Raw genomic sequence first — 57,671 nt, 5'->3', positions numbered from 1 at the left:
CTTGATTAGCCGAGTGTACAAAAGCGGTACCAGACGGGGCTGGTGCTGCAGCAGGTGCGATAAAACCGGATGTAATTTCAGATAGCTCGTTGATAGCGTTAGCTAGCGGCAGGAGGTCAGGCGCGGCGGCATTGAAAAATACGCTAAAATTATCTTGCGTAGTGGTATTGAAGGTTAAGTCTAAGTTTTGGCTGTAGTAATAAGCGCCTATTAGGCCGCGTATATCATCACTGCTGTAATGCAGCCTGACTTCTTGAGAGAATGATTGCTGTCTGGCGTCGTTAGTGGCAGTAAGCAGGTCTGCATCAGAAAAGTCTGTATCTACCGTATCTAAGCTATCAAACGCGCGGTACGCGCTTATACTCACTAAATCCCATGCCTTGTTTAAAGCCACATCTACTTGAACTGATAGTCCCTTATCTTCCATTTTTGAAAGGGGAGCCTGCGACAGCGATGTCTTATAATTATAAAAGTCTTCGCGCCCGTAGATGGTGGCGTTGAATGGCGCTTGAAGCAGCAGTGCATCAGTGCCGAACTTTCCCGTTATGTCATTGGCCTGGATATTATTTTGAAACGTCAGTGCGCCGCAGCACCGTTCGTCTAGCTCGCCGTAATCGGCAATTAATCTTACACTAACGTTTTCTGTTGGTGTGTAAAGTAGCTGTGCTTTTACCGCAGAACGGTTACGGTTGTTCAGGGTTTGCCCGCTGGCCTCATCGGTAATGAAACCATCACTGTGAGAACTAAAGCCAGATACTCGCATGGCAAGTACATCGTCGATAAGCGAAAACGACGAGCCAGCACTTAAACGAACCAAGTTATCATTGCCAATAATAGCCTCAGCAAAGCCATTACGTTCGCCATGTGAAGGCGCCACGGTTGATACCGTCATCGCGCCGGCGGCGGTATTCTTACCGAATAAGGTACCTTGTGGCCCACGCAACACTTCAATAGATTCAATATCGACTAGATCGCTAATAAGCGCATTCTGTCTGGAGCGGTAAACACCGTCAACATACAGGCCTACCGATGACTCGAAGCCAAAGTTTTGAGAAGCAGTACCGATACCGCGAATAGAAAAGCCTGAATTAGTCGCACTTTGATTTTGAAACGCACCAAAAGCGGGTACGTAGTTTTGTAAGTCGAACATGTCACGACTAACAGTGTCTACCATGTCTTGACCACTTAGCGCAGTAACAGCAACGGGTACCTCCTGCAGGTTTTGTGATGTCTTCTGAGCCTGAACAATTATGCGTTCAAGTTTCTTGTTCGCAGCTTGTATTTGTGCGCCATCGTCGGTGCTAGCTCGGGCACCAACAGAGCTAGCAGAAAATATAAGCGTAGTTAAAAGACAATAAGAGATAGGGTTTACTGTTGCTCTTACATTTGCAGAAAGGCAGGGCAAGGCGTATGTAAGTGACTTCATTTTAGTTCTTTTTATCGTTCAGAAGCTAAGTGCCTCTAGCCAAACTTATCACGACAAAGTCGCGTCCATGTGCGCGCAGTCCTTTACATTTTCTCGTCTTTACTCCAATAAGACGTTTTGATTGCCTGTTAAGTAGACAAATTAAGCGAGCATATTCCACGCAATTGCGGCGAATAAGTCAAGTTTTGTTCAAAACGTTTGCTTAATGATCACAAGAGGCCGGTTCATAGTTTCACATGATGCATACTCATTCAAAATATTAATTAAACTTATACTGCTGTTTTACTTAGTATGTGATTTGAATTAGTTAACATATTCATAACATCAGGCAGCGGTATGACAGACATCTATTTAGTACGCCATGGCCAAGCATCTTTTGGGCAAGCGAACTATGACAAACTTAGTGAGTTAGGTGGGCAACAAGCGATTTGGCTTGGTGATTATTTTAAGCATCGCAACATTCAGTTCGATTCGGTATTTTCTGGCGATATGGTACGCCATCACGAAACTAAAGAGGGCATAGCTAAAGGAATTGCATCTAACAAATACACATTGCCTGATGTAACTGTGAATAGTGCGCTTAACGAATTTAACTTCCAAGCGGTGGCTAAAGCATATCTAACAAGATTTCCTGAAGCAAAAGTGCCAGAAGGGGCATCGCCCTCTGAATATTACCGACTGCTTAAAAAGGCAATGATTGCCTGGTCTGAAGATCAACTTGCTCACGAGTTACTAGACGAAACGTGGAAACAGTTTGAAGACCGCGTTCATTCCATGCTTACTCACCTTAAAACGACAGATGCTAAAAGAGTGCTGGTCGTTAGTTCTGGTGGTGCTATTGCCATGATGCTCAAACACATTCTTGGCTACGATTCTGCAACGGTTGTGAATATGAACTTACAAATTCGCAATGCCAGTTTTTCGCAATGCTTCGCCAATGCGCGAGGTGTTCACCTAAATAACTTCAACAGCGTACCTCACCTGGATGTGATTGACAGGTTACACGCCATTACCTACAGCTAAATGGGGCAGTTATGAACTTTGAATATAATGAAAAGACCCAAGCACTTTTAGAAAAACTAAAAGCGTTTATGAAAGAAGAAGTGTACCCGATTGAGAAAGAGTACATTCATGCCGTAGAAAATGGCTCAGCCAATAATGGTGAAGAGCGTTGGAAAACGCCGCAAATGATGCACACGCTAAAGCAACGTGCCAAAGAAGCAGGGCTTTGGAATTTGTTTTTACCTGAAGAGTATAAGCCTTACGGTGCAGGACTAACTAACGCAGAGTACGCCCCGCTTTGCGAAGAAATGGGGCGCGTATTATTCAGTGCTGAGATATTTAATTGTAGCGCTCCAGATACAGGCAACATGGAAGTGTTAGCTAAGTACGGCAACGAAGAGCATAAAAAGCAGTGGTTAGAGCCATTGTTAAACGGAGAAATACGCTCCGCCTTCGCTATGACAGAGCCTGCAGTGGCTTCGAGCGATGCAACCAACATAGAAACATCTATTAAACGCGATGGTGACGAGTACGTAATAAATGGTCGTAAATGGTATACCAGCGGCGCTATGAACGAAAACTGCAAGATAATGGTGGTAATGGGCAAAACTGATTTTGATGCCCCCCGTCACCAGCAACAGTCACAAATTTTGGTACCAATGGATACAAAAGGCGTAACCATTGTGCGCCCAATGGCTGCTATGGGCTACTACGATGAGCCAGTAGGGCACGCGGAAGTCTTGTTTGAAGACGTCCGTGTACCGGCTGAGAACTTATTGCTAGGAGAAGGTCGCGGTTTTGAAATTGCCCAAGGTCGCTTAGGGCCGGGCCGTATTCACCACTGCATGCGTCTTATCGGCTGTGCACAGCGGGCATTGGACATGGCATGTGAGCGTGTTGAACAGCGAGTCGCCTTTGGTAAGCCCTTATCAAAACAGCAGTCGATAAGAGAAAACATAGCGCAAATGCACTGCGATATTGAACAGGCTCGTTTGCTTACATTGAAGGCGGCAGACAAAATGGATCGCTACGGCAATAAGGTATCAAGAGACTTGATTGCTGCTATCAAAATTGTAGCGCCCACAATGGCGTGTAAAGTTATCGATCAAGCCATTCAAATGCATGGTGCTGCCGGAACTAGTCAAGACTTTGTACTATCTGCAATGTATGCGTATGCGCGCACCATTAAGCTGGCCGATGGCCCAGATGAAGTTCATATGATGCAGCTTGGGCGCAATTTAATTGCTGAAAAAAACGCGTAAGGAGTAAGTGTGTCAAACGACAAAGCTAATGCGCCACATGCAATAGACTTAACGGTGCTTAATGAATACTTATCTACTGCGTGCCCAAGTGTTGGGCACGTTGAAAGTGCTGATAAATTTGCAGGCGGACAATCGAACCCTACGTTTAAGCTAACCACGGATAACGGCGTTTATGTGTTACGTCGCCAACCGCCGGGCGAGCTATTGAAATCTGCGCATGCAGTAGACAGAGAGTTCCGCGTTATTAACGCCTTACAGGGCTCAGAAGTACCAGTGCCTAAAGCGTACCATTTATGTGAAGATGCCAGCATTATCGGCAGTATGTTCTACATTATGGCGTTTATAGAGGGGGATATTTTCTGGAACAGTGCGTTACCGGAAGTCGAATCTTCTGCCACACGCGGTGCAATGTACGATGAAATGAATCGAGTCCTTGCTGCGCTTCACAGCGTTGATATTGAAGGTGCTGGTTTAAGTGATTACGGCAAGCCTGGTAGCTACTTCGAGCGTCAATTAAGTAGGTGGACAAAGCAATATCGAGCATCTGAACTTGAACATATTGAAGAGATTGAGCGTCTTATTCAGTATCTTGAAACTAATTTGCCTGAGGACGATGGCCAAGTGTCGTTAGTTCACGGTGACTTTCGCTTAGACAATATGATGTTTGATATGTCTGATACTGATAAGCCGCAGGTTGTTGCAGTATTAGACTGGGAGCTTTCAACCTTGGGTCATCCTTACGCCGACTTGGCTTACCAGTGTATGCAACTGCGTTTGCCTTCTGACATTGCACACGCTGCCGGTTTAGGTGGCCTTGATAGAAAGCAGTTAGGAATACCTTCAGAAAAAGCGTATATCGATGCCTACTGCAGGCGCAGAGGTATAGGAACCATTGATAACTGGACCTTCTATTTGGCATTTAGTTTTTTCCGTTTAGCCGCTATTTTACAAGGTGTAGTGAAGCGCGCTCACGATGGCAATGCATCAAGTGAAAAGGCTATGCAGTTGGGGGCAATGGTGCGACCGCTTGCTCAAATTGCAAACCACACCATACACCAAAGCGATTAAACGCCACACAACATATTTAATGACATGCCATGTTATTTACGGCGGGCACGTCGAACAAGTTAACTGGAGACAGTATGAAAGCAATTGTATGCGAATCTTTTGGGCCACTTGATGACCTTCAATTAAAAGATGTGGCAGACCCAGTAGTTAAGAAAGGCCATGTGGTCGTAAACGTTGAAGCCGCAGGGGTTAATTTTCCAGATGGGCTGTTGGTACAAGGTCTTTACCAAATGCAGCCAGACTTCCCATTTGTGCCAGGTAACGAAGTGGCAGGTACTATAAGCGAAGTAGGTGAGGGCGTAAGCCACCTAAAAGAAGGGCAGCGAGTTATCGCGCTCTCTAACTTAGGTGGCTATGCGGAAAAAGCGCTAATCCCAGCTACGCATGTTATGCCGTTACCCGACCCCATTCACGTGAACGAAGGGGCTGCTCTTGTAACTGCCCATGCAACAGCCCATCATGCTTTGAAACAACGGGCAAAGCTGCAGCCTGGCGAAACTTTGGTGGTAACTGGTGCTGCTGGTGGTACTGGCTTAGCAGCTGTGCAGATAGGCAAAATAATGGGCGCCAAAGTTATTGCCGTTTGTTCAACTGAAGAAAAGCTGGCGCTTGCCAAAGAGTATGGCGCTGATGTTTTAATTAACTACAAAGAAAAAGATCTCAAAGAAACGCTCAAAGAAGTCACAGGCGGCAAAGGCGCTGACGTAGTTTATGAATGCGTTGGTGGCGATACCTTCCACGCTTGTAGTCGCAGTATGGCGTGGGAAGGGCGTTTACTTGTGGTTGGATTTGCAGGCGGGGAAATTCCTAAATTTCCGGTTAATTTAGCGCTGGTAAAAGGCTATTCGGTCATGGGCGTATTTTGGGGCTCATTCACTCAGCACGACCCGAAAGGGTTCGCTGAAAACATGCAAGAGCTTTTAACTTGGTACGTGCAAGGCAAAGTTAAAGTAGTGGTTGATGAAGCTCTACCACTAGAACAAGCCACAAAAGCCATGGCGAAGGTTATGAACCGGGAAGTGAAAGGCAAAATGGTGCTTGTGCCCTGATCCTACAGGTCTGATAAGAAGATAACCTAACGAAAAAAGCCTGACCCCTCTATGGTTCAGGCTTTTTTCTTGAATCTTTGAGCAATAGTTATTCAGGAACTAGCTCTACGTTGAACTCTCTGGTCAACACATGGCACAAGTCTTTACCAATGCCTAAATTATCTACCTGATAGTCTTGATAACCCTGTTTTTGTACTGTGAGGGTGTAAAAACCAGGACGTTCGTCAAGCATTGCGAGCAAACTGTCATCTGCACAATCCGTATCATCAACCATAACAGTTTCAGAATACGCTTCTTCCATTGCAGTAGCCGTAACGCCACATGCAATCGGCATTTGCGTCGTTTGATCTGTTACCGAAAGCAAGAGGCCATCTTCTACCGTTGCTGTACAAGCCACATCGCTTTCGGCAACAAGGTTGCTAATTGTTAGGGTATATTCGTCGTCAGCTATTTGCTCGTTGATATCCACGCTAATTTCGGTCGGATAGCCGAGTTCAGGGTCGTATTTCACCGATAGCGATTCTGCGCGACTTTCTTCTAATGCAATAAGTTGAAACAAGCTATCAATGCTTTCTGTAGTTTCATCCTCTAAGGGTAAGGCAATATTGCCTTCAATAATAGTTTGAGCGGTGACCTGACCATCTTCTACCAAGACTAAGCGAGGTAGCGTAGTTTCTTCGGTGCAAAAACATGATACTTGATACTCAAACTGATAAGTGTCGATGTTCTCGTTTTCCCACTTTGCGCGATTAGCGTTGAGGTCGTCGAGTAAATCGTTTGAATCGCTACCACCGCAGCCTAATACTAGCGTAGTAGCAGAAATCACCGTAGCAATACGTAAAATAGTAATCATAACCTTCCTTGTTTTTTATTTTTCATAATTAGCCGCGATAATAGGTTTCGCGGCAGTTTTGTGGCAAATAAAAATAAAAAAACGGTTTTGTACTTCACGTAATACAAAACCGCTATGAGGTTATACTAATATAGTTGATGAAAAAGTAAACAGTGATGCTCGCAAACGTTTTGATGTAGTGTTATTCAATAAGCCGCTTACGGGCGCTTCTTCTCGGTACATATAACTCAGAAACAACGCCCCTTGAACGGGGGCGCTCATATTTGATATTAAAGCGACATATCGCCTAAAATGATATTCTTCGCGAAACTTTCGTAGGCGTCGCCAATTTGTTTAGCAACGTCATCAGGGAAGGTATGAAAATCTTCACTTTCTAGCGCTTCTGCTATCGCGTTTGCTACGACATCAGGACCGGGAGCATCATCAAATCCCGCATTTTTACCCATATCAGTTCCAATAGGGCCTGGGTGGATACTAATGACGGCTACCCCTTTTTCAGATAGCTTCTCACGTAAGCCTTGGGTTAGAGAATAAGTTGCTGCTTTAGATGCGCAGTATGTTGATATATCGCCAAAGGTTTTAACTGACGCAATTGAATTAAGTTGAACAATGGCGCCCTTGTTTGCAACTAATGTCGATTCAAATGCTTGTGCAACGTGAATTAAACCAAACACGTTCACTTCAAACTCACTGCGAAGGGCGTCTTCTGCGCTCTCGCTTAGCGGTGATTCATGCTTCATAATTCCCGCATTATTGATGACAATGTGAGTATCAGTGGCTTTTTGGGCGAGCGTTTGGACTGATGCTTTGTCGGTAACGTCAACTTGTAGCGTTTCTACTTTATCTGCGTACTTGTCGTGAAGGTGCGTAGTAGATTCCGGATCGCGTACCGCCAAATAAATCTTGCCTACGCCTTTTTCGAAAAGTGCTTCTACAGTAGCCTCTCCAATCCCACGATTTGCACCTGTAATAAGCGCTGTCTTACCTTGTAAATCCATAATGTAGTACCTCCATTTAGTTACAGTCGTAGATTCTTTCCTCGAAATATAGGTAAAGGATCACATTTTTCACGAAACAAGGTTAGGCATGAAGACACTAAATTAAAGGCATGCGCTTTACTCAATTTATACATTACTTGATGAGTTGCTGACGAATTTTCTCGGACGGATGAAATCAAATAGAACAGACAGTAACGACAGTCTTCCAACCGTTCAACTTCAATTCTAATAGGATTGCAATATGAAATTAAAAATAGCGATGGTATCTGTTTTGTCAGTATCACTTATCACAGCATGTGCGCATTCACCTGGCGGTGCTAGAGGGCACGTTAGGGTCGGTGGACATGGCAGCGGTGCCGTGGTTGCAGTAGCAGCAGGAATTGGAATAGGAGCACTTATCACAAACGTGTTAACTAAACCTAATTACGAGCCGGGACATAAACCAAAAGACATTCCCCAAAATGCGCACGTCATTCATTATCACGGGGCAGCTTATCGCTACCATCATGGTGTGTTTTACCGTGAATTCGACGGGCATTACCAAGTAGTTAAACCTCCTATAGGTATCACTGTTAAGACACTTCCACCAAACCCTGACGTGATTATTTTCGAGGGAGATAGATATTTTACGGCGGAGGGTGTCTACTACTTTCAATCGGGCGATGAATACGTGGTGGTAAGTGAACCCATACTTGAAAAACACGAGGGTGAAAAGCAATATTTATCAGGCCATTTCTACAGCCAATTGCCGAATGAAGCACAAACGGTCAAAATTAACGGAATTCAGTATTTTACATACAATGGACAGTTTTTTCTGCCACAGGCTGTGAATGGTAAAATTCGTTATCTAGTGGTTGAATTATAAAGTGGGAAACAACGCTATCATCAAGCTAAAAACGCAAATATCAATCATGATAGCCAATGCTTTTAATCGTATTTTTGCCTAAAGATTTCGCCGTGTATAGGGCCTCGTCAGCGGTTGATAAAATATCGTGAGCCGGGTCTTCTGCGAGGTCCTCTTCAGATAAAATATTTACTATTCCGAATGAACAGGTTGTACTAAAAGTGTGTGCTTTTGCTTTAAATACTGTAGAAGCAATAGTTTGGCGAATTTGCTCTACAATATCACTCGCTTTAAGCGCAGAGTGGTAATCAGAGAATAAGATCACAAATTCATCGCCACCTAAACGCGCCACGTAGTCACTTGGACTGAGGTGTCTTTTCACAATTTCAGTAATGTTTTTAAGTAATACATCACCACTGGAATGACCGTAGCTATCATTGATATTCTTAAAATTATCAACATCAAATATGCATACGGCTAATCGATTTTTAGCGCTACTTTGAATCTGAAAAATAGCCTCATTTAGCTTTACTTCCATAAAGCTTCGAGAGAGCGCCTGAGTTAAATGGTCGTACATCAATTGATTGTTGAGCGTACGTCTTTCTTTATAAAGCCCATCAATGTGGAGCACTAGAACCCATGCGATGGTGCTGGTAACTACAAAAGAGCCAAGCCATGTGAGCGGCGGAAGGTCGATAATTTCGATACCAGTTAAGGTATCGCCAATACCGGTGATAAGCCATAGAGTGTTCGCTAGAAGTAACAATAGTATAGGGCCACTTCCCTCGAGTCTTGAGCGCTGCCGGACAAAAACTCGAATGAGAATATATATGCAGTACGACCCCAACACTAAGATCCAAAGACCCCAGATCTCGAAAAGTAGCCCGTACTTTAGCCCAGTATAGTACTTAGACGTCGCATAGAACGCATTATCTAAAAAGTATGGGCTGGGCACAGCAGTTAAAACAGAAAATATACCGCAAATGACATAACACCATTTCAAAAAATAAGGGGCGGTGTAGCTATAGAATGCAAGGTAGAAATGAAGACTAGTGACAAGGGTAAACATAGCCCCAATAATGGTAAGTCTATTTGAAACACTAAGAGCAAAAAGATTCTCACCTGCATTAATCAGTACACCAAAAGCCCCGAAGAAAATTGAGCTTATGAAAGCCGAAAGAGCAAAGAGAAAATAGTACTTAACGGGTTCTTGGTGGTGGAAAGTTAAGCGATAATATAGCAAAGCGAAGAAAAAGCTCATCAGCAAGCAGATGCTAGATGTAACAAACAGCGGAAGCGACAATGTGTTGATCATGTTATAGCTATTTTCCTCAACGTGCTCATCATCATATTTTAGTGTAGAGCAATTATCCTTCTAGAGTAACTTTTTCAATGTTCTAATACATTAATGGTTTTTAAGGCTGCAGCACTGCTTGAATTTCTTGTTGCTACCGCAAACGCATGGGAGGTTTCTTCCGTACTTAATTTTGCCGCAGTCGTCGTGTAGTACACCGTCGTGATAACGCCACTTACCGTCTTCAATATTAAAATTTGACGTTTCGTGAAGCTGATACATGCTTTTATTTTCAAAGTAGTAAGCAGTGAATTCAACGACGGCAGTATTGGGCTTGGAAATGGGCTTTATATTAGGCTCAGTGATTGGCTCGGCGTTGGTTAGCGCTTCATCTTTAGCGTTAGCATGTACAGAACTGTCTATCGAACCAGCTTCAGTGCTGCCGAGCGAGTTACCTATCAAGCTATCTATGGAGTTAGCCGCTAGAGTGGGGTGTACTTTCAGCGCAAACCATGTCGCACCTTGCGCACTTTGAACCAAATCTTCTACGGAAAGATCTTTCTGCTTTTCTTTGGTGTAGGTTTCTAGAATGTATTGATAATGCGCTGTAGCGTAGGCTGAAAATCGTGAGCGCATAAGTTGTTCAGCAGTATTAGGGTATTTAACGCCCTTAATAAAAGGTTCGCAGCATTCGTTGAAAGGCTTTGAAGAGCAACAGTAACAGCGCATAAGACAACTCGCAATTTAAGAGTATTACAAAGCGCTACAGTATAAATATAAGTGGCGTTAGCCCCAACTTTTTTATACGTGAATGTTGCCGTTATTCAATGATTCCGTGGCGAGCTATTCCAGATAACTCATGTCAGAGTGGAATCACGCCAAAGAATCAATACCAAAGAACTCATACCAAAAAAAGGGCAAAAAGCCGTATAACAATAAATGTTTAAACTTTGCCTATGTCTCTATTTGGGCAAAAACAGGATTTAGGCATAAACAGGCTTTGTATTACCAAGGGCCTAATGCTACGTTTTGTTCGTCATTAATGCTGTTAACACGTACATTCACTAGGCTGACAGAGTAAAGCTCACACAGCTTTCTAATCATTTCACTGTCTGTTGGTTGAAGGTCTAAATCGATGTTTTCCACATACAGTGTTTTACACTGGCCACCTGTAATCAGCTTACTGATCCATTCAGGCATTTTTTCTTTTTCAGGTTTCTGAATACGGATAGCGTGATCTACAGATTTAGAAAACGACACCGTATTTGAAAGCAGATAATTCCAACCTTTGTCGTTGTTTCCTTTTCCATTACCTTGTTTTTCGCCAGGAAACCCTTCTATCGGCAAAGGTAGTTGAACAACATTTGAAACCGAAGCGCGTAAAGCATTGAATCGTGAAACTGAAGATGTGTTCATAGTAAAACCCTTTATGCATTTGCCCTTGAGTTCATAAATCGAACTTCAGGAATATTGTTATTAATTAATACTGGTTACTTGTACAGTGTGTATGTGTATACAGTATTCATAAAAGAGGGATTTGGCAAGTATTTAGTTGTACTTTTTTCACACAAATTGGTGCTTTGTCAGTAACTATATAAAAGATAATGGTTTTTTTGTGCTATCGAATTCTGAAGGAAGTATTCATACTCCGATTAAGGTAAGATGCGCGCGAATCTTACATAGAAAACTACTGTATAAAGCTGGAGGAGCGTTGAGCGCATTAATACATTTAGGCTACTTGGGGATGTTCTTATCGGCATTTTTGGCTGCCACTATATTGCCTTTTAGTTCTGAAATTGTGCTTAGTGCTTTATACAGTAGTGGGTTGAGCTGGGTGTTGTTGCTTGTTGTTGCTTCGTTAGGAAATGTACTCGGCTCGGTGGTTAATTATGTATTGGGCTTCAAGTTCGGAAAAGAAATTGCGACCGATAAGTTAAAAGTGAGCGAAGCAGCGTTTAACCGTGCAAGCTACACCTTTACAAAGTGGGGGAAGTGGAGCTTGTTTTTATGCTGGGTACCTATTATTGGCGACCCTATTACTTTAGTAGCAGGTGTACTTAGAAGCCCGTTTTGGTTTTTTATTCTCGCGGTAACGATTAGCAAAACAGCGCGTTATGCTGCGCTGCTTTACGTGCTTGTTTAAAAGGTTTTCGACTTTAGTTTTCTCACGCCACTGCGTTTTTTTCTCTCGACTTTTTTTGGCTTTTCTTCTGATACGTCACATACCACTGCTTCATTCTTGGGCTCATTAATATCAGTCCAATCATCCAATACCAAACGGGCTCTTGCCAAAACGTCTTCTGCGACCAGCTGAAATGAAGTAGTGCAAGAGGCAGGATCAGGTAAATGCTGTTATGAAGCTTCTGCCACTTTTTTCCCATGTTGCGCTGGATACGCTTTAACGACGTAGCGGTGAGAGCAAAAAGAAGAAGTAACGCTGCCATGCCAACAATGATGTAAGGCCTGCTTACTAGCTCGCTCGCAATTAATGCCATATCAAGCTGGAGTTCAAACACAATGTAAGTGAGTAGGTGTGCAAAGGCGTACACAAAGGTGTATACGCCAATCATACGTCTGAATTGCATCGGTTCTGGGCTTGGTAGCCATTTAGCAAGTGGGCTTAGAGTAAGCGTTAGTAAAAGAAAGTGAATTGCCCAAGTTCCAGTCTCATTAATGAGCGTGTTCACGGGGTCTGGTCCAAGCTGGTCGTTGATCCCGGCAAAGAACAACCAAGCGACGTAGCCTAATGCAAAAAGGTGAATAAGGCCCTTCAAACTGCGACGCTGCCAAACAGAGAATCGAAATGGTTTTTTTCTTAACGGCATTAAATGAACAACTTAATAATAATGTTTAATAGCTTCGGTTATAAGATATTGGTTAAAAGGGCTAGCTATTTGCTCGTAGCCCTATAAAAAGTAGCAGCTAGTAATAACGAGATAAGTCCATATCTTGGTATAATGGCGCGACTTCGGTATAACCGTTGAACATTTGGGTGTCGATGCGATTTCTGGCAAGTAGCCCGCCTGTGGTTATTCTACGCTCGCTGGCTTGGCTCCACCTTGGGTGTGACACGTTTGGGTTCACATTAGCGTAAAAGCCATACTCGTTGGCGGCCAGTCGATTCCACGTGGTAGGAGGCTTTTTGTCGGTAAGACGAATTCGTACAATAGACTTAATGCTTTTAAAGCCGTATTTCCACGGTACAACAAGCCTAATAGGCGCGCCGTTTTGAGGTGGCAAGGTCTTCCCATAAAGGCCAACCGACATTAGCGTTAGCGGATGCATGGCTTCATCAAGTCGCAAGCCTTCTACATATGGGTAATCAATACCGCCACCGGTAAAGCGACTTCGTTGACCAGGCATTTGCTCAGGGTCGTATAGGGTTTCAAATGCTACATATTTGGCTGACATCAACGGATCGGCTTGTTTTAACAACGCCCCTAATTCAAACCCAATCCAAGGCACCACCATCGACCATGCTTCAACGCAGCGCAAACGGTAAATGCGCTCTTCTAAGGGAAAGCGTTTGGTTAAGGCGTCGTGATCAAGCTCAATGGGGTTTTTCACCATACCTTCAACTTTCAACGTCCATGGATTAGTTTGAAATTCAGTCGCATTTTTGGCTGGCGCATCTTTCGAGGTGCCAAACTCATAAAAATTGTTGTAGCTGGTGACTTTATCTTCAGGCGTTCGGGTTTCCGCTATTTGGTACTTTGGGGGCTGACTAAACTCCAGCGCCTTACCTTTAAAGGCAGCCTTTTCTTCCTCATCTTCCCAAAACCAACCGGCAGCACTTGCCGACTTTGCAAGTAACGTAGAGGCGCCCACAAAGCCCATAGATTTGAGCAATGATCGACGATTCATATAAACGCTTTCATTAGTTACGTCATTATCAGTTAATTTCACCGAGGGTTTAAATGGTTTTGCCATTACTCTACCTTTATCTGCCGTTAATAAACGCCATTTCTAAATGGGTTCTCTATGTATGTTTGACACTTGAGAATGTTCTAGCTCGCATTAAGCTGTATTTGATGTATTACCACTGCTGTTAATACGAGCGCACAGTAATTAAGTTTTAGATGCGTACAAAAATAGACCTTAGAACTCGGATTAAAATTTCAAGAAAGTATGGTGCTGTTACAACTCTTCGATTTTGACATGCTGTAATTATGGCAGTAGGGTTTAAATCAGACAGGAAAGTTGATGTTAGTAGCAAAGGAAGGACCCTATGAAAATACTTTTGGCAACCCTGGTTGTCTTGTGTGCCCATGTGGCAAATACCTGTTGGGCTAACGAATTATCCAACATCGATGCATTTCCTTTTATAGAACGTACTTCAGATCAAAGTGCAGCCCTATATCAGTCCATTATTTCGGGTGACCTAAATCAAAGCGAAGCTTCTACGCTTAGCGCAATTGAGAGCATATTAACTGACCCCAACGTGCAATTGCCCGATATGGTAGTCGCTTCACTCGGTCTTCAATTTTTATCTGCGAACATCGTTAACGGTACTTCTCCACTTTTGCTGGAAGATATATCCGACCTGTATGAAAAAGCCAAAGTAAATTTAAAGAACGATAGGTTGCAGCGTCGAAATTTTTTAAGCTGCATGCTTTATGGAAATAAAAAAGTTAAATACACCCTTAAAGCGTTGGACACTTTGGTTGATGCAAATGATGAATACTTTAATCAAGTCCAAATGAGGCACTTTAGAGATACAGACCAGCCAACGCGAAGTTTAGCTGCTCAAATGTACGGGATGGTTACCAGAGAAACAATTTTCATGGCGAAAACGCATCGCGCAATTCTCAACTTTCACAAACGCTATCCCGAAAGCGTATTAGATGAGCGCATTGATGTTGCCCTGCTATTGCGAAACTTAGCCGTTGGCTATAATCAGATGCGTGCCCAATCCCTCGAGTTGAGTACGAAGCGTTTGATCAAACAACTTGAAAATGAAGGTGTAATACCAGCAGCATCGCTAACAAACAGAGTGTACAGCTATATTGAAATTGAGCATCTTCCTTGGTTAGCAAGTACGTCTACTCGTTTGTAAGTTAAGCTCAACGCTATTTCTAGAAACAAATATTGCTCCATGATTGGAAAATTAGTCGCTTAGTTTACATATGCAGACTATCTTGAATGCCGCCTTGTTTTGGTGAAAAGATATTGCTGTATAAGCGAGAGGCGAATTCGTCGGTCATGCCAGATATATAGTCGGCGAGAACGCGCATACCATTGTCGTTCTCACAGGCCTTACGCCAGCGGACTTGGGTATTTTCGGGAAGTAAACGGTCGGGATCTGATGCAAAAGCTTCAAAAAGTTCCATAACTACCAGCTGTCCCTTGTATTCAAGAAGCTGCACATCAGGGCGGCGTATTACTTTGTTAAACACAAAGCGTTTAAAAAGCTCTAGGGCTTGTGCAAATTGTTCAGGCATCACGGCGTTAAACGCAAGTAACGGATGAGCAAATCCCTCCACGCCTTTTATTTCAATAGCTGTGATAAAGCTATTTACCAGCGCACCTATGGCATTTTTCCTTTCGTGATGTGCTGCGCTAAATAATTTATTGGTTAATGTTTCTATATTGTCTGATAACCAAGGTACTTCAAGGTCTTTTAGTGGAGTAGTTACATCGTCGATAAAATGATGCTTGTCGACCATATCCATAACAATGGCATCTTCTAAATCGTGAATGCCATAGGCGATATCGTCAGAAAGCTCCATAATTGAGCAGTCGAAGGATTTAAACTGCGTTTTGCTGTGGGCATTCGTTTTTGCAGTAAACTGCATAAACAAATCTTTATCTTCCTTGTTAAATGGCGCAAGTAGCCAGTCGAACAGGGGCTCGTCACAGCGAAACAGTCCCTTCGGCGGGTGCCAGTCGTGGGCCTTAACCTGACGAAGCGAGGCAGGGCGCTCAGGCGTAGGTCCTTTACTATGAAGGGCATCAATAAAGTTTGGGTATTTAACCAAGCCTAACACGCTTCTTCTGCATAAATTCATGCCGTGTTCAGCCGTGTATGGCTCTAATTGAGTTATGATCCTAAAGGTTTGGCCGTTTCCTTCGAAGCCGCCGTATTGGTGCATCATATAATTGAGCGCGATTTCACCGCCATGCCCGAAAGGTGGGTGACCAATATCGTGAGCCAAACACAGGGTTTCGATTAACGTTGGGTCAAGAGCCAATGTATTGGCAATATCTGGAAATTTTACCCAAAGCCTCGCCGTTATTCCCGTACCAATTTGGGCGGCTTCTAGAGAGTGTGTAAGTCGCGTGCGATAGAAGTCGCTCAGCCCCACACCGAGCACTTGGGTTTTAGCCTGCAATCTACGAAACGCGGCGCTGTGAAGAACGCGCGCTTTATCACGTTGATACGGATTGCGATGATCGCCGTCTCTTGTTTCGCTACGGGGTAAACGACGCTCGTGTAATGCTAATTCCCAATCGCTTGTTGCCAAAAAAAACCTCGCTGCCTTGCTATGTATGTTACTTCTATTCGTCAGTAAAGTGATTTAAGCTCTGTTTATCGCCTTGCTCACATATCGTCTTGCGTAATTTCATCAAGACTTAAAGAGAAGCTTGGTACGTAGCGCGTTAGGAAGTAGTCCACTTCTTCAGAATGATATTCTTTAAGGGTTTTATCTAATCGTTTCTTAGCCAGCTTAAACTCTTGGTTACCAGCAGCTAATTCTTCAAGGGTTTTTAGGTAAGCGCAAAGCACGTCTGCTGCTTTCACAATAAAAGCTTCTTCTTCACTGTGGTAGTGATGATCAATAAGCGCAGCGTAGTCTTCTCGAAATGCTTCAGGTGCCATTTCAATTAGTTTGTTCTCTGCAATTTTTTCGATCTTTTTATATTCTTCTTTAATCGCAGGGTTAAAGTATTTCACTGGGGTAGGGAGGTCTCCCGTTAATACTTCCGACACATCGTGAAAAATTGCCATGGTTGCAATGCGATCAGGGTTTAGTGTACCGCCAAAAAACTTATTTTTAATTAATGCGAGCGCGTGGGCAACCATGGCCACCTGCAAACTGTGCTCCTGCACATTTTCTGTGCGCACATTATGCATAAGCGGCCAGCGATTAATAAGCTTTAAACGCGCTAGATGCGCAAAAAAGTGACTTTTATCAGACACGTTACGCCCCTTGCTTATACGTTCTAAAGAAATTGCCAATACGATGCAGTGCAGGCACTAATACATCGCTGTGCGGTAAAAATACTAACCGGAAGTAGGTGCCTTCGGTCAGGTTAAAAGCGCGACCATGTACCAACAGAATCTTTTCAGAGCTTAATAAATCTAGCACCATTTGTTCATCATTGTGGATGTTGAATTTCTTCTCATCCACCTTGGCGAAACAGTACATTGCCCCCTTGGGCTTAACGCAAGAAATACCGTCGATACCGTTTAGCATATCTGTGGTTACGTCGCGCTGAATGCGTAGTCGGCCATTCTCTTTGACTAGGTCGTTAATACTCTGATAACCACCAAGCGCAGTTTGAATAGCACTTTGACACGGTACGTTCGCGCACATACGCATAGAAGATAATATATTAAGCCCATCGATATAATCGGTAGCAAGACGTTTGTTCCCGCTGACAACTAACCATCCAGAGCGAAAGCCCGCCACGCGATAGTTTTTACTCAAACCACCAAAGGTAACAAAAAACACATCGTCAGCCAGTGAAGCAATACTGGTGTGCTTTGCTTCGTCGTAAAGAATTTTGTCGTAAATCTCGTCGCTAAACACCACTAAGCCGTGTTCGCGGGCAACTTCAACCACATCTTGTAACAGGGCTTTGTCGTACACTGCGCCGGTTGGGTTATTAGGGTTAATTAATACGATTGCACGAGTTTTACTGGTGATTTTACTTTTTATGTCGTCAATATCGGGGAACCAGCCAGCTTGCTCATCGCAGCGGTAATGTACCGGTGAGCCTGATGACAAACTTACTGCGGCCGTCCAAAGCGGGTAGTCAGGGCTTGGAATGAGCACTTCATCACCATGATTAAGTAGCGCCTGCATTGCCATCATGATTAGCTCAGATACACCATTACCTATATAAACATCGTCAACACGAATGTCTTTAATATTACGCTGTTGGTAATACTGCATCACGGCCACGCGGGCGGCATAAATTCCTGTCGAGTCTGAATATCCTTGAGACGTAGGCAGGTTATGAATAACGTCTTTTACGATATCGTCAGGGGCTTCAAATCCAAATGGGGCAGGGTTACCGATATTCAGTTTTAATATACGGTGTCCTTCGTCTTCCATTTTACGTGCTTGCGCAGCGATTGGGCCTCTAATGTCGTAACAAACGTTATCTAATTTATGTGAGCGAGATACAGTTTTCATGGTCTATCTGGTTGATTTACATACCCCGAGATTATCGCAATACAACGCCATATGCGATGGCCTTTTTGCAGTATTTCCGCTTTAAGCACCACTTTTTTCATCAAGTGACTATTTATTGAACATATAACGAGATAAACGATCCACTTGTCACTTAAGTATAAAATTTATGTTAATAGCTTGTGAACTTTTGATTCAGCGCCTATCGTAGTAATAAGGCGTGTATAAAAAACGCGTTAGTAACAAACAGGCTAACAAGCAGAGGTGATAAGAATATGTCCCACCATTTCAAAGAAACACCAGAGAATGCGATCACGCAAAGTGGTATAGCACGTGTTATTCCCTGTAAAGAATTAGACGTCGGCGACCCGATAAAGTGGTTGTCACTCGCTTTAAGAGACGCAATGCGCGCACCGGGTCTCACTTTATTTTATGGCGTACTTTTCGCGGTTATCCCGTGGTTCATTATGTATTTAGTTGAAATGACGGGTTGGCACTTGGTCATTCTACCCGCCATTGTTTGCTTTATGTTGGTAGGTCCATTTTTAGCGGCTGGCCTTTACGATGTAAGCTGGGAGATGGAGAAAGGTCATAAGCCTTCACTTCGTCATTCGCTGCGCGCAATGCGAAGAAACGCATTTAACGAGTGGGGCTTTGCCATACTGCTTATGGTAATGATGATATTTTGGTTGCGTGTGGCATCGCTGATTCACGCACTTTATCCACCTTATATAGAGAACGATTTAGAAAGCTTGTTACCGTTTTTAGCGTTAGGCACGGTCGTTGGCGCGGGTTTTACCCTGGCAATGCTATTTATTACGGCGTTTACCCAACCGATTTTAATGGAACGTAAGGTAGATCTTGCAACTGCAGTGCTTACCAGTGTGAATGCGGTATGGCTAAATAAGGTACCCATGCTCATTTGGGGGGCTATCATTTTCTCCACTGTTGCAATTGGTTACGTGACCGGTTTCGTGGGTTTCATCGTGCTCATGCCGATTATCGGCTATGCATCGTGGCATGCTTACATTGATGCAATTGAGACTAAGCGAGAGCGTAAATACGAATAGTTTACTCCAATTTGTGTAATTAAATTACGTAAAATGGCTTTAATTTGTACAATAAGTAAGCGTTAACATCTTTAATTTTGTTAAAATTACACTTTTAAAGCCCCGAAAGGGGCTTTTTTATACTTAAGTTTTATACTTCTTTCTTCCTACAAGTGCTATCGCTAGATATATTAGTAATATGCAATTTATATTATTCTATTTAATTCAAGGGGTTAGTGTCGTAACAACAGCGTAACAACTTGATTTACTAAGCATTTACCCAGGTTACACAATCATTCAACAGAAAAATTTTCATTCTTGATGCATAAATAAAGGGCGTTGAGCAAATTGTTGATTCATTCAACTCTGCTCAACTTAATTTAAGAGTTTGCCACAAACTTGCACAGCACCCTTAACCACACATTGAGGATTTTAAAATGAAACTATCTAACTTACTTAAAGTTTTTGCAGCTACTGCGACTGTCGCTTTTAGCATCAATGCAAATGCAGCAGCAGAGTCAAAAGACATTCGCTTCGTTGGTGAAACCCAGTTTGCAGGGTTTTGTAAAGCAATAATCAACGATGATGTAAGAGTTCTTCGTTCTAGCCTTTCACGTAACGTGGGTCGTATTGGCGCTAGCCAACGTGAAGTATTGCGCATGGTAACGTCTGAAGAAGGCCTAACATGTAATGGAAGCAGCCTTATCAAGTTTTCTGAAGAGCGTCACGCAGATGCGGTACACGAATACTTAACGTCGCGTAGCTAAAGCATTGACTGCGGTTACTACAAATCCAGAAAAAGTGGGCTAGCTTACACTTTCCGTCAATCACGTTGACGTAAATGTTGAAAACTAGACCCGCTTTTGTCTTTTTGCTCGTTTTAATATGCGCCTTAATTAACGATTTTTATATACGTGGCTACACGCGCTTTACTGGTTTTAAATAGACGTTGGGTTTTAAACCTAAGTTTTAGCAGCAGCACGTAAGCAAGAGGTACTAAAAACAAGCTGGTTAGCGTAGAGAATACCAGCCCACCAATAATCGCTATGGCCATTGGTGAGTAGGGAGGACCGTCGCCGCCAATGCGGGTACTGCCCATAGCCAGTGGAATAAGCCCTAAGACTGTAGTGGCAACTGTCATTAAAATAGGTCTAATACGCGTAATGCAGCCCTCAATTACTGCGTCATATAGCGACAAGCCTTCGTTAATTAACTGATTGATTCTGTCTACCAATACAATGCCATTGTTAACCACAATGCCCATCAATATAAGCATGCCTATCATCCCCATAATAGACATAGACGTACCTGTTATCATGAATGCCCAGAATACTCCGGTGAAAGAAAACAGTAGCGATGTGATTACTGACGTAGGTAGTATCAGCGATTCAAACAGTGCAGCCATCACAACGTATATCATACAAAGTGCTAGTAGCATGTTCATTTGCATGACCGCATTGGCTTCATCCTGGCGTGAGAAGCTGCCATCTAGTGTCCACTTATACCCTGTAGGCAATTCAATATTAGCTAATGCGTTCTCGATACGTTTTCGGGCTTGTTCTGTGGTGGTTTCCCCTTCTAAGTTTGCGCCAATAGCAAGTGCGGTCTGACGATAGTTTCGATTAATTTGCGATAGCTGCGGCACCACAGAGAAATTTGCAATCATATTCAGCGTTACCGATTGACCTTGCGTAAATCCAATATTGATGTTTTTAAGGGCGTTTAGCGAGGCTTGAATATCGCTACCGAATTTAAGCTGTACTGCTACTTCACCAGCCTCACCATAGCGGAATGTACGTAAATTACTACCCCGTAGTGCTGTAGAGATAAGTTTAGCTACGTCGTTGACTTGAATACCTAAGCGGTTTGCCTTCTCTCGGTCAATGCGAATCTGTACTTCATCTCGGGTAGAGCCGGTGTCGGCTTTCACATCTTCCAGTCCTTCAATAGTTGAAAGAATAGGAACTATTTGTTCTGAAATATTTAGCAAGGTTTCTGACGATTCACCCAATAGCGTAACTCTTACGCCACCACCGTTGCCGCTATCCCATTGAAAAGAGGGACGGGCACGCACAAAAGAGGGCATGTCTTCACGTATATCCTCTTTGATTTTACCCACACTTACGGGCAGCTCGTCATTAAGCGTAATACCGCTCACAGCATGGCCGGCAGTAAAATAGGTATAAACCTGTTTAATGTGAAAGCGCTCTTGGTTTTCATAAAGGTAAGCTTCCATTCTATCGACGGTTTTTTCCACTTCTTCAAGCGTAAAATTCTGCGTTACATGATAGTTAAGCCAAATACGCTCTTGGTTATTATTACCCTCGTCATCTGAAGTAACCACCTGCATGGGCACAATGGTCGATGCAAGCAGTAATAAAGCAATAACACAGGTTGCGCCTTGATGCTTCAACATCCAGTTAAGCCCGCGGCCATAGCCTTTGATATAGGTTGGCGTTTTAGGCGTTTCTACTACTGGAATCTTTACCTTTGTTGTCAGTAATGGAATCAATGTTTTAGCAATGAAAAGCGACGCGAAAAGAGATATACAGATAGCTACAGCAACGTGCTCTAAGAAGATAGTTACGTCTATTTTTACTCCAATAATATTGGGTAAAAACACAATTGCTGTGGTAGCTGTACCAGCAATAACGGCAAGGCTAACTTTATTGACACCAATTTGGGTTGCACGTCTAGCATCGCTCTCTTGTTGGCGTTCTTGGAATACGCTTTCGGTGATTACAACGGCATTATCTACCAGCATACCTACCGCCAACATTAGGCCCATAAGGGACAGAATATTAAGGGTATAACCCAAAAGGTACATTACGCCTAAGGCGATACAGATAGAAAATGGCACCGACAGCACAACAATCAAGGTCGTAGTAAGCTGACGCAAGAATAAGTACAGTACAATGACGGACAACAGGGCACCTAAAAGGCCAGCATTAAGCAAGTCGCTAAGCGAGGATGTTACGCTTTTAGCGATGTCGTCCATTACAAACAAACTAATGCCTGTAAACTCGGGGTCTTCTTTGGCTTTTTCGATAACTTTCATTACCGCATCAGAAACTTCAACAAGGTTGCTGCCCGATTCGCGAAATACGTTAAAGCCTACCGCGAATGTGCGGTCTAAATGTCGTCCTTCGTTGCGCTGAGGAAGCTCGTAGGTCACGCTGGCAACATCAGATAAGCGCACGCTTCGAGTAACCCACATGTTTTTAAAGTCGTTTACATCGGTAAATTCGCCAGTGGGGTTAACCAAAACTTTTTCACCGTTATTGTACATGTAGCCTGCGGTTAGCGAAAAGTTTGCGTTTTGAAGCTGCTGTTCTAAACGGGTACCGTCTATTTGGTAGGCCGCCATTTTCTTAGGATCTAAGCGAATAGTAATTTGGCGTTTCATGGTGCCGTATAGCTCAACTTTAGATACGCCCGGAACACGCTCTAGCGGACGCTTAAGGTTGCGCTCAAGCAAGTCGTAAGCATTTGATAAGTCGCGGTCGCTTGATACGCGCAGCTGGAATATAGGCATATCGTTGGTGTTAAATTTATACACCATGATCCGCTCTATATCGTCAGGAAGCTCGTGGCGAATAGCATCAATCTTTTCCCGTGCTTCAATGCTTTTAGCTTTAAGGTTTTCATCCCAGTCGAATTCCACAATGACCTCAGCCATATTGTCGTACGAGCGGGCCCTTAAGCGCTTTATCCCCGACATGGTAGCAACGGCCTCTTCAACCGGACGGGTTATCATCGTTTCAATTTCAACTGGCGTTGCATCAGGGTAGGGGATCTGCACTACCATTTCTGGAATATCAATACCGGGGAACTTCTCTAAAGGAAGTAAGCGGCCAGATACAATACCGAACAGCAGCATAGACAAAAACAACATACCGATGGTAACCGGCTTATTCAGCGCAAAGCGTGCAAGCCCAGCGCCTATGCCTGCAACTCTTGAAAGCTGGGGCTGTGAAGCTATATCTGTATCACGTTTATCCGGTTCAATTGCTTGATGCTTATCAGCATTACTTTCAGAACTGTTATTCGGGGTTTGAGAAGGCGAACTCATAGTACACCTCCTTTCGACATTGCTTGTTCGTCATCAAAGCCCGCATTAGCATTAGCAGACGCTTTCTGCGCAACGTTCTTCTTAACGTCGAACAGGCTGTAAAGCACTGGAAGTAAAATTAGCGTAAGCAAGCTTGCAAACAGAAGGCCGTAAATAACAGTGATAGCCATAGGCGTGCGAATTTCAGCACCCTCGCCAAAACCAAACGCCATAGGTAATAACCCTAACACAGTAGTAAGAGTGGTCATCACAATTGGGCGTAGGCGAGTCTTGGCTGCCTCTAGTATAGCCGTATCTTTATCTACGCCTTGGCGTCGTAGCTGATTTATACGGTCAACTAATACAATAGCGTTATTCACAACAATACCGCACAGCATAATTAAACCAATAAATACCACCACGTTTAGCGGCGTATTGGTAAGCCACAGGCCGTATACTGAGCCCGCACCTGCAAGCGGTACTGCAAAAAGAATAAGCAGTGGGTGTAGTAATGACTCAAACTGTGACGCCATAACTAAGTACACCATAAACACCGCAAGTGCCAAGGCAAACTGTAACGAACGGAAGCTGCTTTGCATGTCTTCACTTTGCCCGGTTACTGTTGCACTTAATGACAAAGGAAGCTGGGTTTCATCAATAACTTTATTGGCGACGGCAACTGCTTCATCAAGCTTACCTTTGGCTAAATTTGCCGATACCAGCGCTACACGTTGCTGCCCTACACGGGTAATTTCGCTTGGGCCTGCGCTCATATAAACGTCTGCAACGGCACTTAAAGGAATTGATTGCGCCGAGCCCGGATTTACAACAATGGCGCGTATGCTTGCAATATCATCACGTTGCTTTTCTTGGGTTCTTACCAGTACATCTACCTTTCTGTCTTCCACGCTATACTGCGTAGCGACACGGCCACCCACTTTAGCCGCAATAAGCTGAGAAACGGTTGATGCATCAAGCTCAAGTCGAGCAAGTTTTGCGTGATGGAAAGCTATTTTAAGCTCTGGGTTTCCGTCACGAATGCTGGTCGTTACGTCTGCAAAATTATTAAAACTGGCTAGCTTAGTCGCAATGGCGTCGCCATACTGCTGTAATTGATTAAGGTCGTAACCCGCAATCTCAATTTGAATAGGTGATGCAAAGCTAAATAGCTCTGGCTCTGAAAACGTTGCCTGAACCTGAGGTTTAAAGGCTAAATGGTCGCGAAGGGCACTCTTCACATCGTCCATATCGGCAGCTGTCGCAGAAGGCTGCATGACAATGCTTAAGCGTCCCCAATGATCGCCACCCTGATTAGGCGCTGCGCTTATTAGACTACCCGTACCAGACATGGCATACGTGCGAAGCACCTTGGTTTCGCCACCATCATTGTTATTCACCGCAACCGCAGCAAGTTCACTGATAATAGCGTCGGTACGTGCTAATGGCGAGCCCGCCGGTAACGTCACTTCTACCGAAAACTCTCCTTGTGATAAAGTTGGGATTAGCTCCATACCTAGTCTTGGTACAAGCATTATTGCGCCAGCAGCAAGAACAAAGGCAGTAGCTAACACCGCCGCTTTGGCTTTAAGGCTTACGCGCAGCAGTTTTTCATAAGCATAAGCAAGAAGGTCAAACCCTTTATTAAATACCCAAATAAGTGGTTTGAAGGCAACGCTCAGTAATTTGCTAACGATATGCCATGCGCCAATCAACAAAGTTACTAAGGCTGCAGGTAAAAATACAAAGATAAGTCTGAATACCCAACGAACTGGCAGGGTAAGGTAATACATAACTTTTCCAAGCGTTGACGTAGGAAGAGTAGGCGCTGGTGTAGTGAACACCTCTTCGTGATCCAGCTGTTGCTTTTTCTTCTTATGTGCCATCGCAGGGATAAGTGTAAGAGCGACAACGAGCGATGCCGCTAAAGCAAACGACACGGTCAACGCTTGGTCTTTAAACAGTTGCCCTGCAATGCCTTCTACAAAAATTAGCGGCACAAACACAGCCATAGTCGTCAGTGTCGAAGCCACAATTGCCCCCGAGACTTCTTTTGTCCCCGTGCTTGCGGCAGACGTTTTGGCTTTAGCTTCCTCAGTCATTGGTGTTTCAGTAGCTACTGCTTCATCGCTTCCAGCCATCTTTAACTTCTTGTGGCGGTCGATGTTCTCAAGAACAACAATACTGTTGTCTACCAATAATCCTACGGCAAGTGCGATACCACCTAAGCTCATCATATTTAGGCTTATGTCGTTGGCATACATTAGATTGAAGGTAGCAATAACTGAAACTGGAATAGAAACCGATATAATTACAGTGGCCCAGAAGTCTTTCAGGAAAAGATACAGCACTAACATGGCTAAAATACCGCCCATGACTGCCGCTGACTTCACGTTATCTATGGCTTGTTTGATGAACACGCTTTGGTCATAAATTTCGTCAAGCGTATAATTTTCTGGAAGGTTATTATTTACTTCATTTAACCGACCAGCCACTTTTTGCGCAACGTCAACTGCGTTAGCATCGCCTTCTTTATAGATGGCAATCTCAATGCCTTCACTACCATTAAAGCGTGTTACCACATCACGGTCTTTGTACGCATTTTCTACCGTAGCAACATCTTTAAGTTGAATGTTTCTGCCTTCGAAGCGACCAATGAACAGGTTTTCAATATCACTGAGCGTTTCAAACTGATTTAAGGTTCTGACCAAAAACGCCTGAGCTGCATTATCGATTCGACCGCCCGCCGCGTTAATATTTTCAGCTTTCACCCGGTCGATAATTCTAGTAATGGGAATCGACAGTTGACTGGCTTTTTGTTGGTCAATAAGTATATGAATTTCGTTTTCTAGACCACCGCCGACACGCACAGCCGCCACGCCTTCTACCGATTCAAGCGCACGTTTGACCTGCTGTTCGCCATACAAACGTAAGCGCTTCATTTGCGCCACGCTTAGCGTTGATGTGTCGCTCTGAGCGGTGAGGCCCAGTTTAATAACAGGGTCTAAACTTGGGTTAAACCGAAGGAGCCTTGGCTTTTCAATATCAAGGGGAAGCTGCAACACATCAAGCTTTTCGCGTACTTCCAAGCTCGCGAAATCCATGTCGGTACCCCACGAAAAAGAAAGCACCACATCAGACTGGCCAGCTCGCGATGTAGACGTGACTTTACGTACACCTTTTACTACGCCGATGGCTTCTTCAATAGGTTTTGAAACCAGTTGTTCTACTTCTCCTGGTGCTGCACCGTCGTAGTCGGTGCGAATAGTGAGAGTAGGGTAAGATAAGTCGGGCAATAAGTTAACCGACAGTCTGCCTAACGACACCATACCAAATAGCAATACCGCAAAAGTGAACATACTAACGGCAACAGGGCGCTTTACAGCAATATCTACAATACGCATTGTGTGAATTCCTTGTTAGGCCGAATTAGCTGTTTACGACTTCAACGGGAGCGCTGTCTTTCAAATTCTGGTGGCCTGCAGTCACTACTTCTTCATTGCCGCTTAAACCATTGGTAACTTCGATTACTTCGTTGTTTTCGAAGCCAGTAGAAATATTCACTTTTTTAACTTTGCCGTTATCGACAACGAATACGCTGTGACTATTGTCAATGGTGACTAAGGCTCGGCGGGGTAACAGCGTGGCGTTAGCGTGGGTCGCGTATTCGAGCGACACATCAGTAAACATGCCGGCTTTGAGCTGGTTGCCTTCGTTAGGTACTTTTAAGGTTACTTTAAACGTGCCCGTAGTTGCGTCGATAACCGGGCTGATACGCTCAACGCTCGCTGTGATAGTTCTGTCGCCTAAAGCTGCCACAGTAAGCATTGCACCTTGTCCAATTACGACGTTGGGTAGCTCATTTTCAGGCAGATATACAATACCTTGAAGATTACGTTGTTGAACGATATGGAACATTCTCTCCCGCTGAAAAGATTCAGTCAGGTTACCAACTTTGGCATTCCTTTCTGCAATATATCCATCAATCGGCGCCGTTATCGTAGCTTCTTTCAAGTCAAGTTCAGCTAAGCGTACGGAAGCTTTAGCTGATTCAAATTGCGAGGTGAGCTTGTCGTAAGTGTCATCGCTGATAAGCTTTTTCGAATAAACTTTATTAACCTTTTCTAGTTCGCTTTCAATGCCGGCTAAATCAGCCAAAGCTTTTGACAAGTTCAGCTCGTAGCGGCGCTTATCAAGCTGGGCTAGTACCTGACCTTTTTCAACGTAATCACCTTCTTCTACGAAAATTTCTTCGATAATTCCAGACGCTCTCGCAACCACAAAAGCTTCTTCACGTGCTTCTAAAATAGCGGTTGTATCGTAAGTAGATGTAATGTCGCCGGTAACAATGGTTTGGGTTTCAACAGGGATGGCAAAAACAGTTTCTTCAGCCTCGGAAGAATTGGCTTGGTCGTTAACTGCATCGGCATCTGAACACGCGGTCATCGAAAGAGTTAGGGCGATGATCCCGCTTCCCACGAGCAGTTTGAACGATGTTGATGAAAACGGAATTGAAGGTTGTACTGATGAAAGAAAGGCGTGGCTGTGTGTTGTAGATTCCATGGTCAATAACCCTAACGTAATTATCGTTATATAATAGTGACCGTATACAGCAGCTAATGTGCCAAAGACGTTAACATATATTAAATCATAATATTTTCAACATGTTACAAGTGAGGAATGCCGTTTAAATAAAAAAGCCAACCTAATTGGTTGGCTTTTTACGCTAATGCTTAGCGAAAATTGCTAATAAGCGGTGAGTTCTACAATAGTCTATTAAACCAAAGTATAGCTTGTGGTGATCTCAACATTACCCGTTAACATCAACATGACGGAGCAGTATTTTTCTGCCGACAACTGCACAGAACGGGCAAGGGCCTTTTCGCTAATGCCTTCACCTGACACCGTGTAATGTGCGTGAATTTTAGTAAATACTCGAGGTGGCTCTTCAGCACGCTCAGCTTCCAACTCACAATTACAGGCATCAATGTTAAAGCGGCCTTTTTTAAGAATGTCTACCACGTCAATACTTGAACACGCACCAACTGCTAATAGTACTGATTCCATTGGAGATACGGCCTTACCGCTACCGTCCATCACTGTTTTGTAGCCGCTGTCTGTTGTACCTGTAAAAGTTAAATCTTGATCCCAAGAAACACGTGCTTTCATTGTTTGTCCTAATGTCATAAGAATAAAAAAGGAAGCTGCAATGCAGGCTAGTTTAGCGCTTCAATGCAGCTGTGACATGTGCGTTTATTTGTTAAGGCGGACTGCATCTGGGCTAAGCGAGATTTTCTTTTGCTTATATAACGCGCCTAGCGCTTTTTTATACGCCGCTTTACTTACGTTAAAATGAGAGTAAATGGCCTCTGGTGCGCTCTTATCTGTCAGCGTAGAAATGCCGCCGTGGGCTTCCAAATCATCCAAAATAGCTTGTTGAAGTGCATCACGGCCACCTTTATCTATGCGCTGAAGGGCAACATCAACCTTACCATCTTCGCGAATCGTTCTAATTACACCCTCAGTTGCTTGCCCGACTTTAAGCGGCTTAAAGGCATCGCTGTGGAAAATTAGCCCTAAGCTTTTTTCATTGATAACCACCTTAAAACCTAAATCAGTTTTGGCATAAACTAAGCAATCAACTGTATCACCTTCGTTGAGATAGGCGCTGCTTTCCTTTAAGAAATAGTGAAGCTTGGTGGCCCCTAAAATACGCTGGGTTTTGTCATCAAAAAAGGTGTGAACTACATAATACATACCTGGATTAACAGGTTGAGCTTGGTAATCGTTGGGCATTAACAGATCGTTGTCCAGGCCCCAGTCGAAGAATGCACCAAAATTCGTAGCCGACACCGCTTTTAGAACTTTTGTTTCGCCAACTTGAATCAGTGGTTTCTTCACGGTGGCATAAAGATCGCCGCGCTGATCCGTGGCTACAAATACGTCTATCTGCTGGCCCTCGGTAAGCGAAGTCTCTACTTCGTCAATCGCAAGGGTAACAGTTTGCAACTCTTCAGCATCATCTATTTCTATTATGCTGTGGTTTTCGTCGCTGTTTTCGACAAGTGGCGCTAAAGCGTAGCCAAAAGGGTATTGGGCTACCACGCGTAATGTATTAATTTTTCCAATATTTATCATCAGCACTGACTTTTTAAAAAGAACAGGTAACATGATACTGGAATGAAGGTAAGAGCTAAACCATTATGAAGTTAAATTGCGATTTAGGTGAAAGTTTTGGCGCGTGGTCGATGCCAGTGGAATCGGCCATTATGGCGGAAATTGATCAGGCAAACATTGCGTGCGGTTTTCACGCTGGCGATCCATTAGTCATGAAGCAGGCTATTTTGTTAGCTAAAAAGCATGATGTAGCCATTGGTGCTCATCCGGCCTATCCAGATCTACAAGGCTTTGGCCGCAGAAGCATGGCGATTGCCGCTGACGAACTAAAGGCTATGATTCAATATCAGGTCAGTGCCTTAAGCGGTATGGCAAAGATTTGTGGTGCTAAAGTCAGCTATGTAAAGCCCCACGGTGCATTGTACAACGACATGATGAAAGATACTGCTATCATGAGAACAGTAATGCAAAGCATAGCTGAAATAAACGAACAGTCTCCAAATACTCCCCTCGCGTTAATGGTGCAGGCTACTTCGCAAAATGCGGCGCTTAAAGAAGCGGCGCAAAATTGGGGGCTACCTTTGTATTTCGAAGCCTTTTCTGACAGACGGTATACTGATGAAGGCTTACTGCAATCTCGCACTATAGAAGGTGCCGTGTTAAACGAAAGTGACGCTTTGCTTCAAGCTAAACAGCTTATTTCATCGGGAACGGTAACGACAGCGTCTGGCGCAACACTTGCGGTTGAAGCTGACTCTTTGTGTGTTCATGGTGATACTAAAGGGGCGGTAAGTATTGCGAGTAAAATCAGAACATTTCTATAAACCTGCCATATAAAAAACACAATTTAAAAGAACAATACACAAGGCTATTAACCTTTGTTGTACCAAGCGTCGAATACCTAAAGCGCGACACAACTTGTAATGGCCAGTGAGACAACAAGGACAGTAGATGCAAGCTTTCGGTCGTATTAAACGAATAGTTACAGCAAGTGCAGACGCCATCATCTTGTATTTTGACGGCGCAAATTTGGATGACGCGAATAATGCCTGCCACAACATGTTGGCAGCTATTGATAGTAACAAGAGTAGAAATTCATGGTGTTGGTTACGTGAATGCGTGCCTTCTTACGACAGTTTGTTAATCGTTTTTGATATGGCATTAATTGACAGCCACGGTGTATACCGTGCCTTACGCAATTTAGACGCTGAAGGCATAAATCAACAAACAGAATCTATACAATTTAGAAACGAAAGTAGCGCAGTGATTGAAATCCCTGTGTGGTATGGCGCACCAAATGCCAGTGATTTGAGTGTAGTGAGTAAGAAAACGTCGCTGTCAATTGAAGAAGTTATCGAATTGCACACTAGCACAACTTATAAAGTATACGCAGTGGGATTCTCTCCAGGCTTCGCCTATATGGGGGATATTCCAGAAGCGCTCAGCTGTGCGCGGCTTGGTACACCGCGTAAACGCGTTCCCAAAGGCGCGGTCGCAATCGCTGACAGGCAAACCGCTGTCTACCCCAGTGAATCACCGGGGGGATGGAATTTATTGGGACTTACGGCATTTGACATGCTTTTTCATAGCGGTGAGCACAGTGAGTCACGGTTAAAAGCGGGTGACGCTGTTAAGTTTGTTTCGATTACTGAACAGGAATACAAAGCAGGATTGCAGGTTAAACTATGAAAATTGAAGTGCTCAGTAAAGGGTTATTTAGCCTTATTATTGATAGCGGAAGAGTAGGGCGACAACGGGATGGTTTTTGTGAGTCAGGCCCTATGGACGGCAATGCCTATGACTGGGCTAATTTTCTCGCCTTTAACCTTGATGGTACTCCGTGCATAGAAGCCATTGGCGAAATGCGATTGCAGGTTGATGAAGATTGCATAGTTGCCGTCACTGGAAGGGAGCCCACCCTTAATATAGATGGCAGTCCTAGAGAGCCTTATCATAGCCATAGGGCAACCGCTGGGTCTGTTATCACATTTTCAAGTGGGTTACTTGGGAGCAAAGCTTATTTAGCCATAGGCGGAAACTGGCAAGTACCAAAAGCCGTAGGGAGTGCTTGTACGGTAGTGCGTGAGCAGTTAGGCGGGTTAAACGGTCAAGGCCGCGCCTTAAAAGACGGCGATTTAATCGAGGTTTTAGCTAACACCAGAAACCAAGACAAGGCTAAAATGCGCAGGCTTCCACACCAGCACATTGATGATTATGGCTTCATAGAGTCTATTCGTGTGATCCCTGGTTATCAATTTTCAAGCTTTAGCAAAGTTGCGTTACGTACTTTTGAAACCAGTAGCTACACGGTTTCATCATCTATAGACCGAATGGGGTTTAGGCTTACCGGCGAATCAGTTACCGCCGATATAGAAAATATGCGCTCTGAGGCAATTCATTTAGGGGCCATTCAAGTGCCAGGTGATGGGCAGCCAATTGTAATGATGCGTGATAGGCAGACTCTGGGAGGCTACCCTAAGCTTGGCTGTGTAAGCCCCTGTGATATAAGTCGCTTGGCCCAAGCGGTGCCAGGTGAAAAAGTGAATTTCGTATTTCAAAACGAAGAAGAAGCAAGGGCGGATTGGCTACTAATGACAAGTAGGCGTCGTCGATTACAAGGAGAAATATTGTGACAATTGCGTTTTTAAATGGTGAGTATATGCCTCTTTCTGAGGCGAAAATTTCTCCGATGGACAGAGGCTTTCTTTTTGGTGACGGTATTTATGAAGTCATACCAACTTATTCGGGTAAAGCGGTAGGGTTTAAAGGTCACACGTCTCGCCTGTCGCAAGGCCTTAAAGCGATAGAAATCGCTAACCCGTATACGGTAGAAGAATGGCAAACCATTTTGTCCAGTTTGGTTGAGAAAAACAAAGCGTTTATTGAAAGTGGAAACATAGGTGTTTATTTCCACGTAAGTCGAGGTGCAGGTACAAAACGACTTCATGCATACCCAAAGAATATAGCACCAACCGTATTTGGGTTCGCCTTTGAAATAGCGCCACCTCAGCCAACTGCCAAGGCTGATGCTAAGCCTTTTAAAGTTGCGCTTCAGCAAGATAAAAGATGGCAACGCTGCCATATTAAATCTACTTCCTTGTTAGGCAATGTAATGCACTACCAAGCAGGTGTTGACGCAGGTGTTAATGAAACTATTTTGTACAACAGCGAAGGTATGATAACTGAGGCAAGCTCATGTAACGTCTTTATGGTGAAAAATGGATGTATTTTTACGCCTCCATTAAACCATGAACTGCTTCCCGGTATTACTCGTGCCATTGCTATTGAGGCATTCAAACAAGCAGGGCTGGTGGTGACGGAAACCTGGTTTAGTAAAGGCGAATTGCTAGAGGCTGATGAGGTTTGGTTAACGTCGTCAAGCAAAGAAGTTGCCCCGGTAGTCGAAGTAGAGGGCAAGCAGATAGGTTCCGGAGAAGTGGGCGATGTATGGGAAAAGGCAATCAACGCCTACCATGCATACAAATTTAAAGCCTAGTAAATTGAAAAAGCCCGCTCGAGCGGGCTTCTTACTAATTAATTTTGCAACTTATTCAGGAGCGTTGTCGCAGTTACCGTCTGTACATTCGCCATATAGGTAAAGGCTGTGGTGAGTAAGCTTCATTTTATGCTGCTTAGCAATCATCTCTTGACGTTCTTCGATAATCTCGTCTTCAAATTCGATCACTTTGCCACACTTAAGGCATACAAGGTGGTCGTGGTGATCTTTATGACTGATTTCAAATACTGACTTTCCACCTTCAAAGTGGTGGCGGTTAAGAATACCTGCATCATCAAATTGGTTTAATACGCGGTAAACGGTCGCAAGACCTATCTCTTCACCCTGTTCGATTAGGATCTTATAGACATCTTCAGCGCTGATATGTTGGTTTTCTGGCTCTTGCAGAATTTGTAAGATTTTAAGGCGAGGCAGAGTGACTTTTAGCCCTGCTTTTTTCAATTCTTTATTTTGATCCATTACAGCCTACTAAGAACGAGTGAATAAGTATTTGGTGGTTATTATAGGTAAGTTGAAACAATTTAAAAGCAAAACCGTGGAATCTTTGTCTTCTCGCCGAAAATTTGCCCAAGGCGCTAATTGCAAAAAATACTGTACTTAAGTGTGGGCCTTGCAACATGTGGCCTGACCAGAATGTAAGTACACGATTTATCTAACAAATAAGTAAAATAAATAAAACTTTTGATGTATTGAATTAACATCCTGTTAAACTAAACTTAAAAAGTTGCGTTCATTTGGTAGTTTTTTGCACGTATTTAAGTGGAAGTGTCCATGCGGTTAACAATTATAAATAAAATCACTTTAGGCTTCGGCTTATTTGGCTGCTTGCTATTGCTTACAAGTATTCTTTCCTATTTCGGTTTAACTAGTATTAAAGACTCTGCACAAGACGTTGTAGAGCAAAAAATGCCAGTACAGACCAGTATGGTAAAAGTAAAAACTGAAATATTGTCTTTATCGGTAATAACGGCCAATGGTTATCACGTAGAAAGTAGAGACGAATTAGAAAAAAATAAGCAAACATTTGATTCGCTGTCATCAACCTTTTCTAACGATTTGTCGCGGCTGAAATCTCTCATGCCAGAAAACTCGATAGCTAAAAATGCTGTTGAAGTAAGTTCGAGCTATGTGAGCGACAGTAATGAAATGTACATTGCAATTGATGAAAGAATGAATATTGAAAACGCGCTTGCTACGCAGCTTGAAAAAGTACTTATGGCGGCAGACGAAGCAAGCGCATTGATGCTCGACCTTTCTTATTTGGATAGTAATGACCCTAGTCTAGATACGCTTATTGGCGCTGGCACCGCCATTGATAATAAGCTGCTTACCATGAACGACTCTTTTATTGAGTTAGCTGAATCTATCGATGAAACCCAAAGTTCAAATATCATTGAAGACCTTGAATACCAGCTAAGCAATTTACAGGTAGATAAGGATTATGTGAACCGTTTGGCTACAAGTGTGGATGATGGGGGCACAATAGAGGCGTTTAATGAACAATATGAGTTATTAATAGACGCCGTAAACGGTTCAAACGGGCTAATAGCGTTGCAACGACAAAAACTTGCTGAAGTAGACAAAGCGGCGCAAGCACAAAAACGAGCAAAGCAAGCATTAGAAACCGCGCTTACTGATATAAATACTCTGTTTGATACCGTTCAAACGCAATCCCTCGAAGGGCAAAACGCTATACTCGAATCGGTACAAGAAAATTTAGTTCGCAACACTGTCGTTGCAATCTTAGGACTTACGGCTGCCATTTTTTTAGCGGTAATAGTAACGCGAAGCATTTCAAAGCCACTTAAGCATATAAACAAAGGGCTAAACCAGTTAAGCCATGGTGATTTAAGTACCAAATTACCCGAAGAAGGCAACGATGAGTTCTCTGCTCTTTCAGCAAAGGTAAACAGCTTAACCGATAGCCTGCGAGAACTGGTAGGTAATATTCTTGAACAGGAAAAGCGCTTAATTGAAATTACTAAAGAAAGTGTTGAGCTTGGTAACAAGAGTTTATCTGAAGTGGATAAACAGCGAGAGCAAGTTACTGTTACCTCCACCAATACTAAGAATGTTCAAGACAAAAGTCGCAGCAATCTTGTGCAAATCAATGAAGCGATGGATGCATTACGTACTATCACAAGACAGAGTACTGACATCGGGTTGCTGGTTCAAAAAAGTAGTGACCAAGTTAGCAATCAAGCTGAACAGGCTGAGTCCTCAGCTCAGGTTATTGGGCGCTTAGATGATAACTCTAGGAGTATCGGCAGTATTTTGGATGTTATCAAAACCATAGCAGAGCAGACTAATTTATTAGCACTAAACGCTGCTATTGAGGCTGCGCGTGCAGGCGAACAGGGCAGGGGCTTTGCAGTTGTTGCAGATGAAGTGCGAACATTAGCAAATCGAACGCACGATTCCACGGAAGAAATCGAGCAAATGATTGGCAACTTACAAAAAGATGCAGCCCAGGCTGTAAAAGCTATTAATGCAGGTCGAGAGCAAGCGCAAGCAGGGGTAGAAATAACCCAACAAGTTTCTCAACAAGTAGAAAGCATTAGAGAAATTATTGTGCGTCTGAGCGACATTAACGAACATATTGTTGAAGACACAGAGCAGCAAGATGTGTTGCTCGGTGATGTGGCCACAAGTTTAAACCGCATTGTAGCGCTGGCAGATTCAAGTGCACAAAGCACCCGACAGTCGAACGAATCGACAATGATGCTAGACGCGCAAACAGAGAGTTTAAGAAAGGCGGTAGAGCGGTTTCAGCTTTAGTTAGTTCAATTGGCTAAGCTAATAATTCAAAGAGTGCTTCCATATAACAAAAAACCGCTCAATTAGAGCGGCTTTTTCAATTGATAGCTACTTTATAGCTTTTTAATAGCCAATTTATGGCTGACTCAGCTATGTCTACGCCAATTCCGCCAAGCAAAGCTCGTCGTGAATTTGCTTGCACCATGCTTTAACGCGAGAGTCTGTTAGCTCTGGTTGACGGTCTTCGTCAATGCCAAGGCCCACAAAGTGGTTGTCGTCTGCCATGCCCTTAGAGGCTTCAAAGTCATAGCCTTCCGTAGACCATTGACCTACTAAAATAGCGCCTTTAGCTTCTACAATGTCGCGTACCATGCCCATTGCGTCAAGGAAGTATTCCGCATAGTCTTCCTGGTCGCCACAACCAAAAATAGCAACTAGCTTGTCGTTAAAGTCTATCTGCTCTAATTCAGGAAAGAAGTCATCCCAGTCACACTGTGCTTCGCCGTAGTACCACGTAGGGATACCGAAGATAAGCAAATCAAACTCAGCGATGTCTTCTTTACTGCTCTTGGCAATATCTTTTACATCAATTAGCTGTTTACCCAATTCCTTCTGGATCATTTTCGCAACATGTTCGGTGTTACCCGTGTCACTTCCGAAAAATAGGCCAACGCTTGCCATATCTAACCTCTATTAATCGTTACTAATTAAACGCCTGTGCTTAGCCAAAACCATTCAATAATGCCTTTCGCAAGAAATCCTAACGCGCCTAAACCCAGCACGCCATAGGTGACTACTCTTCCAATAAGAGGAACATCGTTCTTACGTAATACATCGTGTACGGCAAAACCCATTAATCCAAAAAGAATAGATAAGCCGCCATACAGCATAATGGACTCAATGAGTTCGTAATTTTCTGCAAGCATAGTGTTGTTACTTAAAAAAATCTGGCGCAACTATATCACAGTATATACGCCTGTAAGAGCCTAAAACGTTCAAAAATATGTAATAATAGTCATTCTCATCCTGTTGGATGAGAAATGTTCCACTTTATGACGATTTGTTGAGCGTTCTTTCTACAATACCGTTAAATATCGCTGGTTTTTCTGCGTGTAACCAGTGCCCCGTACCTTCAATAATATGCGCTTTCGCATTTGGAAAGTAGCGAGCTATTGCCTCGCGATAGGCCGGTGTAATGTAGTCGGACTCGCTGCCCTTAATAAATAAGGTTACGCCATCGAACGTTTGATTTGTTTGTTCCCAATCAATAATGTGCGAGTAACTTTTAATTAGTCCGCTCACGTTGAAGCGCCACTTCCATGCTCCGCTTTCATCTTGATACAGGCTTTTTAACAGAAACTGTCTGACGCCCATTTCTTTAACGTGGGCAGCCATTTGTTTTTCAGCGTCCTTTCTACTTTCAATGGTATCTAAAGAAACAGAATTCAACCCATCAAAGACAGCTTGATGGCTGTGGTCATAACTTACTGGGGCAATATCAGCTACAATTAAATGTGTGATATTTTCGTTGTGATTTAAGGCCAGCTTCATTGCAACCTTTCCACCAAGGGAATGACCCAATACAGCGCTTTTTTCAATATTTAAAGATTGCATAATGTCGTAAATTGCATCTGCGGCAGCTGTCATAGAAAAACTATCAGTCCACGGAGACTCACCGTGATCCGGTAGGTCTACACTTATAATATTAAAAGCTGATTCAAAATGCCGTTTAATCACGGCTAAATTATCTGCGTTGCCGAAAAGCCCATGGATTAAAATTAACCATGGTGATGATGAATCTCGCTTTGAAAGTTTATAATTTAACTTCACGACTTATTTACCCATGAATAATTGTCTGCTAGACATTGCTTTAGTCTTAAAAACAAAATAAGGCCTGTAAAAACAGACCTTATTAGCAGGTTAAATAGTGATATTAATTAATAGCGTAATCGTTGAGTGATTTGCCGCTATCTAGTGCGTCTTTGTAAACACGTGGCATACGCCCAATGCCAGTCCACAAGTGCTCTTCGCCATTGTCGTCGATAAGTTTGTATTTGACAGGGCGCTTCTTACCTACGTTTTTATTTGTACCGGTATCCAAAGCTTGTAAATCTTCTACGTTTAGACCAGCTTCTTCCATTTGCTGTTTAATAGCAGCAAGTTTTTCTAACTTTTCTTTTTTTAGTTTTTCTTGTTCTAGTAATTTTTCTTTTCTTTTCTCTATTATACCGCTAAGTTTTTCCTGAACTTGTTCAAGTTCTTCTATGCTTAATTCCTTAACAGCACCTTGTAAACGTCTTCCATGGGTTAAAATATCTAAAAATTCGCTCATTAATTAACCTTAATACGTTGTACTAAATTTCTATAAGATAATAATTAAAAGTAGCACAAAAAAAAAGCGAGCTAAGCTCGCTTTTAAAAAATATCAGTTAAATAACCAAATAACGCATTAAATTACATATTCGGGTAATTCGGGCCGCCAGCACCTTCTGGTACAACCCACTTAATATTCTGACTAGGATCTTTAATGTCACAAGTTTTACAGTGAACACAGTTTTGCGCATTAATTTGGAAGCGTTTTTCACCTTCCTCTTCAATAACCTCATAAACGCCAGCCGGACAATAGCGTTGTGCGGGTTCCGCGAATTTTGGTAAATTAACCTGTAAAGGAATAGACGGGTCTTTTAATTTTAAATGACACGGCTGGTCTTCTTCGTGGTTTGTATTAGATAAAAACACGGATGATAGTTTATCAAAGCTAAGCACGCCATCAGGCTTCGGATATGAAATCTCAGTAGCATCTTTCGCTTCTTTAAGCTGCGCGTAATCTTTGTGTTCGTCTTTCATAGTGAAGAACAAATTACCGTTGAAGAAATTTTGTTCTACCGTGTTGAATGCACCACCCCAGAAATTACCTAGCTTATGAATAGCAGGGCCGAAGTTACGAGAACGGAATAGCTCGTCATACAGCCAAGACGATTTAAATTTATCTGTATAGCTCGTTAGCTCTTTTACTGGTGCTTCTGCGTTTTCAGATAAAGCCTCGAAAATGCTCTCGGCTGCGAGCATGCCCGACTTCATGGCTGTGTGGTTACCTTTAATTTTTGCAAAATTTAGGGTGCCCGCTTCACAACCTACCAGTACGCCACCTGGGAAAGTCATCTTAGGTAAAGAATTAAACCCACCTTTGGCAATTGCACGTGCGCCATAAGATACACGTTTACCGCCTTCAAGGTATTGTTTAAATACAGGGTGGTGTTTTAAGCGTTGAAATTCGTCAAACGGACTCAAATAAGGGTTGTCGTAGTTAAGGTCGACAATTAAGCCAACAAACACCTGATTATCTTCAGCGTGATATAAATAGCTACCGCCTGTGGCGTCATCAAGTGGCCAGCCTGCACTGTGGACTACTAAACCCGGCTGGTGCTTCGCTGGGTCTATATCCCAAATCTCTTTAAATCCAATAGCGTAATGTTGCGGTGAGCTGTCTTCATCTAGATTGAAGTGAGAAATGAGCTCTTTACCTAAATGACCACGACAGCCTTCTGCAAACACGGTGTATTTAGCACGTAGTTCCATGCCCGGCATGTAACCGTCTTTTAGCTCTCCGTCTTCACCCACACCCATGTCGCCGGTAAGCACGCCGCCAACACTACCATCTTCATTATAAATAACCTCAGAAGCTGCAAAGCCGGGGAATACCTCAACGCCTAGCTGCTCAGCCTGTTCTGCTAGCCAACGGCTAACGTTACCCATAGACACTATATAGTTGCCATCGTTGTGCATAGTTTTGGGCGTAATGCCGTTAGGCAACTTCTTCGCTGACGTTTCATCATTAAGCAAGTAGATGTGGTCTTCGGTCACCGGCGTGTTAAGTGGTGCACCTTTTTCTTTCCAATCAGGGAATAGTTCGTTTAGCGAACGTGGCTCAAACACTGCGCCTGAGAGAATATGTGCACCTACCTCGGAGCCTTTTTCGACCACACAAACCATAAGTTCTTGGTCTTTTTCATTCGCAAGCTGCATCAGCTTACAAGCAGTTGATAATCCAGCTGGGCCGGCACCGACGATGACTACGTCAAACTCCATCGATTCTCGTTCCACGGGAGGCTCCTTATGTTTGTATTTTTATAGTGCACTATTGATGAAACAAATAATGCTTTGTGTCAAAAACATGTAAATTAATTGTCGTTTTGCAAGGTAATGCAGGTTGACGTTTACGTCAACAGTAAGTACATTGCAAAGCAGTTTACGTTAACGTTAACTGGCAGCGCATTATACCTGCTCGTAAACGTGGTGTTAACGTCGTTTTAAGGCTAGCCTTTAAAAAACGTACGTTCCACAGTTTCTTTTTTAACGTATAAGCATTGTTAAAGTTTCAAAAAGCGTGGTGAAGTAATACGTTTTTAATTATTAATAGTTAATTATTAATGAAACGTAATTAGCACTGACGAACTCAACAATTGAGGTAAATATGAAAATACTCGTACCGGTCAAACGCGCGATCGATTACAACGTTAAGGTAAGAGTGAAGGCTGATGAATCAGGCGTAGATCTTACAAACGCGAAAATGGCTATTAATCCTTTTTGCGAAATTGCTGTTGAAGAAGCCGTTCGATTAAAAGAAAAAGGCGTGGCCACTGAAATCGTTGTTGTTTCAATTGGTGACAAAAGCTGCCAAGAACAAATACGTACAGCACTAGCCCTAGGCGCTGATCGTGGTATCCAAATTGATACAGACCAAAATCTTGATTCACTTCAAGTGGCAAAGCTTTTAGCGAAAGTGGTTGAGGAAGAACAGCCTCAGCTCGTTATCCTTGGAAAGCAGAGCATTGACTCTGACAACAACCAAACTGGCCAAATGCTGGCAGCGCTAACAGGTATGCCTCAAGGTACTTTCGCTTCAGAAGTTGTTGTAGATGGCGAGAAAGTGAATGTAACACGTGAAATCGACGGTGGCCTTCAAACGGTAGCGCTTTCGCTTCCAGCTGTTGTAACGACAGATCTCCGTTTGAATGAACCGCGTTATGCATCGCTTCCAAATATAATGAAAGCAAAGCGTAAGCCTCTTGATGTTAAAGCTGCGACAGATTTCGGTGTTGCGCTTGAATCAAACGTTAAGGTACTTAAAGTTACGCCTCCGCCTCAGCGTGAGGGTGGAATTAAAGTAGCAGACGTTGCTGAGTTGGTAGATAAGTTAAAGAATGAAGCAAAGGTGATCTCATGAGCGTACTCGTATATGCAGAACACGACAATGCAAGCTTAAAGACGGAAACGCATAAGCTTGTTAATGCCGCACAAAAAATGGGTGGCGAAATCCATGTACTAGTAGCAGGTGAAGGTTGCCAAGCGGTTGCTGAAGCTGCGGCGCAAATTGACGGCGTTGCAAAAGTACTTGTTGCTGATAATGCTGCTTATAAAAACCAGCTTGCAGAAAATACGGCTGACCTAGTAGTAGAGCTTGCAGGCGACTACAGCCACGTCATTGCTGCCGCAACTACAACAGGCAAAAACTTCATGCCTCGAGTAGCTGCACTGCTAGACGTAGCGCAAATTTCAGACATTATTGGTGTAGAGAGCGAAGATACCTTTGTTCGTCCAATTTATGCAGGCAACGCTATTGCTACTGTTCAATCATCTGATGCGAAGAAGGTGATCACAGTTCGTGCCGCATCGTTCGATGCAGCTTCAGCAGGCGGTAGCGCAGAAGTTACAGCAGTGGATGTTGTAAAAAGCAGTGAGAAGTCTGATTTCGTATCGGCAGAGCTTACTGAGTCTGAGCGCCCTGAATTAACGGCGGCAGAAGTGGTTATTTCTGGTGGTCGCGGTATGCAAAATGGTGATAACTTCAAGCTTCTTGAAGGTATTGCTGATAAACTTGGTGCCGCTATTGGCGCATCGCGTGCTGCGGTAGATGCTGGGTTCGTTCCGAATGATATGCAGGTTGGCCAGACAGGTAAAATTGTTGCGCCGCAACTTTATATTGCAGTAGGTATCTCGGGTGCAATTCAACACCTTGCAGGTATGAAAGATTCAAAAGTTATTGTTGCTATCAACAAAGATGAAGAAGCGCCAATCTTCCAAGTTGCTGACTATGGTTTAGTGGGTGATTTATTTGAAGTACTTCCAGAGTTGGAAGGCTCTCTTTAATTAGCGCTTTAAAGCTAAATAAGACAAAGGCTGCAGTTTGCAGCCTTTTTTGTAGTATACATACTCAAAGCGAATCATGATTTCGCTTGGTATCGGACTAACTTTTTAAACACGCACAACCGAATTATCTTCTATGCTAACAGGTGAGGGGATATAAGCGTCGGCTTCCCAGTCGTTTTCCCATTTTTCGCCATCGATAAGGTAACGAAACTGGTATTCGTGATCTTTTTCCAAGTCCACGGTCAAGGTGAAATCGCCGCTTTTAAGCTTTTTCATCGTCAGTGGCTGTGTTTTCCAATCGGTGAAATCTCCACATAATGCAGCTTCTTTCGCATCTTTTGCTGCTTCCGCATTTAGTCGAAATGTCACTTTGCACAGAGGTTTTGATTTAAGGTATTGTTTCTTAAGACTCATAATGTGGTTTCCCTTCAACGTAGCGAAATCATTCCCGAGGCTATTTCCTATTAAAGACTTAGCTTGAACAACAGCCATCGGTTAACTCATAACCAATGAGTGTTTAAATAATCAACGAAAACCTGATAATTATCAATCTTACTTTGTATTCTTTTAAGAATTTTCTATATTAGAGCTTCGGATTTTTGCGTGCATATTAAAAACAATAATCAGACACAAAATTTAACAATCTAACTGAGCATAAAAAACGCAAAATCAGTACACTAGTGTTGAAACAATAATAATAGAATTTAGTGGGTAATCAGGTGGTAAGTGAGTAGCGCAGTACTTTACTGTTAAAATTTCACTAACTCGGATGCCTTCTCTTCCAGGGATAGTAAATGAAAAACTCCATGTTAATGAAAAGTGGTCTTCCATTAGTCATCGTGCTAGTCGCATTTATCGCCGCGACGGTTATGATCAAGTCACGTAAGCCGCCGGAACAGGTGCCCGTAGAAATCCCCGCTTTTCTTGTTGATGCTAAGGAAGTAACAGCAGAACCCGTAAATTTTGTTGTTAAATCTCAAGGCAATGTAGTACCACAAAATAAAACATCGTTAAGTGCACAGGTCAGTGGTCAAGTGATAAGCCTGTCGAAAGTTTTTGTTGCTGGTGGAACTTTTAAAAAAGGCGACGTACTTGCCACGTTAGAACAAGATGATTACCGCACTGACCTCAAACTAGCCGAAGCTGAATTGGCTCAAGCAAAAGCAGCCCTTCAAGAAGAAATAGCTCGCGGTAAAGTAGCCGAACAAGAATGGCGTTCAGTCAGAAATGTAGCCCCGCCTGAGTTAGGCTTAAGAAAGCCTCAACTGGCAAAAGAACAAGCCAACGTAAAAGCGGCAGAAGCTAAGTTGGAACGCGCAAAGCGAAATCTAGCTAGAACGCAAATAACTGCGCCCTATAATGGAATAGTGGTGGAGCGTAATATAGATCTTGGTCAGTTTGTTGCCATGGGATCTGTACTTGGCACTATTTACTCTACCGATACCGCGGAAGTTAGGCTACCTATCACTGACAGCGACTTAATGTTTATTAACATTGCTGGGCAGTCTAGCGAAGGGGCACCTGTTTCATTAACAGCGACTGTTGGTGGTGTTAAACGCGTTTGGGAAGGTCAGCTGGTTCGTTCAGAAGGTATTTTGGATACTGGAAGCAGAGTGGTGTATGCCATTGTTGAGGTGCAAGACCCTTACAATTTGCAGTCCTCACACAAGTCACCGTTGCGTTTTGGTCAATTCGTTGAAGCGGAAATTACCTCCCGTCAAAACGAAGAGCTCGTTGTATTACCTCGTAGCATTTTGCGTTTAGACAATACCGTGCTTACAGTAAACGATAATCGCGAAATTGAAATTAAGCCCGTCGAAGTAGCCCGCACCACAGCACAAAATGTGTTTATTCGCTCAGGTATTGCGGAAGGAAGTTTGGTGATAACCAGTGCTGTGCCAAACCCATACGACGGAATGAAAGTGCGCCTGCCAGGTGACGAGCCCGTGCTTGCCGACACTGCTGAAGCAGACACTACCGATAGCGCGGACATCGTTGAAAGCGAATCATCGGAAGGTGACAACTAATGAGTCGCATCGATACCAATAAAGGCTTAATTGCTTGGTTTGCGCGTAATAATGTAGCGGCAAACTTATTAATGATCTTGCTTATCGTTGGCGGGCTGTTCAGTGCGTTCAGTATACAAAAGCAAGTGTTTCCTAGCTTCGAAATTGACGTTATAAGCGTGCGCGTTCCTTATTTAGGTGCTGCACCTCAGGAAGTAGAAGAAGGTGTGCTTCTTAAAATTGAAGAGGCCATAAAAGATTTAGAGGGCATCAAACAGCTAAACTCAACTGCCGTAGAAGGCATGGGTACGGTAAGTATTCAAGTTGAGGAAGACTACGATGTTCAGTCTCTACTTGATGAAGTAAAGGTTCAAGTTGATGCTATTCCAAGTTTTCCAGCGGATACTGAAAAGCCCGTTATATATCGCCAAAAAATCCAACAGGACGTGATATGGCTATCGGTTTACGGTGATGCTTCTGAAAGGGAGTTAAAGGAGTTTGCTAAAGACTTACGCGATGACATTGCTAACTTGCCGGGTATATCAAGCGTTCAGGTTGTAGGTGCAAGAGATTATGAAATTTCTATAGAACTTTCTGAAGTTGATTTGCAAAAGTACAACCTTACGTTTGCTGATGTGGTGGCGCGTTTGAGTCAAACCAGTGTTGACTTACCAGGTGGTTCAATCCGCACGGAAAACGGCGACATACTGCTTAGAACAAAAGGGCAGGCCTATACCGGTTGGGACTTCTCCCAAATAGTATTAGTCACAAATTCAAACGGTACCCGCGTTACGTTGGGCGATGTTGCCTATATCAACGATGGCTTTATCGAAAACAACCAATACGCGCTGTTTGATGATAAACCAGCGGTTAGCTTGCGTGTGCAAGCTGTCGGCGACCAAAACGCCTTGGAAATTTCTGAGCAGGTTAACAATTACGTTGATAGTAAAAAATCGGAGTTTCCCGCGCATATTACTGCCGATACGTGGGGCGATAGCTCATTTTATCTAGCTGACCGACTTAACATGATGCTTGAAAACATGTTCTTCGGTGCGCTGCTTGTATTTTTAGTACTTTCACTGTTTTTGAAAATTAAGCTCGCGTTTTGGGTCATCGTGGGCTTGCCAGTCTGCTTCCTTGGCACCTTGCTTGTAATGCCGTTAGATATGGTTGGCGTGTCCATCAACATGCTTAGTTTATTTGCATTCATTCTTGTATTGGGGATTGTGGTAGATGACGCAATTATCATGGGTGAATCGGCTTACTCTGAAATAGATAAAAAAGGGCACAGTGCTGATAACGTTATTGCGGGCGTTAAAAAAGTTGCTATGCCTGCAACTTTTGGTGTTTTAACCACTATTGCCGCGTTTTCACCCATGCTTATGGTATCTGGGCCGTTCGGCATTATTTGGAAAACCATCGGTATGGTGGTGATTGTTTGTCTTATTTTCTCGCTTATTGAATCGAAGTTAATCCTGCCGGCTCACTTAGTGCACATGAAGCTTAAGCCTTATGATCCGGAAAAAGCCAACGCGTTCCAAAAGTTTCGAGACTTCTTCAGTGAAGGAATAAAGACATTTATTAACAATAAGTACGCGCCGTTTTTAGCAAAAGCAATACGCAATCGCTATACAACAGTGGCCGTGTTTTTGGCGATGCTGATCCTTACAGTGGGGCTATTCGGTGGTGGCATAGTGCGCTTTGTATTCTTCCCGAATATTCCTAGTGATTTTATGATGGCCAGCTTTGAGTTAGAGCCCGGTTCGTCACTGGAACAGCGCGACAAGGTACTAACTACACTTCGCGAAGCTATGCATCGCATGGATGACAAAGTTGCAGAAGAGTCGGGCGAAAATGTCATTAAGCACGCTATTGCTTTTGACAATGGTAATTTAGGTGGAGAAATTTTCGCTGAGCTTACGAAAGGTGAAACCCGCACGCTTACTGACTTTGAAATTCAGGATATGTGGCGTCAAGAGGTCCCTGAAATTCCGGGAGTGAAGTCATTTAATATTAGCTCACCGGGTGGTCCTGGCGGGGGCGCTGACCTTAGCTTTGAATTTAGCTCAAGCGATATTAAAGCATTGCGAGCTATTAGTGACGACATAAAGAAGGCTTTGGATAAATACGAAGGCGTTACAGATATTAACGATACCTTTTCTGGCGGTAGCGAAGAAATTCAGTTAGCGCTGAAACCTCAGGCCGATGCGTTGGGCATTTCACTTCGCGATTTAGGTCAGCAAGTGCGCTTTGGTTTTTACGGTGCAGAAGTGCAGCGTATTCAGCGTGATGATGAAGAAATAAAAGTTATGGTTCGCTACCCGAAAGCGGAACGCAGCTCTATTGAACACCTTGCAAACATGCGTATTCGTGCGCCAAATGGTCAAGAGATCCCGTTCGAGCAGGTGGCTACATTCACCGTGGGGCAAGGGTTCGATTCAATCATTCGTGTAGATGGTAAACGTTCAGTCACCGTAACGGGTGTCGTGGATAAAGCATTGCTAGACCCATCAGAAGTGACTAACGATGTAATTGAAAACTTAATGCCAGACCTACTGGCTCGTTATCCAAGCGTTGAGTTTCAGCTTCAAGGAAATTCAAAGGAGCAGGCTGATGCTATGTTTAGTTTAATGCAGGGGCTCTTGTTTGCGTTATTCGCGATTTATGCCTTACTTGCCATACCGCTTAAATCATACAGCCAACCCTTGATTATCATGTCGGTGATCCCTTTTGGTATTGTTGGCGCCATAATCGGTCATTTGGTATTAGGCATGGCGGTTAGCGTTTTGTCGGTCTGCGGTATCATCGCTTTGTCGGGTGTTGTGGTGAACGATAGCTTGATTATGGTGGACTTTGTGAATCGCGCGCGTAAAGAAGGCATGTCTCTTATGGATGCGGCTATTAGCGCTGGTACGCAGCGTTTTAGAGCTATCATCTTAACGTCATTAACAACCTTTATGGGCCTTATGCCGATAGTATTTGAACGCAGCCTACAAGCTCAGGTTGTTATTCCAATGGCAGTTTCTCTGGCATTCGGTATTTTATTTGCCACGGTAATCACCTTGCTACTGGTTCCTGCGCTGTACTTAATTCTAAACGACATTAAAAATGTGTTTAAAGGTCGAAAACACGTACAAGCTACGACAGAAAGCTAAATAGACGATGCCGGGTAACACCGGCATTTTCTTTTAAGGAATGACAAAATGAAGAAAAATCTAATTTATGCTGCGGTGGTTGCAGCATCTGCAGGCTTAACCTTTGCCTGCACAAGTTCAAATACTGCTGATACTAGTTTGGTTGAAAATGAGACCCAAAGCCTTGCTATGCCGAAGGTACCTGGCTACCCGGCAACCAAAACCGTTGCGCAGCAAGATAACTATCACGGCACTATGGTCAGCGACCCTTATCGTTGGTTAGAAGACGAAAAAAGCGAGGAAGTTAAAGCTTGGGTCGATTCGCAAAACACGTTGGCTCGCCCTTATCTAGCAAATTTACCCTCTAGAGAGCTTTACAAAGAGCGCTTAACTGCCTTGTGGGATTATGAAAAGTATTCGACACCTTACATGGTGAACGGCAAGCTGTTTTATTCTTATAACGACGGCCTGCAAAATCAATACGTACTTTATATGGCCGACGGCGTGAACGGTGAACCTGAAGTACTTATCGATCCGAATACATTGAGTGATGACGGCACCGTGTCAATGGCGTCGACTGAACTCAGCCCTAAAGCGTCTTATCTTGCCTATATGCTGTCTGATGGCGGCACCGACTGGAAAACCATCCACGTTCGTAACACCAGCAGTAAAACAGACTTAACCGATACCATTGAAGGCATTAAGTTTTCAAATATCGCATGGCTTCCCGATGAAAGTGGTTTCTTCTATTCTCGTTACCCACAAAATGAGGCGGGTAAATACGATGATAGCCAAACGGTATCTATCTATTTTCACGCTATAGGTACAGAGCAAAGTGCAGATGAAAAGGTCTTTGCATTTGAAAATAAACCCACTTGGAACCCATATCCATCAGTAGTGCAAGATGGAGAAACCTTGCTTATATCCGTATTTGAGGGATATCAGGCTAATGGGGTTTATGCTAAATCTCTTGAAGAAGAAAACAGTGAGCTTGTTCCCGTTTTCGATAAATGGGATGGACGATACGATCTAATCGGCGAACACAAAGATGCGCTATTTTTTAAGTCTACGGCGGGCGCGCCAACTGGCAAGGTTATCAAAGTCAAATATGATGACGGAGTTAAAGCAACAAGCACTGTAATTGAAAGTACCGCAGATACCTTATCGAGTGTCTCTCTTTTAGGAGAAAAGCTTTTTGCTCAGTATCTAAAAGATGTAAAAGGGCAAGTGAGTGTCTTTGATTTAAGCGGCAAAAAAGTTGATGAAATTGCGTTTTCCGATATCGGTAGTGTGAGCGGCTTTTATGGTGGTAAAAATGCAGATACCACTTTTTATAAACTTACTGGGTTTACTAACCCGGGTCAGGTCTATGCCTATAATGTTGAAAGTGGTGAGTCATCACTATTTAAAACTATCAACACGGGTATTAACTACGACGACTATGAAACCAAGCAGGTGTTTTATACCAGTAAAGACGGTACTAAAGTTCCCATGTTTATTGTGCACAAGAAAGGGTTGAAGCTAGACGGAAACAACAAAACCCTATTGTACGGTTATGGTGGTTTTAATATCTCACTGCTTCCACGGTATTCAGTGTCACGCATGGTTTGGGTAGAGCAGGGCAACGTGCTGGCTATCGCAAACTTACGAGGTGGTGGTGAATATGGACAGCAGTGGCACAAGGCTGGTACTAAGCTTAACAAGCAAAACGTTTTTGATGACTTTATTGCAGCAGGTGAGTATTTAGTTGAAAGTGGCTATACCAACCCAGACAAAATGGGTATTCAAGGTGGCTCGAATGGTGGCTTACTTGTGGGCGCAACACTTACCCAGCGACCTGATCTCTTCTCTGCAGCACTACCCGCAGTGGGCGTGTTAGATATGCTTCGCTATCATACACCGAGCGCGAATGCCCGCGCTTGGTCTTCCGATTACGGCCTAAGTGAAAACAAAGACGAGTTTAATGCGCTTTATGCTTATTCGCCACTTCACAACACTAAACCTGGCACCTGCTATCCGGCAACATTGGTAACAACAGGTGATCACGACGACAGAGTAGTACCGTGGCATAGCTATAAGTTCGCCGCGCAATTACAGGCAGATCAAGGATGTGATAACCCAGTACTTCTTCGTGTAGAAACCCGCGCGGGTCACGGCGCAGGCACGCCTACGTGGATGCGAATTGAGGGGTATGCCGACCAGTGGGCGTTTTTAGAATCGGCGCTTAATTAACTTCTCATTATTTCGAAAGAAAACAAGCCGCTGTAAAAAGCGGCTTGTTTTGTTTGCATTTTAAACAAATGACCATATACTGTATAAATATCAGTATGGTTTATTTTGAGTCTTATTAGGTTGAGCTACGTCGCACAACCTTTAGGAGAAAATTATGCAAACAGGCATTAAAGCGGTTGATCAACTTATTACAAAACACGGCATTATGGCTGATTTAGGTGCAGACACGTTTCAACGCCGCACTCGCCTTACTGGTGGCGATGAGCGCGCAAACGCACTGCCTTTTTGTATGTATCAAAAAGTGGCACACGCCCCTTTATCAAAGCAATTTACCGTGCACCATTTTTATATGCCGGGTAATAAAGGGAAGTTAGCGAGCTTTTTGTTTGATGAAAAAGGGCAATTAATAGAACAGGTCTACTATCAAAAAGTCGCCCGCTGGGTACAGGTGTGCAGGAAGTTACAGCAGCTGGTGCAAGTGCCAACCTCAGACGTTCACATGGCGGCATAAAAGACATAAAAAAAGCGGTGCCGTTTTTTAACGTCACCGCTTTTTGATAAATAATGTAGCTACTGTAAATAAAGTTGCTACTTATCTTTGCTTAATAGTAGGTGTACTTGAACTCAACACCCCAAACGCGAGGCTCATTTACGATACCCGTTAGGTTGTTGAAGTCGATTGCACCTTTAACGTTATCTTCGTCAGTGATGTTACGACCAAATAGCGCTACAGTGTAATTGTGCGCGAAGTTTTCGTAACCAATACGTAGGCCGCCTTCAAAGTTGTCGTCAGTAGTGAACTCAACTGCTTCGTATAGGAAGATGTTTGTTTCACCTTGGAACGCCCAATCAGTAAATACGAAGAACTCGCCATCATCACCCATAGGAATGGTGTAGCGTGCTGTGAAGTTAAAGATAGACTCTGGCGCCTGAGGGAATGGGTTACCATCGATAGAAGCCACGAAGCCGTCAGGACGAGGGTCAGTTACTGTACAGTTACCTGTAGAACCAAAGTCAGGGTTAGTACCACACGGAGAAACAGTCAATGAATCGTCTTTAATCTCAGTGTGGTTGTAGCTGTAACCTGCTGTAAACGTAAGCTCATCAGTAGCAAGCCACTGCGCGTCTACTTCAAAACCGTACGCTTCACCTTTGTCAGCGTTTACAAGGGCAGTAAAGTTATTGCCACCACCGATTGCTGAGAACTGCATGTCATCTACTGTGTAGTAGAATGCTGCTGCGTTTAGACGTAGTGAGTCATCGAACAAGTCCGACTTAATACCAAGTTCAAATGAGTTAATGGTTTCTGCGTCTGCAACGGAAGGCGAACCTTCGAATGCAACGTCGCGGCCTTGAATTGTTTGAGCACGGAAGCCATTAGCGTAGCGAGCAAAAACAGACATATCATCAGTAACGCGATAGTTTGCGCTTAATTCAAAGCTAGTTTGACCGTCATCTACGTCGATGTCTTCATAGTCTTGAACTTGAGCTGCGCCAATTACTAGAGCAAAACCGTCAACGTTTTGATCGCCAACCACTAAACTTTTAGAGTCGTGGGTGTAACGAATACCGCCCGTAACGTTTAGTTTTTCGTTAACTTGATAAGACGTTTGGCCAAATACCGCCCATGTTTGGTTTTCATGGAATACTGTGGTTGCACCAAAGAAACCATCAATACTGGTAACGTTGAACGAAGCATCGTAGTAGAAAGCACCTAGCTGCCAGTTCAAGGCATCTGTGGTGTTGCTAGCGAATCTAAACTCTTGGGTGTATTGCTCTAAGTCGTCTAGGTTATCTTGCGTAACCGCAGAAAAAGGAATAAACCCTGGACCTGAAGTGCCATCTGCGCGGTTAAAGCCACCATCTACGTCACCTAGGCTCGAACCTTCAGCAGTCTCAATTGCTGAGATTGAGGTAAATGTAACCTCATCCATGTCGTACTCTAGTTTAAGTGAAGCACCAAAACCGTCGTACTCTTGTGGGTTGTTATCAATACCGTCGCCTTGTAGATCGCCGTCGTAGTATACGGTTTCACGATCGTAGTTTTCGTTAAGCTCATTGCTGCCTTTAGTAAACACGTTAGCGCGGAAGATAGACGCTGTGCCTTCAAGCTCGCGGCCGTGTACGTTTAGCAATGCAGAAAAGTCAGCAGATGGCTCCCAAAGAAGCTGTAGACGATAGGCTTTTTCGTCGTAGCCACCGATTGCATCGTTTTCGCCGGTGAAGGCATTATCAATGTAGTCATCGCGTTCTTGGGATAGCAATGATAAACGCGCAGAAAGGTCGTCAGTTAGGCCGCCGCTAATGGCGCCTTCAAAATTCATAGTACCGTATGAACCGAAACCAGCTTTCGCGTAACCTTCTACATCTTGTGTAGGCTTAACGGTGTCAAATTTAATAATACCGGCTGTGGTGTTACGACCAAATAGTGTGCCTTGTGGGCCGCGAAGTACCTCAACTTGCTGTACGTCGAAAAGCGGGAAGCTTTTCAGTACCACGTTCTCCATTACCACTTCATCCATGATAATAGAAACAGGCTGTGATGCAGCTAGGTCAAAATCGGTATTACCTAAACCGCGAATGTAGAAGCGTGGTGCAACACGACCGTTTGAAGACTCGGCGTAAAGGCCTGGAACGCGAACTGCTAAAGCAAGAATATCTTCACCGCCTGAGAATAGGCTTTCGAATTTTTCACCGCTTAATGTCGCAACAGAAATAGGGACTTCCTGAATAGACTGGGTACGCTTTTGTGCGGTAACGGTAATTTGTTCAAGTGAGGCTTCTTTTTTTTCTGTCGATGCGGCCTCTTGTGCAAGAACTGAAGAGCTGAACGCAGCACTAACGGCTAACGCTAGCGTGGCGATTTTGTGTGTTCTCATGTTTCCACCAAGATGATTTTAAAATTATACTTTTGTAGTGTTTTTAGCACAAAAATAATTGATTCATGCTTGGCGCTGTATTTTACACAAACTTTGACACAAAAACTTCAAATTTGTGCAACAGAACGCGGATTTTCACTATAAATGCACAATATTAGTTTGGTTGCATATACTTGAAGCGCGTCATTGCACAGGTTTGAAACATGTTAAAGCAAACAGAGATACTTTATGGTGCGCTTTATATAGCGATGTTCGGTAATTTATTAATTTCGTTTAAATTTCGCACGATACTGAGAAGGCGACAACCCTGTCGTTTTTTTAAAAAGGCGAGTGAAAGAACTGAGGTCTTCGTATCCTACCGCACTTATCAAACTCTCAAGCGACATACTGGACGTTTCGAGGAGTTTCCTTGCGTGTTCAATACGCAGTGACTGTAAATACTGGCCCGGCGTGGTGTCGCACGCGTTCTTGAAGCGGCGAATAAGCGTGCGCTCAGTCATATTATGTTGGTGTGCCAAGTCGCTTAACTTACATTTGTTCTGTAGATTTCTTTCCAGAAAAGACTGAACCGCTTTAATATCTTGGTCGGTGTGAAAGCGCCGTTGGCGACTGCTGGCATACACTGTTTGGCTTGTTCTCGACACATCTAACACATGAGACTTTGCGGTATCGCTGGCAATTTGGTGACCACAGTAGCGCTCTATCAAAAGTATCGATAGATCAATCCATGCCATACCGCCGCCCGCGCAATAGACGGTGTCATCCTCTGTCACCATTTTTTCTGGCTGCAGATTTACACTTGGAAACATGTTTTCGAATTTATCCGCATAACCCCAGTGAGTCGTTGCGGTTTTATTGTTCAGTAAACCTGTCTGCGCTAATAAAAAATTACCCGTGCAATTAGCTGCTATATCCGCTCCCATTTTTTGAAGGCGCTTTATATGAACCAGTAGCGGCTGTGTATCATTCAGTACCTCATCAATATCGCCACCGATAGTTGGAATAAGCAAAACATCGGTGTGAGATACATCTTCAATAGCAATATTGGGCTGTAGCACAACTTGGTTAGAGCACAGAATAGATTGCCCGTGATGACTCGCCAGCTGCACTTTAAATTGTGGTGCAGTGGGCAGGTTGTGAATTCGCTGCCAACTGATACCAGCAAAAGCAAATACATCAAGTGCGCCTGTAATGGCAGACGCCAAGGCTTGGTCGAAACCAAGGACGGTAACAGTGAACTTAGCGCTATTCATAAAAATAATTAAATTTATAAAGAAAAATAAAATACAGTGATTAATGGCGGTATTAGCCATTATTGTGTCATAAATGACAATAATGGCATGATAACGAATATGACACAATGCGTTAACAAATATTCGTAGAGGACAGGACAACATGGCCGATCAACTTATTCCCCGCCGTGAAATGCAATTTCAGCTGTACGAGGTATTGAATACAGCAGCACTGTGCGAAAAGACACGCTTTGAAGAACACAATGTCGAAACCTTTAACGCCGTCATAGATATGGCAGAAAAAATGGCGGAAGAGTTGTTTCTTCCTCACAACGATGTGGCCGACAAAAACGAGCCTACCTTTGATGGCACTAAAGTGTCGATGATCGACGAAGTGAAAGTTGCCTTCGATACGTATAGGGAATCAGGCTTTATTGCGGGTCACTTCGATTTTGAAGATGGTGGCATGCAGCTACCCGTCACCGTGATGAATGCCTGTGCTGGGTATTTTTTAGCGGCAAACCCGTCGTCTACTGCTTATCCCTTTTTAACAGCGGCTGCCGCCAATGTAATCAAACACTTTGCCTCAGACGATATCAAAGACGCATTTTTACCAAAAATGCTGGCAGGCGATTTTACCGGAACGATGGCGCTTACCGAGCCTCATGCGGGTTCGTCCCTTGCCGATATTCGCACCTCTGCGAAGCCTCAAGACGATGGTACGTACCGTATCAAAGGTAGTAAAATTTATATCTCAGGCGGTGAACATGAGCTTTCCGATAACATTGTTCATTTGGTATTAGCAAAAATTCCTGGCGGTCCTGCAGGTGTTAAGGGCATTTCACTATTTGCTGTACCTAAGTACCGTCTAGATGCAGACGGCAACCCAGATGTACGCAACGATGTAACTCTTGCCGGCCTTATACATAAAATGGGTTATCGAGGCACCACTTCAACGGCACTAACGTTTGGTGAAAATGGCGATTGTCATGGCTACCTTATAGGTGAACCTCATCAAGGTTTGCGCTATATGTTCATGATGATGAACGAAGCTCGCATTGGCGTGGGTTACGGTGCTGCAATGATTGGGTATCGCGGCTATCGATATTCATTGGAGTACGCAAAAGACCGTACACAAGGGCGCGCAGCGCCAAATTTAGCACCTGAAGATGATCCAACGCCCATTATTAATCACGGCGACGTTCGCCGTATGCTGCTAGCGCAGAAAGCGTATTGTGAGGGCGGTATGTCCCTTTGCTTATACGGCAGCATGCTCATTGATGAGATGGAAACCGAAACCGACAGTGAAAAACGTACCGAGCTTTCTCAGCTTCTTGATCTCTTAACCCCTGTATTTAAGGCGTGGCCGTCAGAGTTTGGCCCTAAAGCTAACGACTTGGCTATTCAGATTCTAGGCGGCGCTGGCTACACCCGAGAATACCCGGTTGAGCAGTGTTGGCGCGATAACCGCCTAAATCCAATTCACGAGGGGACGAACGGTATTCAGGCGTTAGACCTGCTAGGAAGAAAGCTATGGCAGCACGACGGAAAAGGCCTTCAAGTGTTACTTTCTCTTGTCACCCGCGATATGAAGCGTGCAGAAACGCCGAGAGCACAGGCGCTGGCGGCAAAACTAAAACCTTATTTGGACCAGCTTGGCGCACTTATACAACAAGCGGCAGCAGACCTACGCTCTGATAAACAGTCTGTGTTGCTAACCAACGCAAGCTGCTTCTTAAACATATTTTCAAGCTGTGTAGTGAGTTGGATTTGGCTGCGCCAAGCTAACGTTGCCGAGCAAGCGTTAAGTAATGGTGCAGGCGATCAGGATGTTGACTTCTACGAAGGAAAGCTTGCCGCAGCAGAATATTTCTTAAATTGGGAATTACCGTTGGTAAGTCGCGATATAGAAGTACTGACGTCACGAGAAGCATCTTGCAACAATGTAAAGGCAAGCTATTTCTAAATACATAACACTACTATGTGCGCATAAGACATTGCAGAAGACGATGCAGCGCACATAAATTTAACTGGAGTACGGCTAATGAATGTAGCTGCAAATGTTGAAGGCAAACATATTCTTATTACTGGTGGAGGGTCAGGTATTGGTGCTGCATCGGCTCGTGTATTGAGTGCGCGTGGCGCAATAGTGGGTATTGCCGATTTAAATGAAGATAACGCAAAAGCATTGGCTGAAGAAATCATTGCTGCTGGCGGCAAAGCCTATGCAGTGACTGTGGATGTTACCGAGCCTGCTCAGGTCAAAGCTATGTTTGAAACAGCGCTTTCTCATCTTGAAAAAATAGATGTGATCATCAATAACGCGGGCATCGATCATTTTCCTGCGCCACTTACCGAAGTTGACGATGCTATGTTTATGAAAAACATTCAAGTCAACTTAGCTGGCGTTTGGTACTGCATGAAAAACGCGCTGAAGCACATGACCACGACTGGTGGCGGTCACATAATCAATATAGCCTCTGTAGCAGGGTTACGTTCAGCGCCAATGATAAGTGCTTATAGTGCGTCAAAACACGGGGTAATAGGGCTAACTAAATCGGCGGCGGTGGAATACGCGCGAGCGAACATTCGTATTAATGCGGTATGTCCGAGTTTTGTGGATACGCCTATGGTTCAAGGCGTGTTATCTAAACTAGATGAACGTGGTCAGAAAGGGTTAATTGCAGCCAACCCAATGAAACGCTTGGGTAAGCCTGAAGAAATTGCAAATGCTATTGCATGGCTGTGTAGCGATGAATCGTCATTTATGACGGGGCAGTCTGTGGTACTTGACGGCGGTATGTTGGCATAAGCGCCAAGTGTGATGAAGATAAAACGATAAGCTTTTAGGGGAGCGAATTTTTAACGCCTTTAAAAGACTTATTACACGACAAATGCAGCTATCGTAGATAGGACACTGAGATACGTAGTTTGCGTAAAAACGGCAAGAGAAGGAATGTTTAATGAACAACCTATTTGATTTAACAGGAAAAGTTGCACTGGTTACAGGTGCTAGTCGCGGTATCGGCGAATCTATTGCTCGGTTGCTGGCACAGTATGGCGCCCACGTTATTGTATCAAGCCGCAAAATTGACGGCTGTGAAGCGGTTGCTTCTTCAATTCGCGATGCCGGTGGTAAAGCGACAGCGCTGGCGTGTCACGTAGGTGAAATGGAGCAAATTACCGAAGCCTTTAATGTAATCAAACGTGATTTCGGTAAGCTGGATATTTTGGTAAATAATGCGGCGGCAAACCCTTATTTTGGTCATATTTTAGATACTGATTTAGGCGCTTATAACAAAACTGTAGATGTGAACATTCGTGGCTACTTTTTCATGTCGATTGAAGCAGGCAAAATGATGAAAGAGCAGGGCGGTGGCGTTATACTCAATACCGCTTCAGTTAATGGCGTAACGCCGGGCGACATGCAGGGTATCTACTCTATTACCAAAGCGGCCGTTATCAGCATGACTAAGTCGTTCGCAAAAGAGTGCGGTAGCTTAAACATTCGCGTAAACGCATTACTGCCAGGTTTGACTGACACTAAATTTGCCTCAGCGTTAACAACCAACGAGCAAATCTTGAAACACGCCCTGAAAGTTATTCCGCTGGGCCGCGTAGCTGATCCAGATGAAATGGCGGGGACAGTATTGTACTTAGTATCAGACGCTTCAAGCTACACCACAGGCACGACAGTAGTAGTAGATGGTGGTATGCTAGCGTAATTAGTTTCAATTACGAGATACGACCATGCATATATGGGTTGACGCCGACGCGTGCCCTGCAGTGATCAAAGACATTCTTTTTAAGGCAGCCAGACGTACTAAGCTGCCTTTGTCTTTGGTGGCTAACCATTTTATGTCTGTTCCGCCAGACAAACATATCACCTTAACGCAGGTACCTTCAGGCTTTGATGCTGCTGACGACTATATAGTAGAGAAGTGTGAAGCCGGTGACCTAGTCATTACCAATGATATTCCATTGGCCGCTGATGTACTGGCAAAAAATGCCCTTGCATTAAACAACCGTGGTGAGGAATACGACAAGTCGTCTATCAAGCAAATTTTAGGCATGCGAGATTTCATGGACACCATGCGTTCAAGCGGCGAACACACAGGCGGCCCAAAAGCCTTCTCCCAGCGCGATAAACAAAACTTTGCCAATGCGCTAGATCGCCTCCTCACCCAAGGCCTCCGCAACCTCAAATAAATTTTGGGGTCAGAGTACATTTCTACAGCGTTTAGCACCCAAAATATGGGGTCAGAGTCTGAGGTATCCCCACAAATAATAGAACGATATCAGTGAGATAAAAAAAGATAGGAACATTCATGACGTTTGGTGATCAGATCAATCGCCAAACATCACCGAGACCAAACAGCCATGAATGCCCTATC

At 43.7% G+C, this 57,671-nt stretch carries 49 protein-coding genes (1 of these 49 running past the window's edge); 24 read left to right on the top strand and 25 right to left on the bottom strand.

Going from position 1 to position 57,671, the window contains the following annotated elements; all coding sequences use genetic code 11:
• Nucleotides 1–1,426, bottom strand: the 5' portion of a protein-coding gene (locus IW644_RS13360) for a TonB-dependent receptor (protein WP_269918013.1). The gene continues 1,187 nt to the left of window position 1, outside the view; 1,426 of the gene's 2,613 nt are visible here — the first part of the coding sequence; its start codon is at nt 1,424–1,426; its stop codon lies off the left edge, out of view.
• A 336-nt stretch (nt 1,427–1,762) separates the two neighbouring features.
• On the opposite strand from IW644_RS13360, the gene IW644_RS13355 reads away from it, so the two are divergent.
• From IW644_RS13355 to IW644_RS13340, 4 genes are all read left to right on the top strand, one after another.
• Nucleotides 1,763–2,449 (top strand): histidine phosphatase family protein, encoded by a 687-nt coding sequence (locus IW644_RS13355; RefSeq protein WP_214994021.1) that lies wholly within the window; start codon nt 1,763–1,765, stop codon nt 2,447–2,449.
• Between the two features lie 11 nt (nt 2,450–2,460).
• Nucleotides 2,461–3,690 (top strand): acyl-CoA dehydrogenase family protein, encoded by a 1,230-nt coding sequence (locus IW644_RS13350; RefSeq protein ID WP_269918012.1) that lies wholly within the window; start codon nt 2,461–2,463, stop codon nt 3,688–3,690.
• Nucleotides 3,691–3,699: 9 nt separating this feature from the next.
• Complete coding sequence (locus IW644_RS13345) at nt 3,700–4,758, top strand: phosphotransferase family protein (RefSeq protein WP_269918011.1); 1,059 nt, start codon at nt 3,700–3,702, stop codon at nt 4,756–4,758.
• Between the two features lie 74 nt (nt 4,759–4,832).
• Nucleotides 4,833–5,807: an NADPH:quinone oxidoreductase family protein gene (locus IW644_RS13340; RefSeq protein ID WP_118494274.1), complete on the top strand. Its 975-nt coding sequence runs from the start codon at nt 4,833–4,835 to the stop codon at nt 5,805–5,807.
• An 88-nt stretch (nt 5,808–5,895) separates the two neighbouring features.
• Here IW644_RS13340 and IW644_RS13335 read toward each other — a convergent pair whose 3' ends face one another.
• Both IW644_RS13335 and IW644_RS13330 read right to left on the bottom strand, forming a co-directional pair.
• Entirely contained in the window at nt 5,896–6,660 is a 765-nt protein-coding gene (locus IW644_RS13335; RefSeq protein WP_269918010.1) for a DUF6174 domain-containing protein, read from the bottom strand.
• Between the two features lie 269 nt (nt 6,661–6,929).
• Entirely contained in the window at nt 6,930–7,658 is a 729-nt protein-coding gene (locus IW644_RS13330; protein WP_269918009.1) for an SDR family oxidoreductase, read from the bottom strand.
• A 271-nt stretch (nt 7,659–7,929) separates the two neighbouring features.
• Here IW644_RS13330 and IW644_RS13325 point away from each other — a divergent pair, with 271 nt between their 5' ends.
• Nucleotides 7,930–8,523, top strand: coding sequence for a DUF6515 family protein (locus IW644_RS13325; protein ID WP_269918008.1), 594 nt, complete (start codon nt 7,930–7,932; stop codon nt 8,521–8,523).
• A 40-nt stretch (nt 8,524–8,563) separates the two neighbouring features.
• Here the strand turns inward: IW644_RS13325 and IW644_RS13320 are convergent, their stop codons facing one another.
• From IW644_RS13320 to IW644_RS13310, 3 genes are all read right to left on the bottom strand, one after another.
• Entirely contained in the window at nt 8,564–9,268 is a 705-nt protein-coding gene (locus tag IW644_RS13320; protein ID WP_269918007.1) for a GGDEF domain-containing protein, read from the bottom strand.
• Nucleotides 9,269–9,907: 639 nt separating this feature from the next.
• Nucleotides 9,908–10,525, bottom strand: coding sequence for a YchJ family protein (locus IW644_RS13315; protein ID WP_269918006.1), 618 nt, complete (start codon nt 10,523–10,525; stop codon nt 9,908–9,910).
• Nucleotides 10,526–10,801: 276 nt separating this feature from the next.
• A complete protein-coding gene (locus tag IW644_RS13310; RefSeq protein WP_039216466.1) occupies nt 10,802–11,212 on the bottom strand; it encodes a hypothetical protein in 411 nt (136 codons plus the stop codon).
• A 328-nt stretch (nt 11,213–11,540) separates the two neighbouring features.
• Here IW644_RS13310 and IW644_RS13305 point away from each other — a divergent pair, with 328 nt between their 5' ends.
• A complete protein-coding gene (locus IW644_RS13305) occupies nt 11,541–11,939 on the top strand; it encodes a YqaA family protein (protein WP_269918129.1) in 399 nt (132 codons plus the stop codon).
• Nucleotides 11,940–11,961: 22 nt separating this feature from the next.
• Here the strand turns inward: IW644_RS13305 and IW644_RS13300 are convergent, their stop codons facing one another.
• Together IW644_RS13300 and msrP are read right to left on the bottom strand one after the other, a co-directional pair.
• The gene (locus IW644_RS13300) at nt 11,962–12,621 is read right to left on the bottom strand and encodes a sulfite oxidase heme-binding subunit YedZ (protein ID WP_269918005.1); all 660 of its coding nucleotides are present in this window, start codon (nt 12,619–12,621) and stop codon (nt 11,962–11,964) included.
• A gap of 97 nt (nt 12,622–12,718) precedes the next feature.
• Nucleotides 12,719–13,726, bottom strand: a complete 1,008-nt coding sequence (gene msrP / locus IW644_RS13295) for a protein-methionine-sulfoxide reductase catalytic subunit MsrP (RefSeq protein ID WP_269918004.1) — start codon at nt 13,724–13,726, stop codon at nt 12,719–12,721.
• 298 nt (nt 13,727–14,024) lie between these two features.
• On the opposite strand from msrP, the gene IW644_RS13290 reads away from it, so the two are divergent.
• A complete protein-coding gene (locus tag IW644_RS13290; RefSeq protein WP_269918003.1) occupies nt 14,025–14,852 on the top strand; it encodes a hypothetical protein in 828 nt (275 codons plus the stop codon).
• 64 nt (nt 14,853–14,916) lie between these two features.
• Here IW644_RS13290 and IW644_RS13285 read toward each other — a convergent pair whose 3' ends face one another.
• The 3 genes from IW644_RS13285 to IW644_RS13275 form a co-directional block, all read right to left on the bottom strand.
• Nucleotides 14,917–16,260 carry an anti-phage deoxyguanosine triphosphatase gene (locus IW644_RS13285; protein WP_269918002.1) on the bottom strand — a complete coding sequence of 448 codons (1,344 nt, stop codon included), beginning with the start codon at nt 16,258–16,260 and terminating at the stop codon, nt 14,917–14,919.
• A gap of 77 nt (nt 16,261–16,337) precedes the next feature.
• Nucleotides 16,338–16,937, bottom strand: coding sequence for a 5'-deoxynucleotidase (gene yfbR, locus IW644_RS13280; RefSeq protein ID WP_012519109.1), 600 nt, complete (start codon nt 16,935–16,937; stop codon nt 16,338–16,340).
• Between the two features lies 1 nt (nt 16,938).
• Complete coding sequence (locus IW644_RS13275; protein WP_269918001.1) at nt 16,939–18,159, bottom strand: pyridoxal phosphate-dependent aminotransferase; 1,221 nt, start codon at nt 18,157–18,159, stop codon at nt 16,939–16,941.
• A 272-nt stretch (nt 18,160–18,431) separates the two neighbouring features.
• Between IW644_RS13275 and IW644_RS13270 the strand changes: the two genes are divergently transcribed.
• Both IW644_RS13270 and IW644_RS13265 read left to right on the top strand, forming a co-directional pair.
• Nucleotides 18,432–19,226, top strand: a complete 795-nt coding sequence (locus tag IW644_RS13270; protein ID WP_269918000.1) for a DUF2189 domain-containing protein — start codon at nt 18,432–18,434, stop codon at nt 19,224–19,226.
• A gap of 416 nt (nt 19,227–19,642) precedes the next feature.
• Nucleotides 19,643–19,972 carry a DUF3718 domain-containing protein gene (locus IW644_RS13265; protein ID WP_014979515.1) on the top strand — a complete coding sequence of 110 codons (330 nt, stop codon included), beginning with the start codon at nt 19,643–19,645 and terminating at the stop codon, nt 19,970–19,972.
• A 125-nt stretch (nt 19,973–20,097) separates the two neighbouring features.
• On the opposite strand, the gene IW644_RS13260 is transcribed toward IW644_RS13265, so the two are convergent.
• The 5 genes from IW644_RS13260 to IW644_RS13240 all read right to left on the bottom strand — a co-directional run bounded on the left by IW644_RS13260 (nt 20,098) and on the right by IW644_RS13240 (nt 29,391).
• The gene (locus tag IW644_RS13260) at nt 20,098–23,277 is read right to left on the bottom strand and encodes an efflux RND transporter permease subunit (protein ID WP_269917999.1); all 3,180 of its coding nucleotides are present in this window, start codon (nt 23,275–23,277) and stop codon (nt 20,098–20,100) included.
• The gene (locus tag IW644_RS13255) at nt 23,274–26,657 is read right to left on the bottom strand and encodes an efflux RND transporter permease subunit (RefSeq protein WP_269917998.1); all 3,384 of its coding nucleotides are present in this window, start codon (nt 26,655–26,657) and stop codon (nt 23,274–23,276) included. The genes IW644_RS13260 and IW644_RS13255 overlap by 4 nt, the downstream gene beginning before the upstream one ends.
• A 25-nt stretch (nt 26,658–26,682) precedes the next feature.
• Nucleotides 26,683–27,816 carry an efflux RND transporter periplasmic adaptor subunit gene (locus tag IW644_RS13250; protein WP_269917997.1) on the bottom strand — a complete coding sequence of 378 codons (1,134 nt, stop codon included), beginning with the start codon at nt 27,814–27,816 and terminating at the stop codon, nt 26,683–26,685.
• A 213-nt stretch (nt 27,817–28,029) separates the two neighbouring features.
• Entirely contained in the window at nt 28,030–28,422 is a 393-nt protein-coding gene (locus IW644_RS13245; protein ID WP_269917996.1) for an OsmC family protein, read from the bottom strand.
• 84 nt (nt 28,423–28,506) lie between these two features.
• On the bottom strand, nt 28,507–29,391 hold the full coding sequence (locus IW644_RS13240; RefSeq protein ID WP_269917995.1) for a CvfB family protein: 885 nt from the start codon (nt 29,389–29,391) through the stop codon (nt 28,507–28,509).
• Nucleotides 29,392–29,456: 65 nt separating this feature from the next.
• Here IW644_RS13240 and IW644_RS13235 point away from each other — a divergent pair, with 65 nt between their 5' ends.
• The 4 genes from IW644_RS13235 (at nt 29,457) to IW644_RS13220 (ending at nt 32,866) form a co-directional block, all read left to right on the top strand.
• Complete coding sequence (locus IW644_RS13235; protein WP_269917994.1) at nt 29,457–30,194, top strand: 5-oxoprolinase subunit PxpA; 738 nt, start codon at nt 29,457–29,459, stop codon at nt 30,192–30,194.
• Between the two features lie 127 nt (nt 30,195–30,321).
• A complete protein-coding gene (gene pxpB / locus IW644_RS13230) occupies nt 30,322–31,059 on the top strand; it encodes a 5-oxoprolinase subunit PxpB (protein ID WP_269917993.1) in 738 nt (245 codons plus the stop codon).
• On the top strand, nt 31,056–32,003 hold the full coding sequence (locus tag IW644_RS13225) for a biotin-dependent carboxyltransferase family protein (RefSeq protein ID WP_269917992.1): 948 nt from the start codon (nt 31,056–31,058) through the stop codon (nt 32,001–32,003). Before pxpB ends, IW644_RS13225 begins: the two co-directional genes overlap by 4 nt.
• The gene (locus tag IW644_RS13220; protein WP_269917991.1) at nt 32,000–32,866 is read left to right on the top strand and encodes a D-amino acid aminotransferase; all 867 of its coding nucleotides are present in this window, start codon (nt 32,000–32,002) and stop codon (nt 32,864–32,866) included. The genes IW644_RS13225 and IW644_RS13220 overlap by 4 nt, the downstream gene beginning before the upstream one ends.
• 51 nt (nt 32,867–32,917) lie before the next feature.
• On the opposite strand, the gene fur is transcribed toward IW644_RS13220, so the two are convergent.
• Complete coding sequence (fur, locus tag IW644_RS13215; RefSeq protein WP_179983643.1) at nt 32,918–33,346, bottom strand: ferric iron uptake transcriptional regulator; 429 nt, start codon at nt 33,344–33,346, stop codon at nt 32,918–32,920.
• A gap of 312 nt (nt 33,347–33,658) precedes the next feature.
• Between fur and IW644_RS13210 the strand changes: the two genes are divergently transcribed.
• Nucleotides 33,659–35,665 carry a methyl-accepting chemotaxis protein gene (locus tag IW644_RS13210; protein ID WP_269917990.1) on the top strand — a complete coding sequence of 669 codons (2,007 nt, stop codon included), beginning with the start codon at nt 33,659–33,661 and terminating at the stop codon, nt 35,663–35,665.
• Nucleotides 35,666–35,800: 135 nt separating this feature from the next.
• On the opposite strand, the gene fldA is transcribed toward IW644_RS13210, so the two are convergent.
• The 5 genes from fldA to IW644_RS13185 form a co-directional block, all read right to left on the bottom strand.
• Nucleotides 35,801–36,325, bottom strand: coding sequence for a flavodoxin FldA (fldA, locus tag IW644_RS13205; RefSeq protein ID WP_014949739.1), 525 nt, complete (start codon nt 36,323–36,325; stop codon nt 35,801–35,803).
• Nucleotides 36,326–36,351: 26 nt separating this feature from the next.
• Nucleotides 36,352–36,570 (bottom strand): DUF2788 domain-containing protein, encoded by a 219-nt coding sequence (locus IW644_RS13200; RefSeq protein WP_012519093.1) that lies wholly within the window; start codon nt 36,568–36,570, stop codon nt 36,352–36,354.
• Between the two features lie 124 nt (nt 36,571–36,694).
• Nucleotides 36,695–37,474 (bottom strand): alpha/beta fold hydrolase, encoded by a 780-nt coding sequence (locus IW644_RS13195; RefSeq protein WP_269917989.1) that lies wholly within the window; start codon nt 37,472–37,474, stop codon nt 36,695–36,697.
• 103 nt (nt 37,475–37,577) lie between these two features.
• A complete protein-coding gene (locus IW644_RS13190) occupies nt 37,578–37,976 on the bottom strand; it encodes an H-NS histone family protein (RefSeq protein ID WP_269917988.1) in 399 nt (132 codons plus the stop codon).
• A gap of 122 nt (nt 37,977–38,098) precedes the next feature.
• Nucleotides 38,099–39,748, bottom strand: a complete 1,650-nt coding sequence (locus IW644_RS13185) for an electron transfer flavoprotein-ubiquinone oxidoreductase (RefSeq protein WP_269917987.1) — start codon at nt 39,746–39,748, stop codon at nt 38,099–38,101.
• A gap of 370 nt (nt 39,749–40,118) precedes the next feature.
• Between IW644_RS13185 and IW644_RS13180 the strand changes: the two genes are divergently transcribed.
• On the top strand, nt 40,119–40,871 hold the full coding sequence (locus IW644_RS13180; RefSeq protein WP_179983638.1) for an electron transfer flavoprotein subunit beta/FixA family protein: 753 nt from the start codon (nt 40,119–40,121) through the stop codon (nt 40,869–40,871).
• A complete protein-coding gene (locus tag IW644_RS13175; protein WP_269917986.1) occupies nt 40,868–41,794 on the top strand; it encodes an electron transfer flavoprotein subunit alpha/FixB family protein in 927 nt (308 codons plus the stop codon). The genes IW644_RS13180 and IW644_RS13175 overlap by 4 nt, the downstream gene beginning before the upstream one ends.
• A 105-nt stretch (nt 41,795–41,899) precedes the next feature.
• Here the strand turns inward: IW644_RS13175 and IW644_RS13170 are convergent, their stop codons facing one another.
• A complete protein-coding gene (locus IW644_RS13170) occupies nt 41,900–42,208 on the bottom strand; it encodes an isoamylase early set domain-containing protein (RefSeq protein WP_118494372.1) in 309 nt (102 codons plus the stop codon).
• Nucleotides 42,209–42,588: 380 nt separating this feature from the next.
• Between IW644_RS13170 and IW644_RS13165 the strand changes: the two genes are divergently transcribed.
• From IW644_RS13165 to IW644_RS13150, 4 genes are all read left to right on the top strand, one after another.
• Nucleotides 42,589–43,821, top strand: a complete 1,233-nt coding sequence (locus tag IW644_RS13165; RefSeq protein ID WP_269917985.1) for an efflux RND transporter periplasmic adaptor subunit — start codon at nt 42,589–42,591, stop codon at nt 43,819–43,821.
• Nucleotides 43,821–46,955, top strand: coding sequence for an efflux RND transporter permease subunit (locus IW644_RS13160; protein ID WP_269917984.1), 3,135 nt, complete (start codon nt 43,821–43,823; stop codon nt 46,953–46,955). The genes IW644_RS13165 and IW644_RS13160 overlap by 1 nt, the downstream gene beginning before the upstream one ends.
• A gap of 48 nt (nt 46,956–47,003) precedes the next feature.
• Entirely contained in the window at nt 47,004–49,166 is a 2,163-nt protein-coding gene (locus tag IW644_RS13155) for a prolyl oligopeptidase family serine peptidase (protein ID WP_269917983.1), read from the top strand.
• 154 nt (nt 49,167–49,320) lie between these two features.
• Complete coding sequence (locus IW644_RS13150) at nt 49,321–49,677, top strand: hypothetical protein (protein WP_269917982.1); 357 nt, start codon at nt 49,321–49,323, stop codon at nt 49,675–49,677.
• A 91-nt stretch (nt 49,678–49,768) separates the two neighbouring features.
• Here IW644_RS13150 and IW644_RS13145 read toward each other — a convergent pair whose 3' ends face one another.
• The gene (locus tag IW644_RS13145; protein ID WP_269917981.1) at nt 49,769–52,045 is read right to left on the bottom strand and encodes a TonB-dependent receptor; all 2,277 of its coding nucleotides are present in this window, start codon (nt 52,043–52,045) and stop codon (nt 49,769–49,771) included.
• Nucleotides 52,046–52,308: 263 nt separating this feature from the next.
• Complete coding sequence (locus IW644_RS13140) at nt 52,309–53,298, bottom strand: GlxA family transcriptional regulator (RefSeq protein ID WP_269917980.1); 990 nt, start codon at nt 53,296–53,298, stop codon at nt 52,309–52,311.
• Between the two features lie 142 nt (nt 53,299–53,440).
• Here IW644_RS13140 and IW644_RS13135 point away from each other — a divergent pair, with 142 nt between their 5' ends.
• The 4 genes from IW644_RS13135 (at nt 53,441) to IW644_RS13120 (ending at nt 57,486) form a co-directional block, all read left to right on the top strand.
• Nucleotides 53,441–55,243: an acyl-CoA dehydrogenase gene (locus IW644_RS13135; RefSeq protein ID WP_269917979.1), complete on the top strand. Its 1,803-nt coding sequence runs from the start codon at nt 53,441–53,443 to the stop codon at nt 55,241–55,243.
• Between the two features lie 78 nt (nt 55,244–55,321).
• On the top strand, nt 55,322–56,089 hold the full coding sequence (locus IW644_RS13130; RefSeq protein ID WP_269917978.1) for an SDR family NAD(P)-dependent oxidoreductase: 768 nt from the start codon (nt 55,322–55,324) through the stop codon (nt 56,087–56,089).
• A 151-nt stretch (nt 56,090–56,240) separates the two neighbouring features.
• Complete coding sequence (locus IW644_RS13125; RefSeq protein ID WP_118494390.1) at nt 56,241–57,002, top strand: SDR family oxidoreductase; 762 nt, start codon at nt 56,241–56,243, stop codon at nt 57,000–57,002.
• 25 nt (nt 57,003–57,027) lie between these two features.
• Entirely contained in the window at nt 57,028–57,486 is a 459-nt protein-coding gene (locus IW644_RS13120; RefSeq protein WP_269917977.1) for a YaiI/YqxD family protein, read from the top strand.
• The last annotated feature ends 185 nt before the right edge of the window (nt 57,487–57,671 follow it).

The organism is Alteromonas sp. PRIM-21, from assembly GCF_027563165.1.
GTDB classification, from domain to species: domain Bacteria; phylum Pseudomonadota; class Gammaproteobacteria; order Enterobacterales; family Alteromonadaceae; genus Alteromonas; species Alteromonas macleodii_A.
Note: the sequence above shows the minus strand (reverse complement) of the source record. Positions and strands in the feature narration are given on the sequence as shown.

Excerpts from the sequence above, each read along its gene's own strand:
- IW644_RS13125 (WP_118494390.1), top strand. The coding sequence starts at position 56,241 with ATGAACAACCTATTTGATTTAACAGGAAAAGTTGCACTGGTTACAGGT.
- IW644_RS13355 (WP_214994021.1), top strand. The coding sequence starts at position 1,763 with ATGACAGACATCTATTTAGTACGCCATGGCCAAGCATCTTTTGGGCAA.
- IW644_RS13165 (WP_269917985.1), top strand. The coding sequence starts at position 42,589 with ATGAAAAACTCCATGTTAATGAAAAGTGGTCTTCCATTAGTCATCGTG.
- msrP (WP_269918004.1), bottom strand. The coding sequence starts at position 13,726 with ATGGCAAAACCATTTAAACCCTCGGTGAAATTAACTGATAATGACGTA.
- IW644_RS13290 (WP_269918003.1), top strand. The coding sequence starts at position 14,025 with ATGAAAATACTTTTGGCAACCCTGGTTGTCTTGTGTGCCCATGTGGCA.
- IW644_RS13200 (WP_012519093.1), bottom strand. The coding sequence starts at position 36,570 with ATGCTTGCAGAAAATTACGAACTCATTGAGTCCATTATGCTGTATGGC.
- IW644_RS13210 (WP_269917990.1), top strand. The coding sequence starts at position 33,659 with ATGCGGTTAACAATTATAAATAAAATCACTTTAGGCTTCGGCTTATTT.
- IW644_RS13155 (WP_269917983.1), top strand. The coding sequence starts at position 47,004 with ATGAAGAAAAATCTAATTTATGCTGCGGTGGTTGCAGCATCTGCAGGC.
- fldA (WP_014949739.1), bottom strand. The coding sequence starts at position 36,325 with ATGGCAAGCGTTGGCCTATTTTTCGGAAGTGACACGGGTAACACCGAA.
- IW644_RS13190 (WP_269917988.1), bottom strand. The coding sequence starts at position 37,976 with ATGAGCGAATTTTTAGATATTTTAACCCATGGAAGACGTTTACAAGGT.
- IW644_RS13335 (WP_269918010.1), bottom strand. The coding sequence starts at position 6,660 with ATGATTACTATTTTACGTATTGCTACGGTGATTTCTGCTACTACGCTA.
- fur (WP_179983643.1), bottom strand. The coding sequence starts at position 33,346 with ATGGATCAAAATAAAGAATTGAAAAAAGCAGGGCTAAAAGTCACTCTG.
- IW644_RS13350 (WP_269918012.1), top strand. The coding sequence starts at position 2,461 with ATGAACTTTGAATATAATGAAAAGACCCAAGCACTTTTAGAAAAACTA.
- IW644_RS13175 (WP_269917986.1), top strand. The coding sequence starts at position 40,868 with ATGAGCGTACTCGTATATGCAGAACACGACAATGCAAGCTTAAAGACG.
- IW644_RS13270 (WP_269918000.1), top strand. The coding sequence starts at position 18,432 with ATGTCCCACCATTTCAAAGAAACACCAGAGAATGCGATCACGCAAAGT.
- IW644_RS13170 (WP_118494372.1), bottom strand. The coding sequence starts at position 42,208 with ATGAGTCTTAAGAAACAATACCTTAAATCAAAACCTCTGTGCAAAGTG.
- IW644_RS13240 (WP_269917995.1), bottom strand. The coding sequence starts at position 29,391 with ATGATAAATATTGGAAAAATTAATACATTACGCGTGGTAGCCCAATAC.
- IW644_RS13245 (WP_269917996.1), bottom strand. The coding sequence starts at position 28,422 with ATGAAAGCACGTGTTTCTTGGGATCAAGATTTAACTTTTACAGGTACA.
- IW644_RS13310 (WP_039216466.1), bottom strand. The coding sequence starts at position 11,212 with ATGAACACATCTTCAGTTTCACGATTCAATGCTTTACGCGCTTCGGTT.
- IW644_RS13300 (WP_269918005.1), bottom strand. The coding sequence starts at position 12,621 with ATGCCGTTAAGAAAAAAACCATTTCGATTCTCTGTTTGGCAGCGTCGC.
- IW644_RS13140 (WP_269917980.1), bottom strand. The coding sequence starts at position 53,298 with ATGAATAGCGCTAAGTTCACTGTTACCGTCCTTGGTTTCGACCAAGCC.
- IW644_RS13180 (WP_179983638.1), top strand. The coding sequence starts at position 40,119 with ATGAAAATACTCGTACCGGTCAAACGCGCGATCGATTACAACGTTAAG.
- IW644_RS13305 (WP_269918129.1), top strand. The coding sequence starts at position 11,541 with ATGTTCTTATCGGCATTTTTGGCTGCCACTATATTGCCTTTTAGTTCT.
- IW644_RS13120 (WP_269917977.1), top strand. The coding sequence starts at position 57,028 with ATGCATATATGGGTTGACGCCGACGCGTGCCCTGCAGTGATCAAAGAC.
- IW644_RS13225 (WP_269917992.1), top strand. The coding sequence starts at position 31,056 with ATGAAAATTGAAGTGCTCAGTAAAGGGTTATTTAGCCTTATTATTGAT.
- IW644_RS13150 (WP_269917982.1), top strand. The coding sequence starts at position 49,321 with ATGCAAACAGGCATTAAAGCGGTTGATCAACTTATTACAAAACACGGC.
- IW644_RS13260 (WP_269917999.1), bottom strand. The coding sequence starts at position 23,277 with ATGAGTTCGCCTTCTCAAACCCCGAATAACAGTTCTGAAAGTAATGCT.
- IW644_RS13130 (WP_269917978.1), top strand. The coding sequence starts at position 55,322 with ATGAATGTAGCTGCAAATGTTGAAGGCAAACATATTCTTATTACTGGT.
- IW644_RS13160 (WP_269917984.1), top strand. The coding sequence starts at position 43,821 with ATGAGTCGCATCGATACCAATAAAGGCTTAATTGCTTGGTTTGCGCGT.
- pxpB (WP_269917993.1), top strand. The coding sequence starts at position 30,322 with ATGCAAGCTTTCGGTCGTATTAAACGAATAGTTACAGCAAGTGCAGAC.
- IW644_RS13145 (WP_269917981.1), bottom strand. The coding sequence starts at position 52,045 with ATGAGAACACACAAAATCGCCACGCTAGCGTTAGCCGTTAGTGCTGCG.
- IW644_RS13340 (WP_118494274.1), top strand. The coding sequence starts at position 4,833 with ATGAAAGCAATTGTATGCGAATCTTTTGGGCCACTTGATGACCTTCAA.
- IW644_RS13275 (WP_269918001.1), bottom strand. The coding sequence starts at position 18,159 with ATGAAAACTGTATCTCGCTCACATAAATTAGATAACGTTTGTTACGAC.
- IW644_RS13255 (WP_269917998.1), bottom strand. The coding sequence starts at position 26,657 with ATGCGTATTGTAGATATTGCTGTAAAGCGCCCTGTTGCCGTTAGTATG.
- IW644_RS13330 (WP_269918009.1), bottom strand. The coding sequence starts at position 7,658 with ATGGATTTACAAGGTAAGACAGCGCTTATTACAGGTGCAAATCGTGGG.
- IW644_RS13250 (WP_269917997.1), bottom strand. The coding sequence starts at position 27,816 with ATGGAATCTACAACACACAGCCACGCCTTTCTTTCATCAGTACAACCT.
- IW644_RS13235 (WP_269917994.1), top strand. The coding sequence starts at position 29,457 with ATGAAGTTAAATTGCGATTTAGGTGAAAGTTTTGGCGCGTGGTCGATG.
- IW644_RS13135 (WP_269917979.1), top strand. The coding sequence starts at position 53,441 with ATGGCCGATCAACTTATTCCCCGCCGTGAAATGCAATTTCAGCTGTAC.
- IW644_RS13265 (WP_014979515.1), top strand. The coding sequence starts at position 19,643 with ATGAAACTATCTAACTTACTTAAAGTTTTTGCAGCTACTGCGACTGTC.
- IW644_RS13315 (WP_269918006.1), bottom strand. The coding sequence starts at position 10,525 with ATGCGCTGTTACTGTTGCTCTTCAAAGCCTTTCAACGAATGCTGCGAA.